We start from the raw sequence: 56928 nt of genomic DNA, 5'->3' as shown, positions 1-56928 counted from the left end.
GCTCTTACAGCGAGTCCCTTTTCCAAACGCCGAAAAGGAACCAAAAGGCTTTGCCCCTCCATTCGGTGCCTCGCCTAGGCTCGGCATGCCCTCACTCCGGCATTGCTTCGGGGGCCCGCCGCCATCGGCCATCCATGGCCGGGGGCGGCTACCGCGGCATCCTTGCCGCGGTGCCCCCTGCGCAATGCCTGCGTTCGGCCTCTGGGGAAGGGGCAACAGATCAAGATCAAGATCAAGATCAAGATCAAGATCAAGTTCAAAAGCCACAGCCACAGCCACAGCCACAGCAAAGCAAGATCAACGGCTTCGCGAGCAAGCCCGCTCCCACGGGGGGGGATGCTGGGTGTTTGCGAGAGATTGGGTGACTGTGAGGGCGCCTTTGCTGGCGGGTCGGCTCTCGGATGGATCGGCGTATGCCTTGGCTCTTCACCACTCATCAGGCCGAGCGTTAGCTCGCCTTCGGCTTTTGATCTGGGCGCCGCCTCGGGAGGCCGAGTGGAGGTTCTGCGCAGTGGGCAACCCGGCATGGATGCCGGGTTAGCCGCCCCCGGCCATGGATGGCCGATGGCGGCGGGCCCACGGAGCAGGACCGGAGCGAGGGCATGGCGAGCCTGGGCGAGGCACCGTACGAAAGGGGCAAGAGCCTTTGGTTACTTTGGGCTTTTCAAAGTGACCCGCCGTAAGGGCGGAACCAATCCCAGCCATCACCCAAAAAACGGATATGCCCCCCAACAAAACGCACAAAACCCCCAATCAAAACTGATAACCGATACCGGCGTAGTAACCCCAACCATCGGACCGCGCTCGAAACTCACCGTCGCCGAAATTCAGCTCGCTGCCATCCTCCCAGTTGCCGCCGTTATGGAAATAACGCCCGACCAAGGTAAAGCGCAAATGGGTGAAGGAGTACAGCAACACATTGGTGGCAACGGTGGAATTGGCGGTGCGCGCCGGATTGTCCTTGTGCAGGTCCGAGCCAAAATCGAAGTTGGTGAAGCCGATGTAGGTCAGTGACGCACCGTTGCTGAAGCTGCTGATCGGCACGATGTATTTGAGCTGGGCGCGGTAGCCGTCCCACGAATATTCGTTGCTGGCGCCATAGTTTTCCCACTGATAACGCCCGTAGAAATTGGCCGACAGATTGACCCGCGAATGAGTGTCGATGTCGGTGCCCAAACCGCTGAAGAGCGTATTGGCGCGGTTGGCGCTGTTGCTGCCGTGGTCATAAATCCAGTCGAAGGCAACGTACCACTCCTTGAACGGCCCGACCGCCAGGCTGCGCCCGGCCAGGTAGTCGATGGATATTCTCGGCTCGTGCTCCATGAACACCGGCGAGCCGTGGTCCCACACGCCTTTGTCGTTGCGGTTGCCGATGTCGAAAATCTTCGGGATGTCGACATAGCCGTACAACTCGAACGGTCCCTTGCGGCCGAAGTATTCGTATTCCAGGTAGATATCGTCGCTCGGCTTCGGGCCGAAACTGATGTCTTTGCTGCCGATGACGGTCAGGTCCTGGTTGAACCAGTCCGAGAGGTACGCGCCTTTTTTCGGTGGGCTGGCCTCGGGGCTGAGCGTTTCACCCTGGGCGGATTCTTCAGGGAGTACCGGTTGCGCGCAAGCGCTGTGGCTGAGAATTCCGGTAACGCCGGTCAGTAGCAAGGAAACAGCAAACGTGCGCGCAAACGGGGCGCGAAGCAGGGCAGCGGCGTGCATTCAAAGTCCTTTTTGCGGATCAAGGCCCGAATTCTACGGGCCTGTAGGGTTTTGTTACGAAAATGCCGCCATTGACGGCTCGCAAACGTTTGCACAAGCCGTACCAGTTCTTCGAAACCACTGAAATACCCCGGTGGGAGCGGGCTTGCTCGCGAATGCGGTGTATCAGTGAAAAACGCTTGAGCTGACAAAACGCTTTCGCGAGCAAGCCCGCTCCCACAGGGGGATTTTCGTCACCAGATCCCTGCATTCACTGGCTGAAACCCTCGTGCTAGACGTGCCTAGTATTAAAGTATTAACACTATTTTTTATGTGCCCCATGGCGGTGCGTCTACTAGCTTGTCAGCAATTGAGCGGTTTTGTGATGACCGTCGCAGTCTTGATTCGCGTGTGGAATAAGCAAGGCTTTGCACGCCTTCAAGGAAGAAATTGGCCACGACAAGGAGTAGCCCGTGGAAGCAAGGTTTGGTGTCGCCCTCGTTTCGCGTTTTTCCCCACTTTCCCTTGCTGTGCATCTGAGCGTCGCCGGACTTTTGTTCGGCGCGGCGAGCACACCTGCCCTGGCGACGTGCTCCACGGCCAGCTCGACGGTTACCTGTACCGGCGTGCCGAGCCTGCCGCTGTTTCTCAATAGCTTCAGCAGCGCCACCAACGGCCTGACGGTCAACGTCAACAGCGGCGCGCAGATGAACGCGACCCTCGGCGGCCACGTGATGAACCTGACCGGGGTCAATATCAGCCTGAACAACTCCGGCACCCTCGACCCGGCGCTACTGGGGCTGGTCTCAGTGTTAAGCGGCGGTGCATTCATCGGCACCGGTGCATCGAGTACGGTGAGCCTGCTCAACAATGCCAGCGGGATCATTCGCGGCACCGGCATGTTGCTCGGCCTCAACCTGACCAGCATCGACGGCCTGGGCATTGCCGTGAACAACGCCGCGGCCGGCACCACCAGCATCACCAACAACGGCACCATCACCTCGACCGGGCTGTCGGTCGGCGGCATCACCCTGGCCGATACCCCGGTGATCGGGATCTACGGCGGCTCGCAGGTCAACATGACCAACAACAACACCGGCATCATCAACGGCCGGGTGGCGTTCGAGACGTCGGCGACGGGCAACACGTTCACCAACGCCGGCGCGATTACCGGCGGCGTGTCGATGGGCGCGGGCAGTACCAACACCTTCACCGCCATAACGGGGTCTTCGGTGCAAGTCGGTGACGGTATTCAGATTTCGGTGGGGCTCGGTAATTTGATCGGCATCAACCTGACCTTCGCCCCGACCGGGACGGTCGATGGCGGCGCGGGCGGTACCAACAGCCTGATCCTGCAAAACCCGGCCGGCGTCGGCGGTGGCACCACCGGTGTCGGCACGGCGTCGAGCGCGACCTACGTCAACTTCAACAACCTGACCGTCAACAGCGGCACCTGGACCTTGCAGGGGCCGTTGATCAGCGGCGCGACCACGCTCAATGGCGGTATCGCCCAGTTCAACAACAACGCTACTTTCGGCAGCGGTGTGATCACCTCCAACGGCGGGATTTTGCAGGCGAGCAACGCCGGTTTGAATATCAGTAATCTGATCTCGCTCGGTGCTGGCGGCGTGACTGTGCAGGGCACCAACGGCACGACCCTCAGCGGCGTGATCTCGGGCAGCGGTGGCTTGAACAAGGTCGGCACGGGTCAGTTGAACCTCAGCGCGGCCAACACCTATCTGGGCAACACCACGCTCAACGGCGGCACCGTGCAGTTGGGCAACAACCTGGCGCTGAGCACCGGCACGATCAACTTCACCGGCGCGACGAGTCTGTCGGCGCCGGGCACCATCGCCCTGAACAATGCGATCAGCCTCGGCGCCATGATGACCGCCACGGGCACCGGCGCGCTCACCCTCGGCGGCTTGATCTCCGGCAGCAGCGGCATCACCAAGACCGGCACCGGCAGCCTGACCCTCAGCGGCGCCAACTCCGGTTACACCGGCACCACCACCCTCAGCGCCGGCAGCTTGCTGGTGACCAATAACAATTCCCTGGGCAGCGGTGCGCTGAACACGGCCGCCGGCACCAGCCTCGACAGCACCGCCAACGTCACCCTGGCTAACAACGTCGCGATGACCGGCGCCCTCAACGTGCTCGGCAGCAATGCCCTGACCCTGGGCGGTGTGTTGTCCGGCACGGGCGGCATCACCAAAAGCGGCGCCGCCAGCCTGACCCTCACGGGCAACAACACCAACGCCGGGACCACCGCGCTCAACGCCGGCACCCTGCTGCTGGGCAGCAACACCGCACTCGGTACGGGCGCGTTGAACGCGGCGGCCGGCACCACGCTGGATGCGACCACGGCCGTGACCCTGGCCAACGCCGTCGCGCTGGCGGGGGGGCTGACCATTGGCGGCACTCAGGCGCTGGGCCTGGGCGGCGTCGTCAGTGGCGCCGGCAACCTGATCAAAAATGGCACCGCGAACCTGACCCTCAGCGGCAACAACACCTTCTCCGGCGGCACCGCGCTCAATGCCGGGACGCTGATCGTCGGTTCCAACACCGCGCTGGGCACTGGCGCATTGACCTCGGCGGCGGGCACCACCCTCGACGCCAGCACCACCGTGGCACTGACGAACGCTGTCAGCCTCGGCGGCAATCTGAACGTCGGCGGCAGCGCCAACCTAACCCTCGGCGGCGTCGTCAGCGGCAGTGGAGGCTTGACCAAAAACGGTGCGGCCAACCTGATTCTCAACGGCGCCAACACGTTCCTCGCCGGCACCACGTTGAACGCCGGCACCCTGACCGTCGGCAATGCCGCTGCACTGGGCAGCGGCGCGCTGACCGTGGGTGGTGTCGCAACGCTCGACAGCAATACGTCCGTCAATCTGAGCAACAATGTCGCGCTCAACAACAACCTGAGCATTGGCGGCAGCAGCGGCCTGACCCTCGGCGGCGTGCTCAGCGGCGCCAGCCAGTTGATCAAGAATGGCGCGGCCAACCTGACCCTCAACGGCACCAACACTTTCAGCGGCGGCACCACGTTGAACGCCGGCAGCCTCACCGTCGGTAACGGCGCGGCACTCGGCACCGGCGCACTGACCGTGGCCGGGGCGGGCACCCTCAACAGCAGCTCGGCGGTGACGCTGAACAATGCGATCACCCTCAACGCCAACCTCACCGCCGGCGGCGCCAACGCGCTGACCCTCGGCGGCCTGATCAGTGGCGGCAGCGGGTTGATCAAAACTGGCGCGTCGAGCCTGACCCTCAACGGCGCCAACACGTACACCGGCACCACGGCGCTCAACGCCGGCTCGCTGATCGTCGGTTCCAACACCGCGCTGGGCACTGGCGCGGTGAACGCGTCGAACGGCACCACGCTGGATGCCAATACCGCGGCGACCCTGGCCAACAACCTCAACCTCGGCGGCACGCTGACCCTGGGCGGCAGCAATGCGCTGACCCTCGGTGGGGTGGTTGCCGGTATCGGCGGGCTGGTCAAGAACGGCAGCGCCGACCTGACCCTCAACGGCGCCAACAGCTATCTGGGCAACACCGCGCTCAACACCGGCAAACTGATTGTCGGCAGCAATACCGCGCTGGGTGCCGGTACTTTGAACGCCGCGGCCAACACCACGCTGGATGCCAACACCGCCGTGAGCCTGAACAACGCGGTGGCCCTCGCCGGTGCCTTGAACATCGGCGGCAGCGCCAACCTGACCCTGACCGGGCTGGTCAGCGGCGCCGGCAGTCTGGTGAAAAACGGCGCGGCCAATCTGATTCTCAACGCGGCCAACAACTTCCTCGGCGGCACTACCCTGAACGCCGGCACCCTGACGGTCGGCAACAGTTCCGCGCTGGGCAGCGGTGCATTGACGGTCGGCGGCGCCGCGACGCTGGACAGCAATTCGCCGCTGGTCTCGCTGAACAACGCCATCGGCCTCAACGCTGCACTGACCGTCGGCGGCACGCAGAACCTCAATCTCAACGGCATCACCAGCGGCACCGGCCAGTTGATCAAGAACGGCGCGGCCAACCTGTCCCTCAACGGCAACAACACCTTCAGCGGCGGCACCACACTCAACGCCGGCACCCTGACCCTCGGCAACGCCAACGGCCTGGGCAGCGGCGCATTGATCGTCGGCGGCGCGGCGACGCTGGACAACAGCCTGTCGTTCGGTATCGGTAACGCGATCACGTTGAATGCCGGGCTGACCGTAGCCGGCAACAACGACCTGAGCCTCAACGGCATCATCGACGGGGCCGGCAGCCTGACCAAAAACGGTCTGTCGGACTTGGCCCTGGCCGGCAACAACACCTTTACCGGCGCGCTGAACATCGTTTCCGGCAGCGTCACCACCCTCAACACCAACGCGCTGGGCAACACCGCGGGCGTCAACATCAGCGCCGGCGCCGGCCTCAACCTCGGCAGCGATGCCACTCTCGCCGCGTTGACCGGCAGCGGCAGTGTGCAACTCACCGGCAGCAATACGCTGACCGTGGGCGGGGCGAACAGCACCAGCACCTTCGACGGCGACCTCAGCGGCAGCGGCGGTCTGATCAAAGTTGGCACCGGCACTTTGAACCTCACCGGGATCAACGGCATCACCGGCAACACCGCGATCAATGGCGGCACCCTCGACCTCAGCGGTTCGCTGGGCAGTTCCCAGGTCAACGTCAATACCGGCGGCACCTTTACCGGTACCGGTTCGGCGCTCGGTACCGTGAACGTCAACAACGGCGGGCATCTGGCGTTGTCTTCGGGCAATACCCTGTCGGCCGGTTCGCTGGTGCTCGGCGCGGGCAGCAACGTTGATGTGGCGCTGGGCACACCTTCCACCACTTCGCTGATGAATATCGGCGGCAACCTCATCCTCAACGGCAACCTCAACGTGACCGATGCCGGCGGCTTCGGCGTCGGTGTCTACCGTCTGTTCAACTACACCGGCGCCCTGACCAATCTGGGCCTCGACGTCGCCGGCGTGCCGGTCGGTTACGGCCTCGGCGATCTGGTGGTGCAGACCGGGGTTGCCAATCAAATCAATATCCAAGTGTCGGCGCCGAACGCGAACATCCGTTACTGGGACGGCAGCCAGACCATTGCCAACGGCGTCGTCGATGGCGGCAGCGGTACGTGGAACGTTGTCGGCACCAACTGGACCGACGCCAACGGTTTGGTCAATCAACCGTGGGCCGGCGACTTCGCGGTGTTCCAGGGCACGGCCGGCACCGTGACGGTCAACGGCACGCAACTGTTCACAGGGATGCAGTTCATCACCGATGGCTACAACGTGGTCAACGGCGCGGCGGCGCAACTCACCGCCGTCAACGGTACCGGCGGCACCACGGCGGTGCGCGTCGATCCGGGCGCGACCGGCACCGTTGGCGCGAACATCAATGGCAGCGGCATTCTCAACAAACTCGACAGCGGCACCCTGGTGCTCAACGGCGCCAACACCTACAGCGGCGGTACGCAGCTGGACGGCGGCAAGATTGTTGTCGGCAGTAACACCGCGCTGGGCAGCGGCACGCTGATCGCCAACGCCGGCACGCAACTGGACAGCAACGCGGCGGTGTCCCTGGGCAACGCCGCGACGCTCAATGGCAACCTCACCGTGGTCGGCAGCAATGCCCTGAGCCTGAACGGGGTGATTGGCGGCACCGGTGGCCTGATCAAAAACGGCGCGGCCAACCTGACCCTCAGCGGCAACAACGCCTTCCTCGGCCCGGTCGCCTTGAACGCAGGCGGACTGATTCTGGCGTCGAACTCGGCGCTGGGCTCCGGCACCCTGAACGCGGCGGGCGGTACCACGCTGGATGCGAGCACGCAGGTGGCGGTGAACAACGCGGTCAACCTGGCCGGCAACCTCGGCATCGCAGGCACCGCGGATCTGACGCTTGCCGGCACGGTCAACGGCGCCGGCAGCCTGACCAAGAACGGCGCGGCCAACCTGACCCTGAGCGGCAATAACAACTTCCTCGGTGGCACCACGCTGAATGCCGGCGCGCTGACTGCCGGCAGCAACTCGGCGCTGGGTCTGGGCAACCTCACCGTGGCGGGCGCGTCGGCGCTGGACAGCGACAGTGCGCTGAACCTGGGCAACAACGTGGTGCTCAACGCCAACCTGAGCAACACCGGTAGCAACAATCTGACCCTCGCGGGTGTGGTCAGCGGCGCCGGCGGATTGATCAAGAACGGCGCGTCGAACCTGACGCTCAACGGCATCAATACCTTCAGCGGTGGCACCACGCTGAACGCCGGCACGCTGACCCTCGGCACCGGCGCTTCGCTAGGCTCCGGCGCACTGACCGTGGCCGGTGCATCGAGCCTCGACAACGCCTCGCCACTGGTGCTCGCCAATAACGTTAACGTCAATGCCGACCTGAGCCTGGCCGGCAACAACAACCTGACCCTCGGCGGTGTGATTGCCGGGGCCGGCACGCTGACTAAAAACGGGCTGGCCGATGTCACCTTGAGCGGCAACAACACCTTCAGCGGCACGTTCGATGTGGTGGCCGGCAGCCTGACCACCCTGAGCAGCGGGGCGCTGGGCAACAACGCCAGCGTCAATCTTGGCGGCGGCGCGGCCCTCAACCTCGGTGCTTCGGGCAGTCTCGCCAGCCTTTCCGGCAGCGGCACGGCGCTGATCGGCAGCGGCAATACGCTGAGCCTGGGTGGCAACAACGTCAGCAGTACCTTTGCCGGCGTTCTCAGTGGCGCAGGCGAATTGAACAAACTCGGCAGCGGCACGTTGACCCTGAGTGGCATCAGCGACCTGACCGGTGACACCACGGTCAACGCCGGCACGTTGCAGGTCAACGGTTCGCTGGACAGCGCCAATGTGCTGGTCAACAGCGGCGGCACCTTGACCGGCAGCGGCACGCTCGGCGGCGCGGTGACGGTGGCGGATGGCGGTCACCTGGCCGGGGCTACCGGCAGCACCTTGTCGGTGGATTCGCTGGTGTTCAATGGCAATTCCAACTTCGATGTCGGCCTCGGCACCCCGGTCGCAGGTGGCGGTAACGCGCTGGTCAATGTCGGCGGCAACCTGACCCTCGACGGCACCCTCAATGTCAGCGACATCGGTGGCTTCGGCAGTGGCGTGTATCGCCTGATCAACTACACCGGAGGCCTGACCGATAACGGCATGCTGATTGGCAGCGTGCCGGGCAGCGTGACCCCCAGCGATCTGCAACTGCAAACCGCGCTGGCCAACCAGATCAACCTGCTGGTCAGCGCACCGGGCGTCACCGTGCAGTTCTGGGACGGCAACCAACTCGTTGCCAACGGCTCAGTCGATGGCGGCAGCGGCACCTGGGGCACGGGCACCACCAATTGGACCGACGTCAACGGCACCACCAATCAAGGCTGGAGCAACAACTTCGCAGTGTTCCAGGGCACGGCGGGCACGGTGACGGTCAACGGCGCGCAAAGCATCACGGGCATGCAGTTCGTCACGGATGGCTACAGCCTGCAAAACGGCAGCGGCGGGTCGTTGAACCTGGTCAATGGTTCGATGGGCAACGCGACGGTGCGGGTTGATCCGAATGCCACGGCGACCATTGGCGTCGCGCTGAACGGCGCCGGCACTCTCGGCAAATACGACACCGGCACCCTGGTGCTCAATGCCGCCAACGGCTACACCGGCGGTACGGCGTTGAACGGCGGCAAGATTGTGGTCGGTAACAACGCAGGCCTCGGCACCGGCGTACTGACCGCCGCCAACGGCACCGCGCTGGACAGCAATGCCGCCGTCAGCCTCGCCAACGATGTAATGCTCAACGGTGGCCTGAACGTCGCCGGCTCCAACGCCTTGACCCTCGGCGGTGTCGTCAGCGGCAGCGGCAGCCTGATCAAAACCGGTGCGTCGAGCCTGACCCTCAACGGCAGCAACACCTACACCGGTGGCACCCAACTGAATGGCGGCACGCTGATCCTCGGCAACAACAGCGCGATCAGCAGCGGCGCATTGAGCGTGCTCGGCAACGGCAGCCTCGACAGCACCTCGGCGCTGCAACTGGCCAACGCCATCAATCTCGGCGCAGAGCTGACACTGGCCGGCAGCCAGAGCACCACGCTGCTCGGCGCCGTCACCGGCAGCGGCAGTCTGGTGAAAAATGGCGCGGGCGACCTGGTGCTCAGCGGTGCCAACACTTACAGCGGTGGCACCACGCTGAACGGCGGCAGCACCCGCGGCGACACCAGCAGTCTGCAAGGGGCGATCGTCAACAACGCGGCGCTGACCTTCGAGCAAAACGCCGACGGCAGCTACACCGGCAACCTGACGGGCCTCGGCACGCTGAACAAAACCGGCAGCGGTCAGTTGCTGCTCAGCGGCAACAACACCTTTACCGGCGACACCTCGGTGCAGGCTGGCAGCTTGCTGGTCAACGGCGTGCTCAACAGCGCCCACGTGAACGTCGCCAGCGGCGCGAGCATCGGCGGTGGCGGTCAGCTCGACGGCGCCGTGCAACTGGCCAGCGGATCGACGCTGGTCGGTGGCGGCACGGCGACGCCGTTGTCGGTCGGCTCGCTGGCATTGTCCTCGGGCACGAACCTGGACTTCAGCCTCGGCTCGGCGACCAGTTCCACCACGGTGGTCAACGTCGCCGGCAACCTGACGCTGGACGGCACGCTGAACATCAGCAACGCGGGCGGCTTCGGCACCGGGGTTTATCAACTGTTCAGTTACGGCGGCAACCTGACCAACAATGGCCTGGTCTACGGCAGCCTGCCGGTGGCAGCCGCCAACCTGACGCTGCAAACCGCCATCGCCCAGCAGATCAACCTGCTGGTACAAGGCACACCGGGTGAAGTGCAGTTCTGGAATGGCGGTACCACCAATCCCGATGGCAGCATCGGTGGCGGCAGCGGCGTGTGGGGCCCGTCCACCAACTGGACCGATCCGACCGGCACCCAGGCGCTGGCCTCCAACGGTCAGTTCGCGGTTTTTGGCGGGCAGGGCGGTACGGTGACCGTGCAGGGCAATCAAAACTTCACCGGCCTGCAATTTCTCGCCACCGGTTACAGCCTGACTCCGGGTGCCGGTGGCACGCTGACCCCGGTCAACGGAGCGGACGGCAGCCTCGCGCCAGTGCGGGTCAACGCCGGGGCCAGCGCGCAAATTTCCACACCGCTGGTAGGCACGGGCGGGATCGAGAAGCTTGATTCCGGCACCTTGGTGCTGACCGGTGCCAATACCTACAGCGGTGGCACCACGGTCAGCGGCGGGACGCTGGTCGGTAACACCAGCAGCCTGCAAGGACGCATCCTCAACAATGCGCGGATGCTGTTCGCACAAACCACCGACGGCCGTTTCAATGGCGTCCTCAGCGGCACCGGCAGTCTGTTCAAACAAGGCGCCGGTACCTTGTTGCTGACCGGCAATCAGCCGTTTAGCGGCACCGTGGCGGTGGAACAGGGCGTGTTGCAGGTCGGCAACCGTTCGACGCCGAGCACCTTCGGCGGGCAAATCACCGTGTCCAACGGCGCCGGGTTGAGTGGTAACGGCAGCGTCGGTTCGGTGGTCAACCATGGCGTGGTCGAGTCCGGTGCGAGCGCCGGCAACCTGAGCGTTGCAGGCAACCTGACCAACGCGGCGGATGGCGTGTTGGCATTGACCGTCACGTCGGCGACTGTCACGCCGCTGGCCGTCGGCGGCACCGCCACCCTCGGTGGTGGTTTACGCGTGCAGAACCTCGCACCATTCACCGGCAATACCGCCTACGCGCTGATCACGGCGGGCGGCGGCGTGACCGGCACGTTCAGCAGCATCGTGCTGCCGGAAACCGCGTTCCTCGACACCGCATTGGTTTACAGCGGCAACGAAGTCGATCTGACCGTCAGTCGCAATCAGAAGTCCTTCGCCGACGTCGCGGCCACGGGCAACCAGCGCGGCACCGCCTCGGCCCTGAGCCGCAACGGTCTGGCCGGCGCCGCGTTGCGCAACGAGATCGTCAACCTGAGCACTGCCGGGGCGCGGGCGGCGTTCGACAGTTTGTCCGGGGAGATTCACGCCAGCACCGCCAGCGCGATTCTTGAGGATTCGCGCTACATCCGCGATGCCGTCAACGACCGCATGCGCCAACCGTCCTGCAGTGGCCCGGATGATCCGCGCCGGGCGCTGGCACCGAGTGAAAACCAACTGAGCAGCAACGGCTGCCACGGCGAGATGGTCGGCTGGATGCGCGCCCTCGGCGCGTGGGGCGAGATGGATGGCGACAGCAACAGCGCCAAGCTTGATCGCAACCTCGGCGGCTTCATGCTCGGCACCGATAAACAGCTCGACGATCAATGGCGTGCCGGGATGGCCGCCGGTTATACGCGCAGCAGGCTGAATGCCAATGAGCGCAACTCCGACGCCACCGTCGACAGCTACCACTTGGCGGCGTACCTCAACTCGCAGTTTGACGCCTTGGCCGTGCGCCTCGGCGCCGCTTACAGCTGGCACGACATCGAAACCGAACGCGACGTCAGCGTCGGCGCCTACAACGACCGGTTGAAGGCGCATTACGACGCCCGCAGCGCCCAGGTCTTTGGCGAAGTGGGTTACGCCGTCGATGCGGGAGGGATCGCGGTCGAGCCGTTCGCCGGGCTGTCTTACGTCAACTACGACAGTGACAGCGCCAAGGAAAAAGGCGGGGTCGGGCGGTTGAAGGCTGATTCCAGTCAGGACATCACCTTTTCCACGTTGGGCGTGCGTATCGGCAAGTTGCTGACCCTGGCCAACGGTTCGCAATTGACCCCGCGCGCCGCCCTCGGCTGGCGCCATGCCTTTGGCGACACCAAACCGGACGCTGACCTGACCTTCATCAACGGCGGCGCCTCGTTCAGCACCCAAGGCGTGCCGATTGCCGAAGACAGCGCGTTGCTGGAAGCCGGTGTCGACTTCCAGATCAGCCCGACCGGCAAACTCGGCGTCGGCTACTCGGGTCAGGTGTCGGGCAAAAATGAAGACCATGCGATGACGATTAGCTTCACGCTCGGGTTCTGATCATGCTGAAGCACTTTTGCCGCCCGTAAGGGCGGTTTTTTTTTGCCTGTGTCAGCCAGCCATGCGGTGCCTGTGGCGCGCTTTCGAGCAAGCTCGCTCAACGCCACAGATCCACTGTGGGAGCGAGCTTGCTCGCGAAGAGGCCCGGTCAGTTGACATCAATGTCGTCTGCTAGAATCGGCCCCATTGACTTCACGAGGTGTCCCCCATGAGCGAGCCGATCCGTCTGACCCAATACAGCCACGGCGCAGGTTGCGGCTGCAAGATTTCGCCGCAGGTGCTGGAGGTGATTCTGGCTGGCAGCGGGGCACAGAACCTGGACCCCAGACTGTGGGTCGGCAATGCCTCTCGCGATGATGCGGCGGTGTATGCCATCGACGAAGAGCGCGGCGTGGTGTCAACCACCGACTTTTTCATGCCGATCGTCGACGACCCTTTCGACTTCGGCCGCATCGCCGCCACCAATGCCATCAGCGACATCTACGCCATGGGCGGCGATCCGCTGATGGCGATTGCGATCCTCGGCTGGCCGGTGAACGTGCTGGCGCCGGAAATCGCGCGGGAAGTGATTCGCGGCGGCCGTTCGGTGTGTGACGAGGCCGGCATTCCCTTGGCCGGCGGCCATTCCATCGACGCCCCCGAGCCGATCTTCGGCCTCGCCGTGACCGGTCTCGTGGAAAAACGCCACATGAAACGCAACGACACCGCGACCGCCGGTTGCCTGCTGTACCTGACCAAACCGCTGGGCATCGGCATCCTCACCACCGCCGAGAAGCAGGGCAAGTTGCGCAAAACCGACATCGGCCTGGCCCGCGACTGGATGTGCACCTTGAACAAACCCGGCAGCCGCTTTGGCAAACTCGCCGGCGTGACCGCGATGACCGACGTCACCGGGTTCGGTTTGCTGGGGCACCTGGTGGAAATGGCCGATGGCAGCAACGTCACCGCGCGCATCGAATATGCCCGCGTGCCGCGTCTGCCGGGCGTCGAGTATTACCTTGAACAGGGCTGCGTACCGGGCGGCACGTTGCGTAACTTCGACAGCTACGCCAGCAAAATCGACGGGCTGCAGAAATTGCCCAAACGTGTGCTGTGCGACCCGCAAACCAGCGGTGGCCTGCTGATTGCGGTGACGCCAGAAGGTAACGAACAGTTCCTCAAGGTCGCCGTCGAACTCGGCCTGAGCCTGGAACCCATCGGCGAACTGGTCGAGCGACAGACTCACGCGGTAGAGGTGTCTTGATGTCGATCGACTTCACCGATTACCGCGACATTTTCCTCAACGACCGGCCGCTGATGGATGCCCGCGCGCCGGTCGAGTTCATCAAGGGCTCGTTCCCCGGTGCGGTCAACCTGCCGCTGATGAACGACCACGAGCGGCAGCGCATTGGCACTTGCTACAAGCAACACGGTCAGCAAGCGGCCATCACCCTGGGGCATGAATTGGTCTCGGGCCAGATCAAGGCCGAACGCATCCAGGCCTGGGCCGACTTTGCCCGGGCGCATCCCGAGGGTTATTTGTATTGTTTTCGCGGCGGCTTGCGCTCGCAGATTGTCCGGCAATGGCTCCGGGACGAGGCGGGCATCGATTACCCGCGCATTGGTGGCGGCTACAAAGCCATGCGTACCTTCTTGCTCGACACCGTTGACCAGGCGATTGCCCAGTGTGATTTCGTGCTGCTGGGCGGCATGACCGGCACCGGCAAGACCGAAGTGCTCACACAACTGAACAATGGGCTGGACCTCGAAGGCCACGCCAACCATCGAGGTTCGAGTTTCGGCAAGCGCGCCACCGGCCAACCGTCCAACATCGACTTCGAAAACCGTCTGGCGGTGGACCTGCTGAAAAAGCGCGCCAAGGGCATCGAGCAGTTTGTCCTGGAGGACGAGAGCCGCATGGTCGGCAGTTGCGCCTTGCCGCTGCCGCTGTTTCAAGGCATGCAGCAGTTTGCGATGGTCTGGCTCGAAGACAGCCTGGAAGGACGGGTCGAGCGGATCCTGCGTGATTACGTGGTCGATTTGTGCGCCGAGTTTATCGCGGTGCACGGCGATGAAGGGTTTGCGCTGTTTTCCGAGCGCATGCTGGCGAGTTTGAACAACGTGCAAAAACGCCTGGGCGGCGAGCGCCATCGACGGATGTTGCTGTTGATGGAAGACGCGCTGGCGGAACAAGGCCGCAGCGGCGCGGTGGAGTTGCACCGGGGCTGGATTGAAGGCTTGCTGCGCGAATATTACGACCCGATGTATGCCTTTCAGCGCGAGAACAAGGGCGGGCGGATCGAGTTTTCCGGGGAGAAGGGCGCGGTGCTGGAATACCTTCGTGAGCGGCGTATCCGCCCGAAGTAATGCGCTGATTTGGCCGGCGCTTTCGCCAGCAAGTGCGGCGATCCGACTTGCCCGCGAAGGGGCCGGCAAACCCTTGCAAAAACCTAGAGCAAAGCCGCCCCGACCAACCCGCTGATCACCCCGATCGCCATGGTCATCAGCGCCACGCTCACCAGCACGCGCGCATTGAAATCCTTGCGCAACATCAGCAGCGACGGCAGGCTGATGCTCGGCAGGGTCATCAACAGCGCGACCGCCGGGGCGGTGCCCATGCCGAGGGTCATCATGGTTTGCACAATCGGAATTTCGGCGGCGGTCGGGATCACGAACAACGTGCCAATGATCGCCAGCGGCACCAGCCACACCAGGCTGTTGGCCATGGCGCCATCAATGTGCGGAAACACCCAGACCCGCACCGCGCCCAGCACCAGCACCGCGAGGATGTAAATCGGAATGGTGCTCCAGAACAATTGCCAGATCGTCCTTCCCCAACGCGTCACAAACGGTTCGGTATTGGCCGTGCGCGCTTCGACGACCGCTTCGACCGCCGCTTCCGGCAATGCCTCCGGGCCGGAGATGCGCTGGGCGACCATCGACACCCCGAACACCAGCACAATCCCCGCCACCAGCCGCAACGCGGTAAAGCCCCAACCCAGCACAAACCCCATGAACACCAGGGTGGCCGGGTTGAGCACCGGGTTGCCGATCCAGAATGCCAGCGCCGCGCCCACTGACACATTTGAACGACGCATGCCGGCGGCCACCGGGGCGGCGCAGCACGAACACATCATCCCCGGCAGGGCAAACAGGCCACCGCGCAGGGTCGAGGCAAAACCGGCGCGGCCGAACAGGCGCAGCAGCCAGTCTCGCGGAATCAGTACTTGCAGCAGGGAACCGAGAATCACCGCCAGCACGGCGGCTTTCCAGATCGCCAGGAAATACACCTTGGCGTAAGTCAGCGCAGCGGCCAACGGCGCGGTTTGTTGATCATTGAGAATGGAGGCGCCGATGCTGTGATTGTCAGCGGCGACAAACGCCTTGAAGTAGTAGGGCGACCATTTGACGTAATAGAGGCCAACACAGGCAACCAGTACAAACAGGGCGGGTTTCCACCAGAACGACCAGCCCCGGACGGGAACAGCGGTGGATGAGAGCGACATGGTGTGGTTCCGGACAAGGGGAAGATGCCTTCATGATAGTCCAGCCCCTCAAAACCCGTGGCGCGACAGCGTGTGGGAAACCGCCAGCAGCTTACGTCGGACAGGTCTGCCGCCCGTTATCCAGGCCTTGCTTGTAACTGTTGCTCACCAGGCTGGCCTTGCCGTCATGCCACGTCAGCGTCAGCACGTACAGCGAGTCATAGTCGCTGGATGCCCAATCCTCGGTGATGTTCTGTTTTTTGCCGACCGCTTCGCCCGCGACTTTGTTGATCAGCTCGGGCAGGTAGCCATGGGACCACGCGGTGTAGATCACCGAATTGTGGTACTTGTCGTGCAGCAGTTCGTCGGCGAGATCGCTGGTGTCATTGGCCGAGAACTTGATGTTCACCGGCAAGCCGAGCTTGATCGCGCTGGGGCTGATGGTCATCAAGGGGCGGATGTAGCTGTAGGAATTGTCCCGTTCGCCTTCCTCGACATTGCGGGTCGGGTTGGCGGCGAATACGTAATCGGCCTTGCCGAATTTTTCCGGGAGCAGGGTCGCCAGATCGATGGCACGGTTCAGGCCCTGGCAATTGAGCTGGCCCAGACCGCCCTCGGGTTTCTCGGCGTGGCGCAGGAACACCAGGGTCTGGGTGCCGTCCGCCGGTTGAGCACGGCTTTCGCTGGACTCAAAAAACAGAAACAGTGCGCTGATCGCCAACAGGGAGGGCAGGACGACATACGCGCGGTGCTTGAAGCGATGGACGAATTTCAAGGGGTTCATCATTGGAATAAGTGTTCTTCAGCGCATTCGGTTAAGGCTGACAAACCTTTACACCGCGAGCTCCCAGCTTCGAGTGTTTTCCATGTCGTGGAGGCCGGTCCGTTTCCAGTAAAGGCAATGTTCAGAGTCCTCTGAAGCCTGTTTGGTTCGATTCCGGCGGGTGCGCAGCAATGTACCGGTAACCTCTGACGGGTTGGACCAGAGGTTATCGACACAATGTTGCGGATTTGTGGACACAGTACACGTGACGGCCGGGATGACCGCCTGCGATTGTTCGATCTTGCTTATCAGCCATTTTGATAGCGGCAAAAGATCGCAGCATTTGCAAACGTCTCTATTATCATCAGCGCTTGTTTTCTCTTGTGGATGCCTCCCCATGACCGATCTGTCCGCGTTCCCCATCACGCAAAAATGGCCCGCTCAATACCCTGACTGGATCCAGCTTTACTCCTTGCCGACCCCCAACGGCGTCAAGGTTTCCATCATGCTCGAAGAGATCGGTCTGCCCTACGAGCCGCACCGCGTGGGCTTCGACACCAACGACCAGATGTCGCCCGAGTTCCTCTCGCTGAACCCCAACAACAAGATTCCGGCGATCCTCGACCCGCACGGTCCGGACGGCAAACCGCTGCCGCTGTTCGAGTCCGGGGCGATTCTGATTTATCTCGCCGACAAAACGGGCCAGTTGCTCGCTCAGGAATCCGCTGCGCGTTACGAGACGCTTCAGTGGCTGATGTTCCAGATGGGCGGCATCGGGCCAATGTTCGGCCAGGTCGGTTTCTTCAATAAATTCGCCGGCAAGGATTACGAGGACAAGCGCCCGCGTGAGCGTTACGTCGAAGAAAGTAAGCGTTTGCTGAAAGTGCTGGACGGGCGTCTCGAGGGCCGCGACTGGATCATGGGCGAGCGCTACACCATCGCCGACATCGCGACGTTTCCGTGGGTGCGCAACCTGATCGGTTTCTATGAGGCAGGCGATCTGGTGGGCATCAAGGACTTCGCCAACGTCACGCGGGTGCTGGAGCGCTTTTTGGCGCGGCCAGCGGTGATGCGCGGTCTGGAAATCCCTAAATAGACTTTTTTACGATCAAGGACGGCCATGCGCTCATACGATTTCAAGCAGGTGGATGTCTTCAGCCGCGTCGCGCTCAAGGGCAATCCATTGGCGGTGGTGTTGGCTGCCGACACGCTCAGCGATGAGCGCATGGCGGCGTTCGCGACCTGGACCAATCTCAGCGAAACCACGTTCATCCTCGAACCCGGCGACCCGCGCGCCGACTATCGGGTGCGAATTTTCACCACGCTGAACGAGCTGCCGTTCGCCGGGCATCCGACCTTGGGCACTTGCCACGCGTGGCTTGAGGCCGGTGGAGTGCCCAAGGGCGAGGAGATTGTTCAGGAGTGCGGCGTGGGGCTGGTGCGGGTTCGCCGACAAGGCGCGGAACTGGCGTTTCTGGCGCCGCCCTTGATCAAAACCGGGCCGGTGGAGGCCGACGTGGTAGAGCGCGTTCGCCGTGGATTGCGGCTGGCCCCGGGGGTGATTGTGCGGGCGCAATGGGTCGATAACGGCGCCGGGTGGCTGGCAGTGATGGTCGAGGATCGCCAACAGGTGCTGGACTTGCAGCCTGATCATTCGCAAATGCTGGGGCTGGCGGTGGGAGTGATCGCGCCTTGGACGCCTGAGCGCGATGGCGATGACGCGCAATTTGAAGTACGCGCGTTTATCTCCGGTGACGGCATGCCGGAGGACCCGGCCACCGGCAGTTTGAATGCCGGCATTGCGCAGTGGTTGCTGGCGGAAGGTCTGGCGCCGGCGTCTTATGTGGTCAGCCAGGGTTTGACGATGGGGCGCGCGGGACGGATTCAGGTGGAGCAAGTGGGGGATGACATCTGGATCGGCGGATCGGTCGTCACCTGCATATCGGGAACCCTGAAGATCTAGAACTGTGGGAGCGGGCTTGCTCGCGAAGGCGGAGTGTCAGGCGAAATGTTTGCTGACTGAAACGCCGCCTTCGTCGGAACGCCGCCCGGAGCAAGCCCGCTCCCACAGGAATTTTGTGCCTGTGCGGAGATTATTGCGTGACTCGTAACGGTTTGTTCCTCGACCGAGGTTTGTGTCCGGCACTACCCAAGGCATAAGCTTCACCCCCTGCGACGTTCGTCTCGTCCCCGTTTTTTCAGGAAACCTCATGTCCAGTCAGTTCCCCGAAGCACGTCCACGCCGTCTGCGCCGCAATGCGAGCCTGCGCAGCCTGTTCCAGGAAACCGAGTTCAGCCTGAACGATCTGGTGCTGCCGATTTTCGTCGAGGAAGACATCGACGACTTCGTGCCGATCAAAAGCATGCCCGGCGTCATGCGCATTCCCGAGTCGAAACTGGCCGGTGAAATCGAGCGTTATGCCCGCGCGGGCATCAAGTCGGTGATGACCTTTGGCGTGTCGCATCACCTGGACAGCAGCGGCAGCGACACCTGGCGCGACAACGGCCTGGTGTCGCGCATGGCGCGCATCGCCAAGGACGCGGTGCCGGACATGATCGTGATGTCCGACACCTGCTTTTGCGAATACACCGACCACGGCCATTGCGGCGTATTGCATAACCACGAAGTCGACAACGACCAGACCCTGATCAACCTCGGCAAACAAGCGGTGGCGGCAGCGCGGGCCGGTGCGGACGTGATTGCCCCATCGGCGGCGATGGACGGGCAGGTTCAGGCCATTCGCCGGGCGCTGGATGAAGCGGGTTTCAACCAGACCGCGATCATGGCCTATTCGACCAAATTCGCCTCGGCGCTCTACGGCCCGTTCCGTGAAGCCGGCGGCAGCGCGCTGAAAGGCGACCGCAAAAGCTATCAGATGAACCCGATGAACCGCCGCGAAGCGGTGCGCGAATCGCTGCTGGACGAGCAGGAAGGCGCCGACGCGCTGATGGTCAAGCCGGCTGGCGCGTATCTGGACATCATCCGCGACATTCGCGAAGTCTCGCGTTTGCCGTTGTCGGCATATCAGGTCAGCGGCGAGTACGCGATGATCAAATTCGCCGCGCAGGCCGGAGCGATCGATGAAGACCGCGTAGTGCGCGAAAGCCTTGGCGCAATCAAACGCGCCGGGGCGGATTTGATCTTCACCTACTTCGCGATGGACCTGGCGTTGGCCGGAATCTAAAAACCAACACACATCCCCTGTGGCAGCGGTCTCTGCGAATATCGATGCCCACCACAGATCACTCCAACAGGGGTTATGCAGTGTGCTCAAGGACTGCCGAAAAACGGTTTGATCCCGTGTTCCTTGAAGTACCGTTCGATCACCTTCGGGTCCGAACACGTCTCGGCAATCGCTACGTACGTATCCGGTCGTAGCAGGTAAAAGCCGTTACGCCCCAACCCCGCTGCTTCAAACGCAGGCCGCCAGTCAAAGACCTGCAACGGCAGATGATGCTCAACGCACCAGGCAATCATCTCGTCGCTGGTGTCGCCATACACATGCACCTGCCAGGTCGGGTTTCTCAGCGATTCAAAATTGTCGCCCTCGCCATCATGCGCCCAGGGCAGGCGATCACCGCCATGCACATGCCCGGCCACGCCGGTGCTGAGCGGCATGCCGCGATAATTGAGGGTGATCTGCGACACCGTGCGAAACAGAAATTCGCGACCGGCCTCCAATGAAGCCACTTTCGGAATCACGAACGGCGCGAGTCGCGTGCGCAGCAGGTCGGCCAGACGTCCTTCGGCCGTGGCAAAGGTGAAGACCCGGTCGGTGGTCGCGACCAGTTTTCGGGCAAAGGCAATGCGCTCGGTTTCGTACGTGTCGAGCAGTTTGGCGTCGGCGCCGCCGCTCAAGACGGCCGCGAGTTTCCAGGCCAGATTGATCGCATCGCCAATCCCGGTGTTCATGCCCTGGCCACCGGCGGGGCTGTGGACATGGGCCGCGTCGCCCAACAGGAACGCCCGGCCGCCACGGAAGTGATCTGCCACGCGATGATGCACGCGGTAAGTCGAGAACCAGTTGACCTGATCGATGTGCACCTTCATGTGTTCGATGGCGTGGCTGCTGACGTCGTCGAATTTCAGGGTTTCACCGTGGTCGCCGCGCTCATCACGAACGGTGCCGATCAGCCGGGCACCGCCTTCGCTCGTCAATGGAAACACCGCGAGGAAGTCCGCTTCATCAAGGTCGACGTGCAGTTCGCCGTTGAACGCCGGCCCGCTGCCTTGCACATCGGCAACGTAGAAAACCTGCTGGTAGGTGCCGCCGGGAAATCCCGTGTCCAGGGTTTTGCGCACCACCGAGCGGGCGCCGTCGCAACCTGCCAGGTAACACGCCTGACAGGTTTCCTGCTGGCCATCGGGCAGGCGCAAATGGGCGGTGATGCCATCGCCGGTTTCCTCGAAACCTTCCAGCTCGGTGCTGCGTTCCACCTTGACGCCGAACGCTTCAAGGCGCTCGATCAGCAGCCGTTCGTGCTGGTCTTGCGGAAATATTTCCATGCACGAGTAGGGCGTCAGGCCTGCCCCGATGTTGCTCAGCGGTAAACGCGCGACCGCTTCACCCCTGACCCAGAAATTGGCCGCCTCTACGCGATGGCCCTTGCTCACCACGGCTTCGCTGAGGTCGAGCTGGCGATACAACTCCAGCGTCCGCGCCTGCATCGCCAATGCCCGTGAGGTGGTGCCGGGCGCCGACGACTTGTCGATAATCCGCACCCGAATCCCCAGTTTGCTCAGCCACAGCGCCAGTGCCAGCCCGGTCGGGCCGGCGCCGGCAATCAGCACGTCATTACGGTTCATGGGCGGGTGCTCCTGAATGTGTGCCACAAGTATGGTTCAGCCATGGAGGACAGCCAGGCCAGCCGCCCAACGGAAAAAGGCCCCGCGGCAGTTAAGCGGCGGGGCCTTTGCGGGTCAAGTGGCGGCGATTAGAAATCGATGGTGCCGGACAGTTTCGCCACGCGCGGTTCGCCCTGGGTCAGGTAGCCGGCCTGGGCCGATTCCCAATACTTTTCGTTGGCCAGGTTTTCGATGTTCAGACGCAGCGTCACGTCTTTCTGTTCGACTTTGAAGCCATAACGGGCACCGGCGTCGAAGCGGTTCCAGGTCGGCAGGCTGAGGTTGTTCGCCGCGTCGGCGTATTGGCCGCCGGTGCGCAACATCCGTGCGTTCAGCGCTACACCCTGCAGGCCCGGCACATCCCAATCGACACCGGCGTTGAACTGGAAGGTCGGCACGCCGATGGCGCGGTTACCGTCGTTGGCCCCGTTCTGGGTGTTTTTCAGTTCGGTGTCCATCAAGGTCAGGCCGCTGAGCAGGCGCAGGCCTTCAATCGGTTCGCCGAAGACGTTGAGTTCGACGCCTTTGTTGACCTGTTCGCCCTGGCGAACATATTCCGCCGTGGTCGCGCTGGTGATCACCGAGTAACCGTCGCTCGGTTGCTCGATGCGGTATACGCCCAGGCTCGCACCATAGGTGCCCATGTCCAGTTTGACGCCCGCTTCGATCTGTTTCGAACGCGCCGGGGCAAACGACTCATTGCCGTTGGTGACAATGCGACTGCCCGAGGTGGTCGGAGAAATCGGACCTTTCGCCAGGCCTTCGATGCGGTTGGCGTAGAACGACACGTGTTCCCACGGCTTGAACACGATGCCGTACACCGGCGTGGTGATCGATTCGTCGTAGGCCGAGGTGCGGCTGCCGGAACCGTAAGGCGCGTAGCCGTAACCCTGGACGACCATTTGCTGGCGACGCAAACCAACGGTCAGCAACAGGCGATCATCAAAGAAACCGAGGGTGTCGGACACCGCGCCGCTGCGCACGAAAGTCTTGCCGGTGATGCCCGGGTCGCTGAGGTCGCCGCCGGCGAAATTGCCGACCGGCGATGGGGTTTCAACCGGGTGGTAGATGTTGTTGGCGTAACGAGTCAGGTCGAAATCGTAGGCGCTACGCTGTTCGGTCCAGATGCCGGCCAGGCCGAAGTTGAGCTTGTGGCTGACCGGGCCGGTGATGAATTTGCCGTTGAGGCCGGCCATCGCGCTGGTGTTGTCTTCGTCGTGGGGAATGAACGAGCCGGTGGTGGTGGAAAGACCGTCGTTGCCGACCAGCGTGGTCGAGTTGTAGCGGCCGGTTTCGCGGGTGTGCTTGGCACCGCCCGCGGCGTAGGCGGTCCAGTTATCGTTCAGGTCGTACTCGGCGCGCAGCATGCCGAAGGTGTCTTCGATTTCGCTGAAACCCCATTTCGGCGCGTAGTTGGTGTCGGCCGACGGCGCATCCGGAATGTGCGTGGCGGTGCCCAGGTTCACGGTGTTACGACCGCCGTTGATGCGTTCTTTCTGGTAAGCGAAATCGCCGGAGACGCGCAGCGCATCGCCGCGATAATCGAGACCGATGGAAAACAGCTTGGAGCGCTGATTCTCGTGGTCGATGCCGGTATCGCCTTCGCGCTGGGCGAGGTTGACGCGTGCACCGAAACGGTTGTCCTCGCCGAAACGCTGGCCGAGGTCCAGGTGTTGGCCGACGCGCCCGTCATTGCTGATATCGGTAGTGAACTGGCGCAACGGCACGTCGCTGGCGCGCTTGGGTTGCAGGTTCACGCCGCCGCCGATGCCGGAGCCGGTCGGGGTCACGCCATTGATGAAGGCGTTCGGACCTTTGAACACTTCGACTCGCTCCAGCGCGTCGGTGGAGATGATCTGCCGCGGCAACACGCCATACAGGCCGTTATAGGAAATATCGTCGCCGGTCAGCGGCAAGCCGCGAATCATGAAGATCTGTGCCTGGTTGGAGAAACCGCTGGCCTGACGCACGGACGAATCGTTGAGCAGCACGTCGGCGACGTCTTCGGCTTGCTGGTTTTGAATCAGTTGCTCGGTGTAGGACGTGACGCTGAACGGCACGTCCATGATGTCCTGATTGCCCAACACACCCAGTTGCCCGCCGCGCGCGACCTGACCACCGGCAAACACCGGGGGCAGGGCGGAAGGCGAAGGCGCTTGGGCGTTGATATCGACCGCGTCCAGCACCAGCGATTTGCCATCGTCTTCAGATGTTGGAGTCGGGGTCGCGGCATGTGCCGTCACGGCCAGCGAGCAAAACAAGGCGAGAAGTGTCGGGCGAAAAGGGACGCCGAGTCGGGCGGGAGTGGTCATGTTCGATCCTGGCGGCGCGCCGCCTATGAGAAAAAGGATGTGACGGCGCGGGAACTCCTTGCGCAAATGCGACTCCAGGCGCAAATGATAGAGTTTCTCAGTAACGTCTTGCAATCACTTTGTCATTACGCGGTGAAGGTAATGGTTGCTGCCCTGAAAACGCGGGGGAACAGTCAGTTGCAGGCGGAGTCATAGCCTGCGCCATGCCATTGATCGTATGGTGAACCCGGCCTAACAGTTCTGATGGAGCAATATGCAAGCCAATCGATTGATCATGAGCGTGGCGGCGCTGATGCTGCTGGCGGGTTGCGGCACTCAACGCACCCAGGCGCCGCCGGCCCGCGAAGCGACTGAAGTCAAAGCCGAAATCGTGCGCTTGCTGCCGGCCAAAACCGCCGACCGCCAGGGTTGGGCCACGGATATTTACGCCGCGTTCGCTGCGCAGAAGATTGATCCCTCCACCGAAAACCTGTGCGCGGTGCTTGCCGTCACCGAGCAAGAGTCGACATTTCAGGTTGACCCTGCGGTGCCAGGGCTGGGCAAAATCGCCCGCGACGAAATCAACCGGCGTGCCGCCAAATTGCACATTCCCAGCCTGTTGGTGAACGGTGCGTTGCAGGTCAATTCACCCACCGGCAAAAGCTACAGCGACCGGCTGAACGCGGCGCGCAGCGAAAAAGAACTCAGCGCGATTTTCGATGACTTCATTGGCATGGTGCCCATGGGCCAGACCCTGTTCGGTGGTTTCAACCCGGTGCACACCGCCGGGCCGATGCAGGTCAGCATCGACTTCGCCGAGCAGCACGCGCGCGATTATCCATACCCGGTGCAGGGCTCGATTCGCCATGAAGTGTTTACCCGTCGTGGCGGCATGTACTTCGGCATCGCGCATTTGCTCGGTTACCCGGTGAGCTACACACAGCCGCTGTACCGCTTTGCCGATTTCAATGCCGGTTGGTACGCCAGTCGCAATGCCGCGTTTCAAAACGCGCTGAGCCGTGTGTCTGGCAAGTCGCTGGCGCTGGATGGCGATCTGGTGCGCTACGACTCGATCATGCCCGGCACCACGGAAACGGCGGTTCGCTCGCTCGGCAAACAGCTGGACATGCGCAACACGACGATTCGCAACCAGTTGGAGCAGGGCAACAGCCTGCAATTCGAAGAAACCGAGCTCTATCGCCGGGTGTTTGCGTTGGCCGAGCAGGCCGAAGGTCGGCCATTGCCCCGAGCGGTGCTGCCGGGGATTGTGCTGCAAAGCCCGAAAATCACGCGAAAGCTCACCACGGCGTGGTTCGCCAAGCGAGTTGATGAGCGATATCAACGCTGCATGAAACGTTAACGCGTAAAAAACCCGGCGGATAAGGCCGGGTTTTCATTGAGTCCTGCGTTAAAGCTGCGCATTTATGCAGCGCGGCTTTCGATCAGGCGGTCCGAACCACCTTCGGCAACGCGGTTCTGTTGCAGGCGGTCGGAGCCATCAGCGGCAACGCGGTTCTGTTGCAGACGGTCGGAGCCATCAGCGGCAACGCGGTTCTGTTGCAGGCGGTCGGCGCCATCGGCGGCAACGCGGTTTTCAATCAGACGATCCGAACCACCTTCGGCAACGCGGTTCTGTTGCACACGGTCAGCACCGTCAGCGGCAACCCGGTTTTCAATCAAGCGATCCGAACCACCTTCAGCCACACGACTTTCAATCAGGCGATCCGAGCCGCCTTCAGCGACCATCTGGTGCGCAGGTGTCGCGGCAAAAGCGTTAACGGCGAAGAACGAGAAAGCGATGCTGAGGAGAGTTTGGCGTTTCATGATGGTGTGCTCCGGGGTGTTTATTGGTTGGTATGGAGCGGATGTTACGCCGAGGATTTTTTATGAGAACTTCATTGACGTGATGGTGACCATCGACGGCGATGATAGATCGGGCAGCGGCCCTCACGTTGGCCTGATGGTTCGGTGGTTAATCGCGATCAGATCACCTTCACCGCGCGCCCGATAAATTGAATCGGCCCGGTCGGCTTGCCGATCGGCGAGCCGTCGGGGTTTTCCAGCGTCAGTTCGAACAACTGGTTGGGTTGCAGCGCCGGCAGCTTGTCCAGCGGGATCGACAAGGTTTGCCCTGGTTTGACCAGCCCCAGCGACACCGGCCCTTGCCAGCCATCGGCCTTGGTCCAGAACTCCAGCGCCTTGTCCGCCGGGACTTCAAAAACGCCGAGCGGGATCAGCTGGAGTTCCCTCGGGTTACTGGCCTGAATCACCCAGCCCGGCGCCTTGTCCTGAGGCCCGACCAACACCACCAGATAGCTGGGTTTGACCGTGGTTTGCGTCAGCATCATCGCGCCGAGCAGCAACGTCGCCGCCAGCCCCGCGCCGGCCAGCCCACGCCACAGCGGTAACCGGTTCCACCAGGATGACGCCGGGGTCGCGACCACCGAAGCAGGCCGAGTCAGGGTGTCGACGCTACGTTCGATGCGCTGCCAGAGGCGTGGCGATGGCGCGTGAGGGGGCGCCAGATCGGTCAGGCCCAACAAGCGGCGTTCCCAGGCGTCTACGGCGGCGCGCAAATCCGCTTCGTCACGCAGGCGCTGCTGCACCTCGCTGCGAAGTTCCGCCGACAGCGTGCCCAGCACGTATTCGCTGGCCAGTTCGTCGAGCGCTTCCGGGGTTTCGTTCGCAGGTTTGCTGGTCATCCCATGCACTCGCGCAATGCCGTCAGGCTCCGCTTGATCCAGGCTTTGACGGTGCCTAGCGGGGTGTTGAGTTTGTGTGAGATTTCAGCGTGAGAATAGCCGTCGACGTAGGCGTGCAGCAGGCAGGTGCGCCGCGCGGGCTCCAACTGTTCCAGGCAATGATGAATGCGCCCGGAATGCACGGCGGTGTCGACGGTTTCAGTGTCGTCGGGCAGGTCGATGTCGCTTTGAATCTCGCGGCGATGGTCGCGCAGGAAATTCAGCGCCAGGTGCCGCGTCAGGCTGAACATCCAGCCTCGCGCCGACCCACGCGCCGGGTCGAAACCCGCCGCGCCGTGCCAGATCTTGATGAATGCATCGTGGACGATGTCCTCCGCCAGCGCAGTGTCGCGCACCAAGCGTTTGGCCACACCCAGCAGGCGCGGACTTTCCTGCACATACAAATGGTGCAAGGCACTGCGCTCGCCGCGCGCGCAGGCAGCAAGGTGTGCTTCGTAATCAAACAGGGTTTCGGGCAAGGACACCGCGCTCAGCCGTCAGTCAAAGTCGATAGCCCCGGGCCAGAGCGCCGGGGCGGATGCGTTGCAGCGTAGACCAGTTTCTAGCCGGACCGGTATCAGTTGGCCGCCCAGAAAATGTAATCGGCCTGATACTTCACCACTTCCTGCTGGCCCTTGTTGGCCGCCGAGCACTCACCGCTCGGCGCGACGCCACCCTTGAGCGCCACGCGCTGGATGTAACTGACGCCGGACATCGCGCCTTTGCCTTCGGCCGGATTGGCCTTGACCAGTTGATAGGGCAGGTTGCCCGGACTCGACGGCGCCACCGCCAATTGCGTGCCGGTCACTTTCGAACCGTCCTTGGCTTGCCAGGTGGCTGGCGGCCCGAAGTAGGTGCCGACCTGTTTGCCGTTGCGATCATTGAGCACGGCTTTGGGCCCGACAAAGGTCCATTCGGTCTGGCCCGCCGCGTTGGCCTTGTCGCGGCATTCGTAGGTGATCTCGCCGACCCCGGTGGTTTCCATGGCGACCTTGTGCCCGTCCGGGACCTTGATGCTGTCGGGCAGGCCCGTCTGGGCAAACGCCGCAGGCAGGGCAGTGAGCAAACCGGCAAGGCAAATCAGCTGTTTGGCGTTCATCAATAACTCTCCGTAAATGAGTAATCCGCTCGGCAGCATCAAGGGCTGCTACAAGGACTACCCACCGCCAAGCGTTTTGGATGCAGGCATAAAAAAAGAAATTTTCCAGCCTGGCCTGAGTCATCTGCTACAAAGAGACAACCGCAAAAGGGGGTGCTTATGTATCAGCTTTACGGACACCAGAATTCCGGCGCCGCCGCCATCGAGGCCGCGCTTGAGCTGTGCGAAATTCCTTACCGCTTTATCGACGTCGAGTTATCGACGGAGGCGGCGCAGGCGCTGGAAAAACTCAACCCGCTCAAGCAGATCCCGACGCTGCAACTGCCCGACGGGAGCATTCTCAGCGAAAGCGCGGCGATCCTGATTCATCTCGGCCTGACGTTCCCCAGTTCGAATTTGCTGTCGGACGACCCGGCCGAGCGGGATCAGGCCATTCGTGGCCTCGCGTACATCGTCAGCAATTGCTACGCGGCCATCGGCATCATCGATTACCCCGAGCGTTGGCTGGCCGAGGCCGATGAGTCGTCCATGGAAAATCTAATGGCCGGCGCGCGGCGGCGCTTGCATTGGAGTTGGGAGGTGTTTGCCGATCAGTTTTCCGCCGAGCTGTACCTGGACGATGAGCCGCCAGCAGCGCTGGACGTGCTGGCGGCGGTGGTCACGCGCTGGGCCGGTAGCCGCGAACATTTGCGCAATACGCGGCCCGGTTTTTACGCCTGGCTGACGCGAATCGACCGGCACCCGACACTGGCACCGGTCTTTGCGCGGCATTGGCCGGACTGATCTATTCGCCGCGGATGTACTGCTCCAGCTGGCGAATCAGTTCCGCCTGTTCGGCAATGGCTTCCTTGACCAGGTCGCCAATCGACAGCAACCCGAGCAACTTGCCGTTTTCCACCACGGGCAGGTGGCGCAGGCGTCGGTCGGACATGATGCCAAGGCAGGTGTCGACGGTTTGATGGGTGTCCACACTGATCACCGGGGACGCCATGATGTCGCGCACCGGCGTACCCACTGAAGAGCGCCCGTGCAGCACCAGTTTGCGCGCGTAGTCGCGCTCACTGATGATCCCCAGCACTTCGTCGTTTTCCACGACCAGCAGGGCGCCGACGTTCTTTTCGGCCATCTTCATCAGGGCTTCGAGCACCATGTGATCGGGTTTGATCTGGTGCACTTCCTGATTCTTCTGATCTTTCAACTTGAGCAGTTGGGCGACGGTTTTCATGATGGCTTCTCAGGTGTTGTCGTTGTTCTTGAAGAATCGTAGACCCAGGCGCCGAGGGCAAGGCGCAAAGCGGCAGATAATGCTCAAAAAACGTCATTCGACGAATTTTCTTCGGTAATCCGTACAAATAAGCGCCATGAACGCCCGATACAGGGGAGGGCTATCCCCTCGATGACGCGTAGAATCGCCACCTGAATCAATTCTTCGAGGTCGCAGTGGTGGATTTACAGCAGGGCTTCGTCCTGACCCGGCATTGGCGCGATACCGCGGCTGGCACGGAAGTCGAGTTCTGGCTGGCGACCGATGACGGTCCGCGGCGCATCCGCCTGCCTCATCAGCCGTCGGTGGCGTTCATCCCGGCCGAGCAGCGCGAGCAGGCGGAAGCGGTCCTGCACGGGGAAAAAAACGTCGAACTCAAGCCCTTGGCGCTGCTGGATTTCGAGCACCGCCCGGTGTTGGGGTTGTATTGCCAGCAACACGGCCAGTTGATGCGCCTGGAAACCGCGCTGCGCAAGGTCGGCGTCGAGCTGTTCGAAGGCGACGTGCGCCCGCCGGAGCGCTACATGATGGAGCGCTTCATCACTGCGCCGGTGACGTTCGGTGGCACGCCGAGCGCTGACGGCCTGTTGCTCGACGCGCAGATGAAACCGGCACCCGACTACCGGCCGACGCTGCGACTCGTATCCCTCGACATCGAAACCACCGCGCAAGGCGAGTTGTATTCCATCGCGCTGGAAGGTTGCGGCGAGCGCCAGGTGTACATGCTCGGGCCAGCCAATGGCGACGCCAGCGCGGTGGATTTCCAGCTCGACTACTGCGACTCGCGCACCGTGCTGCTGAAGAAACTCAATGAATGGTTCGCCCGCCACGACCCCGACGCAATCATCGGCTGGAACGTCGTGCAGTTCGACTTGCGCGTGTTGCACCAGCACGCCAGGCAACTGGGCGTGCCGCTGAAACTGGGTCGTGGCGGCGAAGAAATGCAGTGGCGCGAACACGGCAGCCGCAACCATTATTTCGCTGCCGCCGCCGGCCGCTTGATCATCGACGGCATCGAATCCCTGCGCTCGGCGACCTGGAGCTTTCCCTCATTCAGCCTGGAAAACGTCGCGCAAACCCTGCTCGGCGAGGGCAAGGCAATCAGCACGCCGTACCAGCGCATGGACGAAATCAACCGCATGTTCGCCGAGGACAAACCGGCCCTTGCTACCTACAACCTGAAAGACTGCGAGCTGGTGACGCGGATTTTCGCCAAGACCGAACTGCTGACGTTCCTGCTGGAGCGCGCCAGCGTCACCGGCTTGCCGGCGGACCGCAGCGGCGGCTCGGTGGCGGCGTTCACGCATTTGTACATGCCGCTGATGCACCGCCAGGGCTTCGTTGCGCCGAACCTCGGCACCAAGCCTGCACAGGCCAGCCCCGGCGGCTTTGTCATGGACTCGCAACCGGGGTTGTACGAATCGGTGCTGGTGCTCGATTACAAAAGTCTCTACCCGTCGATCATTCGCACGTTTCTGATCGACCCGGTGGGGCTGGTCGAAGGGCTGCGCCATCCTGCCGACAGCGAATCGGTCCCTGGTTTTCGTGGCGCGCGGTTTTCCAGAACCCGGCATTGCCTGCCCGCCATCGTCGCCCGGGTCGCCGAGGGCCGCGAGACCGCCAAGCGCGAACACAACGCGCCGCTGTCGCAAGCGCTGAAGATCATCATGAATGCCTTCTACGGCGTGCTCGGTTCCAGCGGTTGCCGGTTCTTCGACACGCGGCTGGCGTCGTCGATCACCTTGCGTGGCCACGAAATCATGCTGCGCACACGCCAGTTGATCGAGGCGCAGGGCCACACGGTGATTTACGGCGACACCGACTCGACTTTCGTCTGGCTGCGTCGTGCCCATGGCCAGGAGGAGGCCGCGCAGATCGGCCGCGCGCTGGTGGATCACGTCAACGGTTGGTGGCGCGAGCATGTCAGGCAGGAATACGGGCTGGAGAGTGCGCTGGAGCTGCAGTTCGAGACCCACTACAAACGCTTTCTGATGCCGACCATCCGCGGTGCCGAGGAGGGCAGCAAGAAGCGTTATGCCGGGCTGGTGACGCGTGCCGATGGCCGCGATGAGATGGTCTACAAAGGCCTGGAAACCGTGCGCACCGACTGGTCGCTGCTCGCCCGGCAGTTCCAGCAAGAGCTGTATTCGAGGATTTTCCATCGTCAGCCGTATCAGGATTACGTGCGCGACTACGTGCGCAAAACCCTGGCCGGCGAGTTTGATGAGCGGCTGATCTACCGCAAGCGTCTGCGCCGCACCCTTGATGACTACGAACGCAACGTGCCGCCCCACGTGCGCGCCGCGCGGCTTGCCGATGCCTATAACGACCAGCAGGGCCGGCCACGCCAGTATCAGAACGGCGGCTGGATCAGCTACGTGATCACCGTTGCCGGGCCTGAGCCGCTGGAAATCCGCAGTGCGCCCATTGACTACGACCATTACGTGACACGGCAGCTGCAGCCGGTGGCGGATGCGATTCTGCCGTTTGTCGACGACGACTTTTCAACGCTGATTGGTGGGCAACTGGGCCTGTTTTGAGTCCAGCAGCGACAGTGTCCAGTCGTCCTGAATGCCATGGAAATACTGCTCCAGCGCCTGATGGAACAGGCTGCCGTCCGGGGAAACCTGGGCGAACAAGGTCATGCAAGAGTGAAATTTCAGGTCGTCGGGATGGCCGAAAACCTGCGCAATCGAGCGCTGTCTGAGATTCAGCACCAACTGTGTACAGGTGCGCAGTCGGGCGCCGAGCAGTGGATGCTCCAGATACGCCGTTGCTTCCGCTGCGGAACCCATGGCGAAGTGGCGCGACATCTCGCTGCCGCCGAGCCCGGCAAATTGCGGAAAAATGAACCACATCCAATGCCGGCGTTTGTGCCCGGCGCGTAATTCTTCCTGAACCAGCTCGAACACCGGGTCCTGCGCCTGAATAAAGCGTGGCAGGTTGAATGAGTCGTGTGGATCGGTGCTTCTCATGCAGAAGCCCTCTGACGTAACCGCGATGGCTCAGACCATGGCCAATCGCTGTTTGCGTTGTGGCGCCTGAAACGCGTGGTCCAGCGCCTCCAGATCCCCGGCTTCGAGCCGCAGTTGCGCGGCGTGTGCATTCAATTGCACGTGTTCAGGTGTGACCGCCTTGGGGATCGCGATCACGCCTTGTTGTCGCAGAATCCATGCCAGCGCTACTTGCGCCGGTGTGACCGCGTGACGGGCGGCGATGCCTTTCAGCGCCGGATGCGCCAGCAGCGACCCGCCCTGACCAATGGGACAGTACGCCATTATTGGCAAGTGCTGTTGTTGGCTCCACGGCAGCAAATCGAATTCTATGCCCCGCGCTTCCAGGCTGTAGAGCACTTGATTGGTGGCGCAGGCCGGGGTGTTCAATTCTTCGAGGTCGTCGACGTCGAAATTGGACACGCCCCAGCGCCCGATCTTGCCGGCTTCACGCAGGCGCTCGAACGCATCGACGGTTTCTTCGAGGGGAAACTGGCCGCGCCAGTGCAGCAGGTATAAATCGATGTAATCGGTATTCATGCGCTGCAAGCTGCGCTCGCAGGCTTGCGCGATGCCTGTGCGGCTGGCGTTGTGCGGGTAGACCTTGCTGACCAGGAACACCTTGTCACGCAGCCCTTTGATTGCGGCCCCGACCACTTCTTCGGCGCCGCCGTCACCATACATTTCAGCGCTGTCGATCAGGGTCATGCCCAGCTCGATGCCTTGGCGCAGCGCGGCGACCTCTTGGGTGAATCCGTCGGGATCTTCGCCCATGCGCCACGTGCCTTGGCCGATGACCGGTACGTTGACGCCGGCCAATTCGAGGGTCCGCATGAAAACCTCCTTGCTGTTGTTCGATGGATACACCGATTGGCAGCAGAATACGCCGCTGGTTCCATCGAACGCCAGAAAGGAGGCATCAGCAAACGCGTCGAAAACCCAGCGTTACTGGCTGGAAAACTTCAGCACAACGCTCTGGGTATAGGTCTTGCCGGGGTCCAGTCGCGTCGAAGGGAAGTTCGGCTGGTTCGGCGAATCCGGGTAGTGCTGGGTTTCGAGCGTGAACGCGCCCCAGTGCGGATAAATCTTCCCGGCCTTGCCCTTGACCGTGCCGTCGAGGAAGTTGCCGGTGTAGAACTGCACGCCCGGTTCGCTGGTGTAGAGCTGCAAGCGGCGGCCCGATTGCGGGTCGCTGACATCGGCGGCGAGTTTGCTCACGTCGCCCTTGGCGTCCAGCACCCAGTTGAAATCGAACCCGCCCTGTTTCGGTTCGGCGAATTTCAGCTGCGGATGATCAGCCTTGATGTTTTTGCCGATGGCCGTGGGCTGGGTGAAGTCCATCGGCGTGCCAGCGACTGGCGCCAGTTCCCCGGTGGGGATCAACGTCGCGTTCACTGGCGTGTACTGCGCTGCGTACAAGGTGGCGACCTGCTTCAGCACATCGCCATTGCCGGCGCCGGCGAGGTTGAAATAGCTGTGGTTGGTCAGGTTGAGCACCGTCGGCTTATCGGTCGATGCCTTGTAGTCGATGCGCAGCTCGTTGTGCTCGGTGAGGCTGTAGGTGACCTCGGTTTGCAAGTTGCCGGGGAAGCCCATTTCACCGTCTACCGACAGGTAAGTCAGGGTCACGCCTACTGAGTCCTTGCCCTTGGTCGGCTGCGCTTTCCACACGTGTTTGTCAAAACCCAGCGGCCCGCCGTGCAGCGAGTTCGGGCCATCGTTTTTCGGCACTTGATAGTGTTTGCCGTCCAGTTCAAACGCGCCGTTGGCCAGGCGATTGCCGAAGCGGCCGATAGTGGCGCCAAAGTACGCGGTGCCGCTCTGGTAACCCTGAACGTCATCGAAACCGAGCACGATATCCTCGGCCTTGCCGTCCTTGCCCGGCACTTTCAGTGACTGCAGAACGCCGCCATAGGTGATTACCGTGGCTTGCAGGCCATGGCTGTTACGCAAAATGTATTGCTCGACGGGCGTGCCGTCGTTGGTCTTGCCGAACGCTTTGTGCTCGACGGACAGGCCGGCAGCCTGGGCGGAGAGGGTGGCGATCATCAGGGACAGTCCGAGGCCGGATAGCAGGTGTCGGGATTGAAGCATGGTTGACCTTCCTTTTTGTTGTTTTTGATAAGTAGTCATACTAAATATTCAATTCGAAAAGATTTATAGCCGCTGGTTCGATAATTGCCATTAAAAAGCATGACTAAATCGCTTGGTCCTGCAAAAAACCAAACACGTCCGGCGATCAGTCCGAGGAGGGCGGCACTGCACTTTTTCAACTTTCGCGGTTCTATCCTTGGCCTGCCTGCGGCGATCCCCACCGCCGGCCAATGCCCAAGTTCAAGCACCCATGGCTCAAGCGTTGCCCCGCATTCCCTCGAAAATTCGCCGCCGCTGCTTATGGCTGGGCTGTCTGTCGCTGCTGTTCGCCAGCGGTTGCAGCCAGCAGCAAGGCCAGGACATCGTCAGTCAGTTTCGCGAAGGCAAACCCCAGGAATTCCTCCAGACCAGCGTCGACCGCATGGCCACCCTGACCATGCGCGACAACCTCGACAGCCTGTACTTGCTGATGAGCAAGCTCTACCTGCGCAACCCGGACGAACTGAAAAAGTCCGGATTCCTGGATGCCCGCACCGCTGAAAAACAAGTGCGCATGGCCATCGAAATGCAGCAGCCGCTGCCGACACTCGGTGGCAAAAAAGACTTGGCGGCGCTGAGCTACGCCATGAGCCCGGAGTTTCTCGGCGACCGCGTCGGGGCCTTCATCTACGCCATCGGCAGCATGCTGGTGACCGCCCATGGCAATCGGCTTGAGTTCTACATGACCGATGCGATCAACCCGACATTCGTCGGCAACGCCGCACGCAACATCGAAAAAGCCACGTGGATCCTCAGTCAGCGCCAAAACAGGAACGGCGAGCCGTTGCTGTTCTCCAATGAAATTTCGGAAGAGGGCAGCAACCTCAGTTTCGCCGTGGAGTTCGGGAAGATCGTTGCACGCCTGGATTTGCTGACGCAGATGCTCGATGAGCGCTACCGGCGGATCGGGCTGAATTACGCGCAAAGCCTGCTGTTTTTGAATTTCCTGCCGGTGCAGTGAGTCAGTCCCGGCACCCCAAACCCGGCCGCAGGATTCACGACTGCAAAAATTTCCGCTGGGGGAATCGGCTGGTTCGATGACTTTCGATATAACGATAGTTCGCATCGATATAAGTGGTTATAAGAAAAATCGCTATCCTGCGGGCCAGTTTTTTCATGTGTTTTTGCGGGCGTGTTAATGGATTTCGTTAACTTCGGTTTGGTGGTTGCAGGGCTGGTCGTGGGTTTTATTGTCGGTATGACCGGCGTCGGTGGTGGCTCCTTGATGACGCCGATTCTGTTGTGGTTCGGCATCAATCCGGCCACGGCGGTGGGCACGGACTTGCTGTACGCGGCCATTACCAAATCCAGCGGCGTGCTGGTTCACCGTAAAAACAACAATATCGACTGGGCCATCACCGGTTGGCTGACCCTCGGCAGCGTGCCGGCAGTGGCGATGACCTTGTGGTTCCTGAGCACGCTGCACACCTCACCCGATGCGATGAACGCGGTTATCAAGCAAGCCCTGGGGTTTGTGTTGTTCGCCACGGCGCTGGCGATTTTCTTCAAGAAGCGCCTGCTCGACTTCGCCCATAAACGCGCGGGTGGCAACTACAACCCGAGCGGTACGCGCCTTAACGTGATGACCGTGATCACCGGTCTGGTGCTCGGCACGATGGTCGCGCTGACGTCCATCGGTGCCGGCGCGCTGGGCACCGTGGCGTTGTTCATCCTCTATCCGCTGTTACCGACGCGCCGCCTGGTCGGCACCGAAATCGCCCACGCGGTGCCGCTGACCCTGGTCGCCGGCCTCGGCCACGCGAGCATGGGCAACATGGACTGGCAGGTGCTGGGTTATTTGCTGATCGGTTCGTTGCCGGGCATCTGGCTGGGCAGCCATCTGACCGGGCGAATTTCCGATGAATTGCTGCGCCCGTGCCTGGCGACGATGCTGGTACTGATCGGCTACAAACTCGCCTTCTAGGCAGCCCCCGGAAACAAATCAACTCCGCCGTCCTATTGGTGCTACGGTGGAAAGCCAGCCTTCATTCGTTCATGAATGACTTGTCGGCATTTCCCCCCGATCGACAAGGAAGGTGGCACGTGAACGCCCCACCCAAAAGCCTGCCGCTGATTCTCAGCGAGTTGCGCATTGCCACCACCCGACAACACCAGGTGCTGGAAAAACGTATCCCTTTCTACACCGCCGATCGGGCGCTCTATACCCGCCTGATCGAGGCCTACTACGGATTTTATCGACCGCTGGAAAGCCTGCTGTTCCCGGTGGCCATGTCCATTCCCGACCTTGACTGGCTGATTCGCAGCAAAACCCCATCGCTCGAAGCCGACTTGTACGCGCTGGGCCTGGACGCCGCTGCCATCGATGCGATTCCGCTGTGCCGGTTTTCGGTGCAGACGCGCTCCGTCGCCGATGTGCTGGGCGTGTTGTATGTCCTTGAAGGTGCGACGCTGGGCGGGCAATCCTTGCGCAACGGGCTGTACGCGCGCCTGGGGATCGATGAGCACACGGGCGGCCGGTTTTTTGCGGTGTATGGCACGGCAACACTGCTGATGTGGCGCGGTTTTCTGGCGTGTCTGTATGAAGTCTGCGATCCCCTCGAGCGGGCGCAGTCAGTGGTCGCGGCGCAAGGCACGTTCGAGACGTTCGAGCGCTGGCTGGAACAGCGCGAGGTCTTGCAATGAATCGCCTCACCGATGAACAGCTCGAAGCCGCGCTCGCGCAATGCGCCAGTGAAGCGATCCGGATTCCGGGGGCCATTCAGCCCCACGGAGTCTTGCTGACCTTGACCGAGCCTGACTTGATCATCCAGCAGGTCAGCCGCAACTGCGCGGCGATGCTCGGTCAGACGGCCGCAGCGTTGTTGCAGCAACCCTTGGGCGTGCTGGGTGCCGTGGCTGCCGGGCAGGTGCGCCAGGCGCTGGCGTCGCCGGAGCTGGAGGATGCCAACCCGGTGTTGCTGGCGATGGGTTCCCGGCGTTTCAACGCCACCCTCAGCCGTCACGACGGCGTGGTCATTCTCGAACTCGAGCCGCTGCTCGATGCGGCCCAGGACCACACTGCGATTTTTCTTCGGGCGATGCGCAAGATGCAGGCCGCCGCCACGTTGGCGGACTTGTACACCGTGAGTGTCGATGAAATCCGTCGCCTGAGCGGATTTGACCGGGTGATGATTTATCGCTTCGAACCGCAAGGGCATGGCCAGGTCATCAGCGAAGCGCTGGGCGGCATGCTGCCCGGCTATCTCGGCCAGTGTTTTCCGGCGTCGGACATCCCGCCACAAGCCCGCGAGCTGTACCGCCTGAACTGGATCCGGGTGATCCCGGATGCGCGTTATGTGCCTGTACCGATCCTGCCGGTGTTGCGCCCCGATACCGGACAGCCGCTGGACCTCGGCTTTTCGATCTTGCGCAGCGTCTCGCCGGTGCATTGCCAGTACCTGGAAAACATGGGGGTGCGCGCCTCCATGAGTTTGTCGCTGCTGGAAAGCGCTCAGCTTTGGGGCTTGATTACCTGTGCGCATCCGCAGCCGCTGCTGGTCAGCCACTCGGTGCGCGCGATGTGTGCCGCCATCGCCCAGTTGCTCAGTGTGCAGATATCGGCCCTCAGAATCCGCGACGAACAGTTTCAGCGGGAACAGAAATCCCGGTTGATCGATGAACTGTCGTCGGCCATGCACCTGGCTGAACATGACGTGCTGGAAGGCTTGCTCGATCACCCCGAACACCTGCAAACCCTGACCGCTGCCAGTGGCGTTGCGGTGCTGATCGAGGATCGTCTTGAGCTGTTCGGCGACTGCCCGACGGTCGAGCAGGTGCGAGCGCTGTATTTGTGGGTGCGCGAGGAGTGCCTGGCGAGTGGCGAGCCGCTGTCGACCGATCACCTGCAAGCGATTCACGGCGCCAGTGCGCTCTACAGTGACGTGGCCAGTGGTTTGCTGGCCTTCGTGCTGCCCAAACCGGTGGATAACGGCGTGATGTGGTTTCGCCGGCAACTGGGCTCCAGCATGAAATGGAGCGGCAACCCCGACGAACATTTCAGCACCGGCAGCGACAACCGTTTGCAGCCGCGCACCTCCTTTGCGGCGTGGGAGCAACTGGTCGAGGGCCAGTCGCAAGCCTGGAGCGCCGCAGATACCTATGCCGTCGGCGAGTTACGCCGCCGTGCCATTGAAAACGACCTGGCGCGTCAGGTGCGCCGCGAGCATGAAGCCGTGCGGGTGCGTGATGAACTGGTGGCGGTGGTGTCCCATGACCTGCGTAACCCGATGACGATCATCATCATGCAGTGCGGCATGATGCAACGCCTGGTGGCGCGCGAAAACGGCAAACACACGGTGCGCCTGAGCGAAGCCCTCGGCACCGTGGAACAAGCCACCGGGCGGATGAACGTATTGATCGCCGATCTGCTGGATAAATCGAAGCTGGACGCCGGGCAATATCCGCTCGAGTGCAAGCCGCTGGACGTGATCGAACTGCTTCAACAAACCTGCGCGTTGATGGTGACGCTGACTTCGCACAAAAAAATCGAGCTCAATTGCAGCTGCTCTGAAGGCTTGATCACCTACGCCGACCCTCAGCGGCTGTTTCAGGTGCTGTCGAATTTGCTGGGCAACGCCATTAAATTCACCCCGACGGGCGGGCGAATCGACCTCAACGCCTGGCAGGTCGACGACAAGGTGATGATCTCGGTGCGCGACAACGGCGGTGGCATACACGCGGTGCACCTGCCGCATATTTTCGAGCGTTACTGGACCGTGCGCGAAAACAACCCCAACGGCAGCGGCCTCGGCTTGTACATCTGCCGCAGTATCGTCCAGGCCCATGGCGGTGAACTCTGGGCGGAAAGTGAAGTGGGTAAGGGTAGCGTCTTTACCTTTTTCATCCCGGCGCGAATCCCCTCGGCGGAGCCGGTGTCCCAGCGCGCATGAGTGTTCCCGGCGAATGCCCGTCCGGGGCATGCGGTATCGGCAGCCGCGGATGCGCGCGGCCTGTTGCGCAATGACTGCCCTGACCTAAGCTTGGGTCAAGGCGAAACACAATTGCGCTGCCTCCCGAGGAACAATAGCCGCGATGCGCAATCATTAGAGCGTGGATACCAAAAGGAGATGCGCATGCTCATCAGGTCTTTGACCCTGACAACTCTGCTGGCGCTTGCCGGCCCCTTGCTCGCCGCCGATGGCGACTCACCGCTGGACATCGACAAGGGCAGGTCCCGGCCACTGATCGTTATTGCTCCCAGCACGGTTGATCCGGTCTGGGTAAACCTGAAAAAGTCACTGGAGGACCCGGCGAACAAGGAGGGTATCGCCCAGCGCAATATCCGGGTGTACAGCGTGTTGAACATGTTCGGCCAACTCGACGGCAAGGACCTCGGTCAGCAGGACACCATGGCGCTGATCCGCTCGTTGAAACTCGGCGCGGGGGCCTTGCCCAAGGTCATCCTGGTCGGCAAGGACGGCGAGCAGAAGCTTGAGAAGTCCGGGGATGAAGCAAAAACGGTCGATTTGAAAAAGATTTTCGAGACCATCGACGCCATGCCGATGGCCGAAAAAGAGGCTGCGGCACCGACGGTCGCGACGCCGCCAGTCGCTGAGCCGGTGAAAGGCGCCAAAGCAACAAAACCCGGCAAACCGGCGAAACCGACCAAGCCACCTGAAATGCCGGATGACTGAAACGTCGCTGCTGATGGGAGCGGGCTGCTCAGGGGATGCCGGATGCCAACGGTAGTGATTAGAAGGGGCTAATCGGACAGCGATTGCAGGCGCAATAACACCAAGGGGCGATCTCAACCGATCGCCCCTTTTTTTGCGCGGCGGCATCGCCAAAAAACTGGCCGGGTTTAAATGGCCAGTACTGTCTCGGAAATTTCCTGCGAGCCGTGTCGAACTTGGTGAACTGGTGCTGCGCTTGCCACGCCGATAACCTCCGCCCGCGACGCGAGATGTCGCGATTGTGAGCAAGCCAGGGATGAACACCACCAAAGGCACAAAGGAGCCTCGAACATGAAAAAGCCAAGCACTGACCGACCGCAGAAATCGACCGATGTCGATGAATCCGAGGCTCAAAAGCCGTGTAAAACCGCAACAGGCGTGGTCATTCCAATGCCCAGGCGTCCGGCCTCGACCCAGCAGATCTTCAGGGTTGCTCCCGGCGTCGACACGTTGACGTTGCTCAAGGAAGCTTGCGAAACCCTTGCCGCCCTGAACGCCCTGATTGCCAATTTCGCCAGCAAGCTGGAGGGCCCGAGCCGCAACGAAGCGCTGGCGCTGCAACAGTTGGCCGCCGTCGCCGAAATGCTGGTGAATCAGGTTCGGGACAATCTTTATCCGCAAGACGCTGCGCCTGCCGATCCGGGGCCGACTCGCCATTGAGCCGACGCCGTAACGACAATGGGCGACCTTCAAAGGTCGCCCATTTTTTATTGCCGCCGGATAGCTGGCCGCTGTCGAGCCTGCGCCGGCGATTGGCGTCGTCTTCGATTACTCAGCCAGCGCGCTCAAGATCTGATGCGCGATCTTGATGCGCTCCGGGTTCGGGTAGTTTTTGTTTGCCAGGATCACAATGCCGATGTCCTTGGCGGGCACGAAGGCCACGTAGGCACCGAAACCTCCGGTCGATCCGGTTTTGTTGATCCATGCCGCGTCCGGGGCAGGCTGCTGCGGGTTCAGCCACTGGACCTTTTGCGCCTGCATGGTCATTTCCGTCGAGTTGCCGGTCAGTAAGGTGTCGAGGCTGACCGGGTAGTTATAGCGCTCCCATCCCAAACCTTGCGTCATGCCACCCACGGTGTAGTAACCGGCGTGAGTGAGGGCAATCGCCTGCTGCAACGGTTTTTCCAGCGCCATCGGTTTCAGGTTCGCTTCAACGTAACGCAGCAAGTCCGCGGCGCTGGTCTTCACGCCGTACGCTTCGGAATCCAGCGCACCCGGGGTGACCCTCACCGGTTTGTCATCCTTGCTGTAGCCCTGGGCATAAAGCCCCATCTGATCGGATGGCACGTGGAGGAACGTGTGCTGCAGCCCCAGTTTTGGCAACAGGGTTTTTTCCATCGCTTCATCGAACGGCTGGCCCATGCTTGTTGCCGCCAGGTAACCGAACAAGCCAAGGCTGGGGTTCGAATATTGACGATGGGTCCCGGCGGCATACACCGGCGTCCAGTGCTTGAAGTAACCGAGCATTTTGTCCTGATGATCGGCCTCTGGCGGGAATTGCAGCGGCAGACCGCCCGCCGTGTAGGTGCCGAGTTGCAACACGCTGATGGTGTCGAACGCACTGCCGCGTAGCTCAGGCCAAACCTGGCTGGCGTTGTCGGACAAGGACAATTTGCCACTGGCCACAGCGTAAGCGGCCAGGGTGGTGGCGAAGGTTTTACTCACCGAACCGATTTCAAACAGGGTGTCTTTGCTGACCGGTTTTTGGTCCGCTTTCGACGCTAGGCCGTAGTTAAAATAGTGCCGCTGTCCGTTCAGGGTGATGGCGACCGCCATCCCCGGGATATTCTGCTTCTGCATGACCGGTTCGATGGCGGCGTTAACCACGGCATTGAGTCGATCGTCGGATTCCGTTGCGGCAACACAGTGACTGGCACCGAAAAAAACTGCGAAAGCGCTGTAGGACGCAAGCCGTGCTAAAGGATGGTTGAACATGATGTGAACCACTTTCCATGAGTTGTCATTACATAAACCGCTACACTTCGAACGGCTTAAAGGCGCGGTCGGCAATAGGGCGGGCCAAATCTAGGCAAACGGTCGACCGCCGGCAATCGATGAAATTTCAGGTTAGCCATTAGAAAAATTTGGGAGTGGCCATGATTCGACCTCACCTGCCGCTGAATGCATTACGTGCCTTCGAGGCTTCCGCCCGCCATTTGAGTTTCACTCGGGCGGCGGTGGAGTTGTTTGTTACGCCGGCGGCGGTCAGCCATCAAGTCAAAAGCCTTGAGGCCCAGCTAAGCGTGACCCTGTTCAAACGCTTGCCCCGCGGGCTGATGCTGACCAGTGAAGGGGAAACCCTGCTGCCGGTTTTACGCGAATCGTTTGACCGCATTGCCGAGACGCTCGAACGCTTCGAGGGCGGCCATTTTCGCGAAGTGCTGACGGTGGGGGCCGTGGGAACGTTTGCGGTGGGCTGGCTGTTGCCGCGGCTGGCGGACTTTTCGTCGAAACATCCGTTCATAGATTTACGGCTGTCGACCAACAACAACCGAGTGGACGTAGCCGCTGAAGGACTGGATTACGCGATCCGTTTTGGCGCCGGCGCCTGGCACGGGATTGAGGCATTGCAGCTGATCGAGGCGCCGCTGTCGGTGTTGTGCGTTCCAGACATTGCGCAACAGCTGCGAACCCCGGCCGATCTGTTGCAGCAGACGCTGCTGCGTTCCTATCGCAGCGATGAGTGGCCCGACTGGTTTTTGGCCGCCGGGTTGCCGGCCAATACACCGCCACCTAAAAGCATCGTCTTCGACTCGTCGCTGGCGATGATGGAAGCCGCGCTGCAAGGGGCGGGCGTTGCCCTGGCGCCGCCGCTGATGTTTGGCCGGCAACTGGCGGCGGGCGCCATCGAGCAACCGTTCGCCATTGGCATCACCACCGGCAGCTACTGGCTGACCCGCTTGCAGTCTCGCCCGGAAACGTCCCCGATGACGGCGTTCAAGCAATGGCTATTGCAGGCGGCACAAGCACCTGTGACAGCGAGCCTGCTCGCGAATACATGAGCAAACCGCGCTTTTCGACGACAGGCGCGCAACAGAACCCAGCCGTTGCGCCGGGGTTTTCAATTAAGCGCAAGCGCACCGACATCACGCATCAGCAAACCAAATTGTAAATCCACCGCCTCCGGAATCGGCATATAGACGCTGTGCCCGTCCCCCGTCCCCCGGCGCCGTTCGCCGGTCAATTCGCCGACAAACTGCTGGCGTTCCGACACCGAACTGCCGTGAAGGTAGTTCTGGTACTCGTCATGCACATGCCGGCGCAGGAAACCTTCGGTGTACCCGCGCTGGGCCAGAGATTTTTCAGGGTACCGGCGGGGGCGAGCAGTTCGGGTGGGCGCAGAGTCATGGCGGCGTCGCTCGCAAAAGCGGCGAGGGTAATCGCGCGGTGCGCGGGCTTCATTGATCTGGATCTATGCTTGATGAACAAACGGATGGCACTCGGGCGAACCGTGGCGGACTAAGCATCACGGCGGCTGCTTAATTCGAGAGCGCGCGCCTCTGCGTACTGACATGGATCGGACATGAACGAAAAGACGCTACAGAACAAATCGCTGGTGGTTTTGCTGTTTTTGGTGACCCTGGCCTTCATCTGGATTTTGCTGCCGTTTTACGGTGCGGTGTTCTGGGCGGTGATCCTGGGGATCGTGTTCGCGCCCATGCAACGACGGATTCAGCTGAAGTTCGGCTGGCAGCGCAACGTGACTTCGCTATGCACCTTGAGCATTTGCCTGGTGATCGCGATTTTGCCCGTGATCATCATCAGTATCTTGCTGGTTCAGGAAGGGGCCACGCTTTACAAAAGTATGGACAGTGGCGAGTTGGACGTTGCGGCCTACGTTGCGCAGTTCAAACACAGCCTGCCGCCGTATTTCCAGCACTTGCTCGATCGTTTCGGCATGGGCGAACTGAACGGCCTGCGCGAGAAACTGGTCAAGAGTGCGATGACAGGCAGTCAGGCGCTGGCGACCCAGGCCGTCAGTGTTGGCCAGGGCACGTTTGATTTCATCGTCAGTTTTTTCATCATGTTGTATTTGCTGTTTTTCTTTCTGCGCGACGGTGCCGAACTGGCGCGCAAGGTTCGCGCGGCGGTGCCATTGCAGGAACACCAGAAGCGCCGGTTGCAGCTCAAATTCAATCGTGTGGTCAGGGCGACCGTGAAGGGCAACCTGCTGGTGGCTGTGACCCAGGGTGCACTGGGCGGCGGGATTTTCTGGTTCCTGGATATTCCGAGCGCGTTGCTCTGGGCGGTATTGATGGCGTTTTTGTCGCTGTTGCCTGCGGTGGGCGCCGGGATCGTCTGGGCCCCGGTGGCGGTGTATTTCCTGCTGACCGGGGCGATCTGGCAAGGCGTGGTGCTGGGGCTGTTCGGGGTGTTTGTCATCGGCCTGGTGGATAACGTCTTGCGCCCGATCCTGGTGGGCAAAGACACCAAGATGCCTGACTACCTGATCCTCATTTCCACGCTGGGCGGCATGGCAGTGTTCGGCCTCAACGGGTTTGTCATCGGCCCGCTGATCGCCGCGCTGTTCATGTCGAGCTGGGCGATCTTCAGCGAAACCAAACCGCGAGTGCAGCTGCCTTAAGCACTGAGTCGGCCGGCGCCGAGACGTTGCGACAGCGCCTGGGCGGCGGGCAGTGACGTCAATGGGCCGCTGATCGCCTCGCCGTCCCGCACCAGATACCAACAGGCGAGCAATCCCAGCTCTCTAAGGGGGGCGGGAACGGCGCTGCCGATAACGGACATGATTTGAACCTGGGACATAAGTACCTCCATCAATCTGTGGAGCTACCTTACGGACCCGGCGCTGGATCGAACAATCAACGCTTTCGATAGTCGTCATTGACGCCGACGAGTGTTGGGTTCAATCCACCACCAGATCCAGCATGTGGACCACTTCCTGCTCGTTGAGCAGGCCTTTGCGCACCAGGTTTTCCGCCAGCAGCGAGAGAAACTTGGCGCTGCGATGACCTTCCAGATGCTTGAGCTCGGTCAATGTGTTGTACACCTTGCTGGAGGTGCACAAGCCGAGATTGCGATGCGGGTTCTGCGTGGGCATGAGGCCGTCCTTGTTTTTATCAACCTGTTGTTTACGGACCGGTCCAAGCTTGCGGACCTGATATGGCAAAGATGTGACCGTTTTCTTCAATATGTGGAACGGCCATTCATCAATCATGCCGTGTTCAGTCGCAAGCACTGTCCCGACAGCGACCTTGACGACATTTATTCAGACTCGCGAAAGCAAAAAAGGCCCCGTCTTGCGACGGAGCCTGTCTTGTTTACAGCTGGGCGCTACTGTGGCGAGCCTCAGTAACGAGGCTGAATGTAGTAGCCCGGTGGCTGGTAGTAAACCGGTGGCGGTGGCGGTTGGTAATAAACCGGCGGTGGTGCGTAGACCGGCGGCTGGACATACACCGGTTGCTGGACGTAAACCGTGCGCGGGCCCGAGTTGTACACAGAACCCGCCACCACGGCACCTAACACAGCACCTACAGCGGCTGGTCCTACCCAACTGCTCCCGTGACCACCGCCCCAGCAGCAGCCACCGTGACCACCACCGTGATAATAGTAACCACCGGCTTGAGCCTGTCCGGCGACGGCTAACGCGCCGATCAGCAAAGCTAAGACAGGAAGTTTACGGATCATGATAATTCCTCGTTGTTCGGCCCGGCGCTTGAGTCTGCGATAGACCCAAGGATTGTCGCGGGGATACATCTAAGACAGCGCATTTTTGAAAATCAGCACAGCCGATAGGTAAATTTTGTGTAAGGTCTGTATCGGTTTCCTGACGGACCCGCGATACCTCGCGTACACAAGCCGTAATGATCGAACAGAGCAGATGGAATGGCTAATCCCGTCCATCCGAAAGTGCTATTGAAGGAGAAAGTTTCATGCAGATGAACCCCAACCGAGACACCCAACTGTGCATGTCGCTGTCCGGACGCCCCGGCAATTTTGGCTTGCGGTTTCATAATCATCTGTATGAACAACTGGGCCTGAATTTCTACTATAAGGCGTTCAGCAGCCAGGATTTGCCGGGTGCCGTCGGCGGGATTCGCGCGCTGGGCATTCGCGGGTGTGGCGTGTCGATGCCATTCAAGGAAGCCTGCATCGCTCTGGTTGACGAGCTAGATGCATCTGCCGCGGCGATTCAATCGATCAACACCATCGTCAACAGCAATGGCCATCTCAAGGCCTACAACACCGATTACATCGCCATCGCCCAGTTGCTGGAAACGCATCAGGTGCCAACGGCATCGACCTTTGCCCTGCGCGGCAGCGGTGGCATGGCCAAAGCGGTGGCCAGCGCGTTGCGCGATGGCGGCTACAAGAATGGCCTGATCATCGCCCGCAATGAACGCGCCGGGCGGGCGCTTGCCGAATCGCTGGGCTATCGCTGGCAAGCGGAACTGGGCACCGAGCGCCCGCAGATGCTGATCAACGTGACGCCGATCGGCATGAGCGGCGGAGCTGAGGCGGACCAACTGGCGTTCGACCTCGAAACCATCAAGGCTGCCGAGACTGTGTTCGATGTGGTGGCTATCCCCTCGGAAACACCGCTGATCGTGCGCGGTCGTGCCGAAGGCAAACGGGTGATCACCGGTCTGGAAGTGATCGCGATCCAGGCGCTGGAGCAGTTTGTGCTGTACACCGGCGTGCGGCCGACCGACGAGCAGTTTCGCAACGCTGTGGAATTTGCCCGAAGCTAGGAGGTGGTGTTCATGCATCCGCGCATTCTCAACCTGAATCAAGTCGACCTTGAGCCGCTGCCCGAAGCGCTGGCACCTACTGGCGACACGGCTGGCCGTTATCAGCAGCGCATGGCTCGTGTCGGTCAGCAACTGGGGGCGCAAAAGCTCGGGTATCGGTTGTACGTGCTGGAGCCGGGCATGCGCGGCAGTCCGTTTCACAGTCACCGGGTCAACGAGGAGATGTTTTACGTCGTGGCCGGTGAAGGCGAGGTCCGTCTAGGGGCCGAGCGTCATCCCATTCGGGCGGGCGACGTGATTGCCTGTCCGCCGGGCGGGCCGGAGGCGGCGCATCAAATCATCAATACCAGCGCCGCTGAACTGCGTTACCTGGCGGTGAGCACCCAGCAATCGCCGGAGATCTGCGAGTACCCGGATTCCGGAAAATACGCGGTGATGGATGATTTCAAGGTGGATGCCGAGGGCAATGCTTCGGGGTTTGTCGCCATTGCCCGGCCGGGCGACGGCGTCGATTACTGGGATGGCGAGTAGGCAAGACCCCGCTGAACCCCTGTGGGAGCGAGCTTGCTCGCGAAAGCGGCATCACATCCAACATAAATGTGCCAGACACACCGCATTCGCGAGCAAGCCCGCTCCCACATCTGCACGATATGGCCGGAAGCGAGCCATCCAGCGGCCAATCTGGAGTGTGGATGGTCCGGATTACTCGAGGTGGGCCAGTCGCTCTTCGAGTGCGGCGATCCGCGCTTCCAGCTCTTCGATGCGTTCAACAGACACACCGCCGCCGCCACGCTCCACCGGATTCTGCCGCGCCGCCAGAATCACCTCGATATCCGCCGGGTCACCCAGCGCGTGCATGTAGCGGTCTTCCCGCTGCCCGGCCTGACGTGGAATCAACAACGCCAATCCCCGCGCAATCAAGCGCTCCAGTTGATGGACCACCTGTTCCGCGTCTTCAAACTCATGCATGCGCCCGCTACGGGTCAGCAGTTCATTGACCGTCTGTGGGCCGCGCAAAAACAACAGCCCCGTCAGAATCACCTGCGCGGGCACCAGTTCCAGGGCTTTGTCGACTTTGTGTTCCCAGCGATCCGCGCGGCTGCCCATCACTAATTTGGTAAAGCCGCGACCTTCCAGCGCCCGCAGGCTTTGGCCGACCTGGCCCTGCGTCAGGTTCATCACCGGCTCGCGGCTGGTTTTCTGGTTGCAGGCAATCACCAGCGCATTAAGAGTCAGCGGGTAGGTTTCCGGGCTGGTGGCCTGTTTCTCGATCAGCGAGCCCAGAATGCGTATTTCCGTGCTGTTGAGCCGAGGCTCGCCAAAGGTCGTTTCTTGCTCAGTGCTCATCGCGCTTTTCCCTTTGCTGTCGAAGCATGCAGTCGAAGCCGCCTAGCCTAATCCTTGCTGGATAAAAGACAAGCCGCAGGAGCAGCGGGCATGGCTATAATCTGCCCCGACGTTTTTCCCTCCTGTTACCACACGAGACTGCCATGACCATTTCCCTGTACGACGCTTCGGTTCCTGTTTTCAAACAAATGCTCAACGCTCTGAGCGACGTTCTGAACAAAGCCGAAGCTCACGCCACCGCCAAGAACATCGACCCGAACGCGCTCCTGCAAGCCCGTCTGTACCCGGACATGTTCCCGCTGGTGCGTCAGGTGCAGATCGCTGTTGATTTCAGCAAAGGTGTATCCGCCCGCCTGGCCGAGATCGAAATACCGAAATACGACGACACCGAAACCACCTTCGCTGAACTGCAAGCGCTGATCGCCAAGGTTCTGGCCTTCATCGGCGAGATCAAGCCAGAGCAAATCAATGGCAAGGAAGGCATCGAAATCATCACCCGCCAGGGCACGCCGAAAGAGAAACGCTTTACTGGCCAGGCTTACCTGCTGACCTACGGCCTGCCGCAGTTCTTCTTCCACGTCACCACCGCCTACGCACTGTTGCGTCACAACGGCGTGGAAGTGGGCAAGCGCGATTTCATGGGCGCGTTCTAAACCGCCCACGCACAAAAAGCCCCCGCAACCTTGGGTTGCGGGGGCTTTTTGGTTTTTATCTTTGTCGGCGCACGGCTCGCCGGCAAGTCGTGCTCGATCGGTGTTACGCCATACGCCCAATCAACGAGATAAGCAGGTTCGTGCAACCCGGTCTGGAAACACTCTGTTAAGATTCGCCATCCTTTTTTCAAGTTTTGCCAGTGGGCCTTCGGGCTAGCACTGGTGTCGTCGTTTTCTGGAGTTCTGCATGCTGTTGCCCATTCTTCTGTTGTCGGCTGCCGGTTTCACCGTGCTAACCACAGAGTTCGTCATCGTCGGCCTGTTGCCGGCCATCGCCCGAGACCTGGAAGTCACCATTCCCCAAGCGGGTTTGCTGGTGACCTTGTTCGCCTTTACCGTCGCGGCTTTCGGCCCGTTCCTGACCGCGTATTTCGCGCGGTTCGAACGCCGCAAGCTGTTCATTTCGGTGCTGATCATGTTTGGCGTGGCCAACACCCTGGCGGCGTTGGCGCCAAACATCTGGGTGATGGCCTTCGCGCGGTTGATTCCGGCATTGGGCTTGCCGGTGTTCTGGGCGCTGGCCAGTGAAACCGCCGTGGACATCGTCGGGCCGGACTATGCCGGGCGCGCCATCGCCAAGATCGGCTTCGGCATTGTCTGCGCCACGGTGTTCGGCATTCCGGTGGGCACGCTGATTTCCGATGCGTTCGGCTGGCGCAGTGCGTTCGGCATTCTGGCGGTGATCGCGTTTGCCAAGGCGTTGTTGCTGTTTATCTACTTGCCGAAAACCAGCCTGCACCAGCATCAGGTGAGTTTCCGTTCGCAGTTCAAGATTCTGCGCAGCCCGCTGATGGTGGGGCATGTGGTGCTGTCAGTGGTGGTGTTCAGCGGCATGTTCACCGCTTATACCTACCTGGCAGATATTCTGGAGCGCCTCGCCGGCTTCAACGGCACCGTGGTCGGCTGGTGCCTGATGGGCTTCGGCGCCGTGGGCTTGATCGGCAATTCGCTGGGCGGCCGCGCGGTAGACCGTCATCCGTTGATCGCCTCGGTGATGTTTTGCGCGTTCATGATTGCCGGGCTGGTGGCGCTGGTGCCGAACATTCATTCGCCCCTCGGTCTGGCGGCAGCGCTGGGGATCTGGGGCGTGACGCAAGCGGCATTGTTCCTGGTCAGCCATGTGCGCTTGATGAAAGCCGCGCCCGAGGCGCCGGCCTTTGCCGCGTCGCTGAACATCGCCGGGGCCAACCTCGGGATTGGCCTGGGCGCGATGGTCGGCGGGCGGGTGATCGACAGCGTCGGCCTCGGAGGTCTGGGCTTCGCGGCGGCTGCGTTTATCCTCGCCTCGATCCTGTTGGCGATTGCGCTGATGACGTTCAAGCCTCGCGAACTCTGCGCCTGAGGCATCACAACTCGGTGAACAACTCGCGTCGGGCACCTTCGGTAATGGCGACAATGCCGGGGTGCTTGACCTTGCGTTCCACCGAGATGGCGTAGAACGACTCGGTCACCGCATCGGTCTGGCCAATCAACTGCACGCCGTATTGGCGTTTCACCTCATCGGCAATCACGCTCGGGCCGATGAAAATACCGCTGCCGGATTGGCCGAAAGCCTGCATCAACGCGCTGTCGTCGAACTCGCCGACGATGCGCGGCTGGATTTGCTGTTCGGCAAACCAGCGCTGCAAGCGACTGCGCACCACGGTTTCCGGCCCGGGAATCAGCAGCGGGGCGCCGTGCAGACAGCGCGGGAAGTCCTGACCGTACTGCGCCGCCAGCTCGGCGGTGGCAAAAAAACTGATCCCGCATTCCCCGAGCTTCTGGCTGTAGCCCTTGATGTCGAGGTGCGATGGCATTGGGCTGTCGGAGATCACCAGGTCCAGACGCTGTATCGCCAGATCGGCGAGCAGCCGTTCGAGTTTGTCCTCGCGGCAGGTGATGCGCAGCGGCTCGCTCAATTCCATGGTCGGTGCGATCAGGCGATAAACGATGGATTTGGGCACCACGTCCGCGACACCGACGCGGAACAGAATCTGCTGTTCGTTGGGTTGCGCGCGCAGCATCAGTTCCAGTTCGCCGCCCAACTGAAACATCTGCTCGGCGTAGGGCAACGTCTGGCGCCCGGCCTCGGTGAGCTCAAGTTGTCGACCGACACGCCGAAACAACTCAATACCATAGGTCTGTTCGAGCAGCGAGATCTGCCCGCTGATGGTCTGCGGTGTCAGGTTCAACTGCTCGCACGCGCGCACGATGCTGCCGGTCTTGGCGACGACCCAGAAGTAATGCAATTGCCGATAGTTGAGCATGACCACCTACAGTTCGTAAAAACCGAAGTATAACCGCCAAAAATACGAATTTTCCTGAAGTGTTTGCCTCAATAGAATGCCTCGCTATCAACGGGCCATCGTTTCGGCCGGTTTGTTCTATCGAGGAATGCATCATGAAGCTAAAAACCACGGCAGTGTTGATTGCGTCTTTACTGTTATTGGCCGGTTGCGACCAGGCCGAAAAAAGCGCTCAGCAATTGATGGGCAAGGCGGCGGAGAGCGCCAAACAGGCGATCGACGATACGCACAAAGCCGCCGAGCAAGCGATCAGCGATGCCACCGGCGGCCTGATCAGCAAGAAAGAACCATCGGATGAAGATAAAGAGAAAGCCAAGTCTTCTTCCCAGGAAATTTAAACCGTCTTAAAAAGAGTCAGGACTGACCCATGGAATACCTTTTAGAACTTGCTGCAAGCCCTACCGCCTGGGTCGCCCTGGCCACGCTGGTGGTCATGGAAATCGTGCTCGGCATCGATAACCTGATCTTCATCTCGATCCTCACCAACAAACTGCCAGAGCAGCATCGGCAGAAGGCACGGCGCATCGGTATCGGCATGGCGTTGATCCTGCGTCTGGCGTTGTTGAGCACTATCGCGTTCATCGTCCAGTTGACGGCGCCAGTGATCGAGATTCTCGGCCACGCGTTCTCCTGGAAGGACATGATCCTGATCGCCGGTGGCCTGTTCCTGCTCTGGAAGGCGACGACCGAGATCCATCACAGCATGGATCCGGCACCGGAAGATCCGAAGTCGGCGACCTCGACCGTCACCCTGGGGTTCGCGGCAGCGATTGGTCAGATCCTGATGCTGGACATGGTGTTTTCGATCGACAGCATCATTACCGCTGTCGGCATGACCGAGCATTTGCCGATCATGATCATCGCGGTGGTGGCGTCGGTGCTGGTGATGTTGCTGGCGGCTGATCCTCTGGCCAAGTTCATCAACGACAACCCGACGGTGGTGATGCTGGCGCTGGGCTTCCTGATCATGATCGGCATGACGCTGATCGCCGAAGGCTTCGGCGCCCACGTACCGAAAGGCTATGTGTATGCGGCCATGGCATTCTCGGCAACGATCGAGGGTTTGAACATGATGTCGCGGCGGGCCAAGCAGAAGCGCGTTGCTACTGAAGCTTAATCGCCGATAAACCAAACGGCCGCCTGCGCTCGAAAGAGCCCAGGCGGCCGTTTTTGTTGGTGCATCTGTAAAGTCAGTGCGCGGCGGCGTGGCGCCCGGCAGGTTTTTCGGTGTTTGCTTCAGGTGTCGATTCCAGTGGGTGGTGATGGCGACGGGTAATGCGCAGTACGCCCCACAACATGGCGGCGGCCACGGCCAGCCAGCCGGAAATCAGCATCACGATTGTCATTGTCAGGCTCATCAGTGCCTCCTCTTTGCCCTGCATCGGGCGCATTCGCTCTCTTTACTACCGACAGTCTAGTCGCTGCCATGTTTCAGGCTATTGACCAAAGGTCGTCTGTCCTCAACCACTTTGCTCTATCGAATGCACTCAACTGCGGCTTAAGGCTATACCGCCGTCGCGCGGCGCCCTATGATCGACGGCCAAGCCGGGAGCGCTTATACCCGGCGTCTGACCAAGAGAGTGATGATGTTGCGGGCAATTTCTCGAGTTCGAGCGTTGGTATTGGCCGTGGGCTGCGTTGCAGGCCTGGCGGGATGTGCGGGGAGCGTGGCGCCGGAAATCAAACGCCTGCCGGATCGTGTCGAACTCAGCGGCACGTTCTATCGCGGAAAAGACTTCCAGAGCGGGCCTCAGGTGCTGGCCAGCATGCTGGCGCAGCAAGGGGTGGTCATCACACCTGGGCTGCTGGAAAAACCGCTGAATTTGCCGGGCGCTGAAGCCCAGATGCAGCAAAACATGCAAAACCTCGCCCGTGAATACGGAATGGTCGTCTATCCGCTGGACGATAATTTGCCAGCCCTGCTGACACAGGTGGCGGCGGGTTTTCCGGTGATGGTGCGCTTCACTGAAGGCTCGGCGTTCTGGGCTGAGCCACGGTATGCGATTCTCGCCGGATACAACCGTCAAAAGCAGACTGTATTGCTGCGTGCAGGCATGAATCGTCGTGAGTTGATGAGCTTCAGCGCTTTTGAATCTTCGTTCAAGGATGCCGGCGGCTGGGCTGTATTGATCCAAAAACCGCATCAGATTCCCGCCAAGGTCGATCAGCAGCGCTGGCTGAAAGCGGCGAGTGATTTGGGGCAGGCCGGGCAGGAGCAAGCCGCCGCGCGGGCAAAACAGGCGCTGAACGCACAATAAGTTTCCGTTCGTCGTCTGCCGGGCACTGCCGAACCCGATAAGCCTCTTACGTACAAGGCCCGGATTTCTCCGGGCCATCTCCAGGGAGGCGCCCCATGGCACATTCAGCTACCCCTTCAACGGCGCCTGACGGTCCGCATTCATCCGAACATTCATCGGGCGACGAGTTGGGTTTCGATCCCGATTCGCCGGACCTCGCGGACCCTCAGGTGGACCCCATTGGCCCGGCCAAGGCGCCTCTTGACATCAAACCGGATGAGGACGGCACCAAGCCGGCCAAGCCTTACGACCCGCTAGCCAATCTCAAACCATAAGCTTTAGCGAGGTGCATATGTCTACCGATTCAAGTTTTGACGACCAACGTCCGGACAGTGTCCCTTCCACGCCGGAGGAGGGCATTGATCCGGTAATGGACCCGAACGATCCCTTGAGAGACCCCTTGGCGCGTCCCATGGTCGTGCCGACGGAGCATCGCCGGGATCCGAGCGCTGGCGATGGCATCTCGGACGACGACCAGATGCCGTTGCCCAACGATTGACTGTTATCGCAGACAAAAAAAGCCCCGAATCTTCGGGGCTTTGTTTTGTTGCCGCTGAATTATTTCGACGCTTCAACCACGCCGCTTTGACGATGCTTGAGGTTCTTCTCGGATTTGTATTGCAAGGCCACCGACGGGACGTCCGCACCCTTGCCGGTTTCGACCCAGCTACGAATACGGCTCGCATCGGCAAAGTGCGTGTATTTGCCAAACGCATCCAGAATCACCAGCGCCACGGGGCGATTGCCCATGCTGGTCACCAGCACCAGGCAGTGCCCCGCCTCATTGGTGAAGCCGGTTTTCGTCAGCCTGATGTCCCAGTTCGGCTTGCCGACCAAATGGTCGGTGTTGCGAAAGCCCAGGCTGTAGTTGGGTTTGCGGAACGAAACAGTCTTTTCCTTGGTGGTGCTGAGTTCGGTCAGGATCGGGTACTTGTGCGCGGCGATCAGCAACTTGCTCAGGTCGCGTGCCGTCGATACGTTGCGCGGGGAAAGACCGGTCGGTTCAACGTAGTGCGTACTGGTCATGCCCAGCGCCTTGGCTTTGGCGTTCATGGCCGCAATGAACGCAACATATCCGCCCGGGTAGTGATGCGCGAGGCTGGCGGCGGCGCGGTTTTCCGACGACATCAGGGCAATCAGCAGCATTTCCTTACGCGGCATTTCGCTGTTGAGCTTGACCCGGGAAAACACACCTTTCATCTCTGGCGTGTCGCTGATGTTGATGGAGATGTATTCCTCCATATTCTGTTTGGCTTCGACCACGACCAGTGCCGTCATCAATTTACTGACCGAAGCGATCGGCACCACCACGTCCGGGTTGCTGGCATAGATGACTTTATTGGTCTGCAGATCCATCAACAGGGCGCTGCCGGAAGCGATTTTCAGTTGTTTCGTGTCGCGCGGTGCCGCCGTGGTTTCAGCGGCAATGGCCAATGGCGTGATGAACGTCCCTGTAAATGCAAAAACCAGGCTCAGGATAGAAAGACGAATTTTCACGCTGGCGGACTCTTAAGGTGTGGATTAGCCGTTTTGTAACGGACTGTTTCTTAAAACCGACGCATTCTAGGAGTATGGCTGAAGAACTGTCGATAGTTGTTCAATCAACAGGTGAAAATCCTTTAAAACCCCTACAAAACAGCAGGTTTCCGGCGAATGGTCGTGTTATTTCTCCGGATAAAAAGAACCCCGCCATTGGCGGGGTTCTTTTGTTCGTTGCTTATGGCAACGGGTGGGCTCAGCTGTGCAACGTTTCTGCTGCGTACAGGGTGTTTTCCAGCAGGCAGGCACGGGTCATCGGACCCACGCCGCCTGGAACCGGCGTGATCCAGCTGGCGCGGGGCAGGGCGGTTTCATAGATCACATCGCCCACCAGCTTGCCGTCTTCCTGACGGTTGATGCCGACGTCGATCACAATCGCGCCTTCCTTGATCCACTCGCCTTTGACCAGGCCCGGCTTGCCGGCGGCCACCACCACCAGGTCGGCGCGACCGACGTGGCCGGCCAGATCCTTGGTGAAACGGTGGGTCACGGTCACGGTGCAACCGGCCAGTAACAACTCCATTGCCATCGGACGGCCAACAATGTTGGAGGCGCCGACCACGACCGCGTCCATCCCGTACAGATCAACGCCGGTGCTTTCCAGCAGCGTCATGATGCCTTTGGGTGTGCACGGGCGCAGCAGCGGGATACGCTGGGCCAGCCGGCCGACGTTATAAGGGTGGAAGCCGTCGACGTCCTTGTCCGGACGAATGCGTTCCAACAATTTGGAGGCGTCCAGGTGTTCAGGGAGAGGCAACTGGAGCAGCACGCCATCGATTGCCGGGTCTTCGTTCAGGCGATCAATCAGATCGGTCAACGCTTCTTGAGTGGTTTCGGAAGGCAGGTCATAAGCTTGGGAAATGAAGCCGACCTCTTCACAGTCTTTACGCTTGTGCGAGACATAAACCTGAGAGGCAGGATCGCTGCCGACCAGGATCACCGCCAGGCCGGGTGTGCGCAAGCCTTGCTCGCGACGCTCGGCAACTCGTTTGGCGATCTGCTGGCGCAGGCTGGCGGCGATCGATTTGCCGTCGATTAGTTGTGCAGTCATTGCGCGTGATTAACCATCGAGAGGGGAAAAAAAGAGAACGCATTCTCGCATGTCGTGCGGTGAGGGCAAAGGCGCTTGGTCTGCAAATTCCTCTAACCCCTTTAATTAAATGAATTTTTTTTAAAAAGGATTTGACGACCTTCGGGGGGCTCTATACTATTCGTCGCACTTGTCGGGCACAGCCTAGCACTGGTTGAGAAGGTCAAGCGGAATCACTGTTCTGCAAGACTGAAAAGCATTTAGTTTGTAGTCCTCCAAGAGTACAGATTAATAAGGCGCCCGTAGCTCAGCTGGATAGAGCATCCGCCTTCTAAGCGGATGGTCGCAGGTTCGAGTCCTGCCGGGTGCGCCATTAGGCAGCTTTGGCACAAGTAGCGCAATATGGTGGGCGTAGCTCAGTTGGTAGAGCACGGGATTGTGACTCCCGTTGTCGAGGGTTCGATCCCCTTCGTCCACCCCATATTTAAAAAGGCGCCAGATTAACAGTCTGGCGCCTTTGCTTTAACAGCTTCAATCCGCGGATGTGGTGGAATTGGTAGACACACTGGATTTAGGTTCCAGCGCCGCGAGGCGTAAGAGTTCGAGTCTCTTCATCCGCACCAAATAAAGCTTCATTCAGGCTGAATGGCCTGGCTGGGGTTCAACAGAGAAGTTATTTGGCTTCTTTGTGACGCAATATGGTGGGCGTAGCTCAGTTGGTAGAGCACGGGATTGTGACTCCCGTTGTCGTGGGTTCGATCCCCATCGTCCACCCCATATTTCGAAAGGCGCCAGATTTAACAGTCTGGCGCCTTTTTTGTTTCAGCGGTTTGAGTGTTCGGCGGCTGCAGGTTCTGGGTCGCAGGGGCAGGGCGCTTCGTCGTATTTATGTTTCTCGATGCTGCTGCGCTGCCCGCCGGCCTTGCTCGCAAGATCGGTTGTCAGGGAGATGATGGACAACCTCTTCGTCGCGACCTTCATCGGCTCACCGGCGATGAACCTGATCGAGGGGACACTGGAGCATGAGGGGGCGCTGTCGTTCGTGCGCACCG

At 61.1% G+C, this 56928-nt stretch carries 48 protein-coding genes, 4 tRNA genes and 1 pseudogene; 30 read left to right on the top strand and 23 right to left on the bottom strand.

What is annotated here, in order from left to right; genetic code table 11:
* Positions 1–753: 753 nt before the first annotated feature.
* Positions 754–1713 carry a nucleoside-specific channel-forming protein Tsx gene (locus tag ACQKP4_RS01070; protein ID WP_427629586.1) on the bottom strand — a complete coding sequence of 320 codons (960 nt, stop codon included), beginning with the start codon at positions 1711–1713 and terminating at the stop codon, positions 754–756.
* Between the two features lie 452 nt (positions 1714–2165).
* Between ACQKP4_RS01070 and ACQKP4_RS01065 the strand changes: the two genes are divergently transcribed.
* From ACQKP4_RS01065 to mnmH, 3 genes are all read left to right on the top strand, one after another.
* Positions 2166–12689 carry an autotransporter-associated beta strand repeat-containing protein gene (locus ACQKP4_RS01065; RefSeq protein WP_427629584.1) on the top strand — a complete coding sequence of 3508 codons (10524 nt, stop codon included), beginning with the start codon at positions 2166–2168 and terminating at the stop codon, positions 12687–12689.
* Positions 12690–12897: 208 nt separating this feature from the next.
* On the top strand, positions 12898–13932 hold the full coding sequence (gene selD / locus ACQKP4_RS01060) for a selenide, water dikinase SelD (protein WP_427629582.1): 1035 nt from the start codon (positions 12898–12900) through the stop codon (positions 13930–13932).
* Positions 13932–15035 (top strand): tRNA 2-selenouridine(34) synthase MnmH, encoded by a 1104-nt coding sequence (gene mnmH / locus ACQKP4_RS01055; RefSeq protein ID WP_427629580.1) that lies wholly within the window; start codon positions 13932–13934, stop codon positions 15033–15035. The genes selD and mnmH overlap by 1 nt, the downstream gene beginning before the upstream one ends.
* Positions 15036–15118: 83 nt before the next feature.
* Here mnmH and ACQKP4_RS01050 read toward each other — a convergent pair whose 3' ends face one another.
* On the bottom strand, positions 15119–16174 hold the full coding sequence (locus ACQKP4_RS01050; RefSeq protein WP_427629578.1) for a permease: 1056 nt from the start codon (positions 16172–16174) through the stop codon (positions 15119–15121).
* 91 nt (positions 16175–16265) lie between these two features.
* A complete protein-coding gene (locus ACQKP4_RS01045) occupies positions 16266–16940 on the bottom strand; it encodes a histidine phosphatase family protein (protein ID WP_427629577.1) in 675 nt (224 codons plus the stop codon).
* A 373-nt stretch (positions 16941–17313) separates the two neighbouring features.
* On the opposite strand from ACQKP4_RS01045, the gene ACQKP4_RS01040 reads away from it, so the two are divergent.
* From ACQKP4_RS01040 to hemB, 3 genes are all read left to right on the top strand, one after another.
* Positions 17314–18012 (top strand): glutathione S-transferase family protein, encoded by a 699-nt coding sequence (locus ACQKP4_RS01040; RefSeq protein ID WP_427629575.1) that lies wholly within the window; start codon positions 17314–17316, stop codon positions 18010–18012.
* Between the two features lie 24 nt (positions 18013–18036).
* Positions 18037–18879 carry a PhzF family phenazine biosynthesis protein gene (locus tag ACQKP4_RS01035; protein ID WP_427629573.1) on the top strand — a complete coding sequence of 281 codons (843 nt, stop codon included), beginning with the start codon at positions 18037–18039 and terminating at the stop codon, positions 18877–18879.
* A gap of 247 nt (positions 18880–19126) precedes the next feature.
* Positions 19127–20101 carry a porphobilinogen synthase gene (hemB, locus tag ACQKP4_RS01030; RefSeq protein ID WP_427629571.1) on the top strand — a complete coding sequence of 325 codons (975 nt, stop codon included), beginning with the start codon at positions 19127–19129 and terminating at the stop codon, positions 20099–20101.
* An 86-nt stretch (positions 20102–20187) separates the two neighbouring features.
* Here the strand turns inward: hemB and ACQKP4_RS01025 are convergent, their stop codons facing one another.
* Both ACQKP4_RS01025 and ACQKP4_RS01020 read right to left on the bottom strand, forming a co-directional pair.
* Positions 20188–21723, bottom strand: coding sequence for an FAD-dependent oxidoreductase (locus tag ACQKP4_RS01025; protein WP_427629570.1), 1536 nt, complete (start codon positions 21721–21723; stop codon positions 20188–20190).
* Positions 21724–21851: 128 nt separating this feature from the next.
* Complete coding sequence (locus ACQKP4_RS01020) at positions 21852–24074, bottom strand: TonB-dependent receptor (RefSeq protein ID WP_427629568.1); 2223 nt, start codon at positions 24072–24074, stop codon at positions 21852–21854.
* A gap of 253 nt (positions 24075–24327) precedes the next feature.
* Between ACQKP4_RS01020 and ACQKP4_RS01015 the strand changes: the two genes are divergently transcribed.
* On the top strand, positions 24328–25413 hold the full coding sequence (locus ACQKP4_RS01015) for a DUF1615 domain-containing protein (RefSeq protein ID WP_427629566.1): 1086 nt from the start codon (positions 24328–24330) through the stop codon (positions 25411–25413).
* 62 nt (positions 25414–25475) lie between these two features.
* On the opposite strand, the gene ACQKP4_RS01010 is transcribed toward ACQKP4_RS01015, so the two are convergent.
* From ACQKP4_RS01010 to ACQKP4_RS00995, 4 genes are all read right to left on the bottom strand, one after another.
* Positions 25476–25877 (bottom strand): hypothetical protein, encoded by a 402-nt coding sequence (locus tag ACQKP4_RS01010; protein WP_427629564.1) that lies wholly within the window; start codon positions 25875–25877, stop codon positions 25476–25478.
* A 158-nt stretch (positions 25878–26035) separates the two neighbouring features.
* On the bottom strand, positions 26036–26755 hold the full coding sequence (locus ACQKP4_RS01005; RefSeq protein ID WP_427629562.1) for an anti-sigma factor: 720 nt from the start codon (positions 26753–26755) through the stop codon (positions 26036–26038).
* On the bottom strand, positions 26752–27273 hold the full coding sequence (locus ACQKP4_RS01000) for a sigma-70 family RNA polymerase sigma factor (protein WP_427629764.1): 522 nt from the start codon (positions 27271–27273) through the stop codon (positions 26752–26754). Before ACQKP4_RS01000 ends, ACQKP4_RS01005 begins: the two co-directional genes overlap by 4 nt.
* Before the next feature lie 98 nt (positions 27274–27371).
* Complete coding sequence (locus tag ACQKP4_RS00995) at positions 27372–27893, bottom strand: DUF3455 domain-containing protein (RefSeq protein ID WP_427629560.1); 522 nt, start codon at positions 27891–27893, stop codon at positions 27372–27374.
* Between the two features lie 159 nt (positions 27894–28052).
* Here ACQKP4_RS00995 and ACQKP4_RS00990 point away from each other — a divergent pair, with 159 nt between their 5' ends.
* Entirely contained in the window at positions 28053–28676 is a 624-nt protein-coding gene (locus ACQKP4_RS00990; RefSeq protein WP_427629558.1) for a glutathione S-transferase, read from the top strand.
* Between the two features lies 1 nt (position 28677).
* On the opposite strand, the gene ACQKP4_RS00985 is transcribed toward ACQKP4_RS00990, so the two are convergent.
* Positions 28678–29118 (bottom strand): CBS domain-containing protein, encoded by a 441-nt coding sequence (locus ACQKP4_RS00985; protein WP_427629557.1) that lies wholly within the window; start codon positions 29116–29118, stop codon positions 28678–28680.
* A 218-nt stretch (positions 29119–29336) separates the two neighbouring features.
* Here ACQKP4_RS00985 and ACQKP4_RS00980 point away from each other — a divergent pair, with 218 nt between their 5' ends.
* Positions 29337–31697 carry a DNA polymerase II gene (locus ACQKP4_RS00980; protein WP_427629555.1) on the top strand — a complete coding sequence of 787 codons (2361 nt, stop codon included), beginning with the start codon at positions 29337–29339 and terminating at the stop codon, positions 31695–31697.
* On the opposite strand, the gene ACQKP4_RS00975 is transcribed toward ACQKP4_RS00980, so the two are convergent.
* The 3 genes from ACQKP4_RS00975 to ACQKP4_RS00965 all read right to left on the bottom strand — a co-directional run bounded on the left by ACQKP4_RS00975 (position 31662) and on the right by ACQKP4_RS00965 (position 34244).
* A complete protein-coding gene (locus ACQKP4_RS00975) occupies positions 31662–32132 on the bottom strand; it encodes a DUF1810 domain-containing protein (RefSeq protein WP_427629553.1) in 471 nt (156 codons plus the stop codon). The two genes, ACQKP4_RS00980 and ACQKP4_RS00975, sit on opposite strands and share 36 nt — an antisense overlap.
* A 30-nt stretch (positions 32133–32162) precedes the next feature.
* Positions 32163–32984, bottom strand: coding sequence for an aldo/keto reductase (locus tag ACQKP4_RS00970; RefSeq protein ID WP_427629551.1), 822 nt, complete (start codon positions 32982–32984; stop codon positions 32163–32165).
* Positions 32985–33095: 111 nt separating this feature from the next.
* Positions 33096–34244: an aldose epimerase family protein gene (locus ACQKP4_RS00965; RefSeq protein ID WP_427629550.1), complete on the bottom strand. Its 1149-nt coding sequence runs from the start codon at positions 34242–34244 to the stop codon at positions 33096–33098.
* A gap of 250 nt (positions 34245–34494) precedes the next feature.
* Between ACQKP4_RS00965 and ACQKP4_RS00960 the strand changes: the two genes are divergently transcribed.
* From ACQKP4_RS00960 to ACQKP4_RS00935, 6 genes are all read left to right on the top strand, one after another.
* Entirely contained in the window at positions 34495–35244 is a 750-nt protein-coding gene (locus tag ACQKP4_RS00960; RefSeq protein WP_427629548.1) for a hypothetical protein, read from the top strand.
* A gap of 177 nt (positions 35245–35421) precedes the next feature.
* Complete coding sequence (locus ACQKP4_RS00955) at positions 35422–36207, top strand: sulfite exporter TauE/SafE family protein (protein WP_427629546.1); 786 nt, start codon at positions 35422–35424, stop codon at positions 36205–36207.
* Between the two features lie 119 nt (positions 36208–36326).
* On the top strand, positions 36327–36926 hold the full coding sequence (locus ACQKP4_RS00950) for a biliverdin-producing heme oxygenase (RefSeq protein ID WP_427629544.1): 600 nt from the start codon (positions 36327–36329) through the stop codon (positions 36924–36926).
* Positions 36923–39172 carry an ATP-binding protein gene (locus ACQKP4_RS00945; RefSeq protein WP_427629542.1) on the top strand — a complete coding sequence of 750 codons (2250 nt, stop codon included), beginning with the start codon at positions 36923–36925 and terminating at the stop codon, positions 39170–39172. The genes ACQKP4_RS00950 and ACQKP4_RS00945 overlap by 4 nt, the downstream gene beginning before the upstream one ends.
* A 183-nt stretch (positions 39173–39355) precedes the next feature.
* Positions 39356–39916 (top strand): DUF4174 domain-containing protein, encoded by a 561-nt coding sequence (locus ACQKP4_RS00940; RefSeq protein ID WP_427629540.1) that lies wholly within the window; start codon positions 39356–39358, stop codon positions 39914–39916.
* Positions 39917–40246: 330 nt separating this feature from the next.
* Positions 40247–40615, top strand: a complete 369-nt coding sequence (locus ACQKP4_RS00935) for a DUF6124 family protein (RefSeq protein ID WP_427629538.1) — start codon at positions 40247–40249, stop codon at positions 40613–40615.
* Between the two features lie 108 nt (positions 40616–40723).
* Here the strand turns inward: ACQKP4_RS00935 and ampC are convergent, their stop codons facing one another.
* A complete protein-coding gene (gene ampC, locus ACQKP4_RS00930; RefSeq protein WP_427629536.1) occupies positions 40724–41890 on the bottom strand; it encodes a class C beta-lactamase in 1167 nt (388 codons plus the stop codon).
* Positions 41891–42051: 161 nt separating this feature from the next.
* Between ampC and ACQKP4_RS00925 the strand changes: the two genes are divergently transcribed.
* A complete protein-coding gene (locus ACQKP4_RS00925; protein WP_427629534.1) occupies positions 42052–42957 on the top strand; it encodes a LysR family transcriptional regulator in 906 nt (301 codons plus the stop codon).
* A 59-nt stretch (positions 42958–43016) separates the two neighbouring features.
* On the opposite strand, the pseudogene ACQKP4_RS00920 reads toward ACQKP4_RS00925, so the two are convergent.
* Positions 43017–43256: pseudogene (locus tag ACQKP4_RS00920) on the bottom strand (U32 family peptidase); the annotation flags it as partial.
* 222 nt (positions 43257–43478) lie between these two features.
* On the opposite strand from ACQKP4_RS00920, the gene ACQKP4_RS00915 reads away from it, so the two are divergent.
* A complete protein-coding gene (locus ACQKP4_RS00915) occupies positions 43479–44540 on the top strand; it encodes an AI-2E family transporter (protein ID WP_427629532.1) in 1062 nt (353 codons plus the stop codon).
* On the opposite strand, the gene ACQKP4_RS00910 is transcribed toward ACQKP4_RS00915, so the two are convergent.
* The 3 genes from ACQKP4_RS00910 to ACQKP4_RS00900 all read right to left on the bottom strand — a co-directional run bounded on the left by ACQKP4_RS00910 (position 44537) and on the right by ACQKP4_RS00900 (position 45601).
* A complete protein-coding gene (locus ACQKP4_RS00910; protein ID WP_427629530.1) occupies positions 44537–44719 on the bottom strand; it encodes a hypothetical protein in 183 nt (60 codons plus the stop codon). The two genes, ACQKP4_RS00915 and ACQKP4_RS00910, sit on opposite strands and share 4 nt — an antisense overlap.
* A gap of 100 nt (positions 44720–44819) precedes the next feature.
* Complete coding sequence (locus ACQKP4_RS00905) at positions 44820–45014, bottom strand: hypothetical protein (RefSeq protein WP_427629528.1); 195 nt, start codon at positions 45012–45014, stop codon at positions 44820–44822.
* A 248-nt stretch (positions 45015–45262) separates the two neighbouring features.
* Positions 45263–45601 (bottom strand): hypothetical protein, encoded by a 339-nt coding sequence (locus tag ACQKP4_RS00900; protein WP_427629526.1) that lies wholly within the window; start codon positions 45599–45601, stop codon positions 45263–45265.
* A 245-nt stretch (positions 45602–45846) separates the two neighbouring features.
* Between ACQKP4_RS00900 and ACQKP4_RS00895 the strand changes: the two genes are divergently transcribed.
* Positions 45847–46665 carry a shikimate 5-dehydrogenase gene (locus tag ACQKP4_RS00895; protein WP_427629525.1) on the top strand — a complete coding sequence of 273 codons (819 nt, stop codon included), beginning with the start codon at positions 45847–45849 and terminating at the stop codon, positions 46663–46665.
* A gap of 12 nt (positions 46666–46677) precedes the next feature.
* Positions 46678–47196 (top strand): cupin domain-containing protein, encoded by a 519-nt coding sequence (locus tag ACQKP4_RS00890; protein WP_427629523.1) that lies wholly within the window; start codon positions 46678–46680, stop codon positions 47194–47196.
* A gap of 171 nt (positions 47197–47367) precedes the next feature.
* On the opposite strand, the gene ACQKP4_RS00885 is transcribed toward ACQKP4_RS00890, so the two are convergent.
* Positions 47368–48012 (bottom strand): YceH family protein, encoded by a 645-nt coding sequence (locus ACQKP4_RS00885; protein WP_427629521.1) that lies wholly within the window; start codon positions 48010–48012, stop codon positions 47368–47370.
* Between the two features lie 143 nt (positions 48013–48155).
* Here ACQKP4_RS00885 and ACQKP4_RS00880 point away from each other — a divergent pair, with 143 nt between their 5' ends.
* Positions 48156–48665 (top strand): DUF1993 domain-containing protein, encoded by a 510-nt coding sequence (locus tag ACQKP4_RS00880; protein WP_427629519.1) that lies wholly within the window; start codon positions 48156–48158, stop codon positions 48663–48665.
* Between the two features lie 247 nt (positions 48666–48912).
* Positions 48913–50067 (top strand): MFS transporter, encoded by a 1155-nt coding sequence (locus ACQKP4_RS00875; protein WP_427629517.1) that lies wholly within the window; start codon positions 48913–48915, stop codon positions 50065–50067.
* 4 nt (positions 50068–50071) lie between these two features.
* Here the strand turns inward: ACQKP4_RS00875 and nhaR are convergent, their stop codons facing one another.
* On the bottom strand, positions 50072–50971 hold the full coding sequence (gene nhaR / locus ACQKP4_RS00870) for a transcriptional activator NhaR (RefSeq protein ID WP_427629515.1): 900 nt from the start codon (positions 50969–50971) through the stop codon (positions 50072–50074).
* Positions 50972–51105: 134 nt separating this feature from the next.
* On the opposite strand from nhaR, the gene ACQKP4_RS00865 reads away from it, so the two are divergent.
* Both ACQKP4_RS00865 and ACQKP4_RS00860 read left to right on the top strand, forming a co-directional pair.
* A complete protein-coding gene (locus tag ACQKP4_RS00865; RefSeq protein ID WP_427629513.1) occupies positions 51106–51348 on the top strand; it encodes a hypothetical protein in 243 nt (80 codons plus the stop codon).
* Between the two features lie 29 nt (positions 51349–51377).
* Positions 51378–52127: a TerC family protein gene (locus tag ACQKP4_RS00860; RefSeq protein WP_427629511.1), complete on the top strand. Its 750-nt coding sequence runs from the start codon at positions 51378–51380 to the stop codon at positions 52125–52127.
* Positions 52128–52200: 73 nt separating this feature from the next.
* Here the strand turns inward: ACQKP4_RS00860 and ACQKP4_RS00855 are convergent, their stop codons facing one another.
* Positions 52201–52401, bottom strand: a complete 201-nt coding sequence (locus ACQKP4_RS00855; RefSeq protein WP_427629509.1) for a hypothetical protein — start codon at positions 52399–52401, stop codon at positions 52201–52203.
* Between the two features lie 138 nt (positions 52402–52539).
* On the opposite strand from ACQKP4_RS00855, the gene ACQKP4_RS00850 reads away from it, so the two are divergent.
* The 3 genes from ACQKP4_RS00850 (at position 52540) to ACQKP4_RS00840 (ending at position 53806) form a co-directional block, all read left to right on the top strand.
* Positions 52540–53268 (top strand): peptidase C39 family protein, encoded by a 729-nt coding sequence (locus tag ACQKP4_RS00850; protein WP_427629507.1) that lies wholly within the window; start codon positions 52540–52542, stop codon positions 53266–53268.
* Between the two features lie 95 nt (positions 53269–53363).
* Positions 53364–53582: a DUF6021 family protein gene (locus ACQKP4_RS00845; protein ID WP_427629505.1), complete on the top strand. Its 219-nt coding sequence runs from the start codon at positions 53364–53366 to the stop codon at positions 53580–53582.
* A 17-nt stretch (positions 53583–53599) separates the two neighbouring features.
* Entirely contained in the window at positions 53600–53806 is a 207-nt protein-coding gene (locus tag ACQKP4_RS00840) for a hypothetical protein (protein WP_427629503.1), read from the top strand.
* 59 nt (positions 53807–53865) lie between these two features.
* Here ACQKP4_RS00840 and pbpG read toward each other — a convergent pair whose 3' ends face one another.
* Positions 53866–54804, bottom strand: coding sequence for a D-alanyl-D-alanine endopeptidase (gene pbpG / locus ACQKP4_RS00835; RefSeq protein ID WP_427629501.1), 939 nt, complete (start codon positions 54802–54804; stop codon positions 53866–53868).
* A gap of 238 nt (positions 54805–55042) precedes the next feature.
* Positions 55043–55897, bottom strand: a complete 855-nt coding sequence (folD, locus tag ACQKP4_RS00830) for a bifunctional methylenetetrahydrofolate dehydrogenase/methenyltetrahydrofolate cyclohydrolase FolD (RefSeq protein WP_427629499.1) — start codon at positions 55895–55897, stop codon at positions 55043–55045.
* A gap of 275 nt (positions 55898–56172) precedes the next feature.
* On the opposite strand from folD, the gene ACQKP4_RS00825 reads away from it, so the two are divergent.
* The 4 genes from ACQKP4_RS00825 to ACQKP4_RS00810 all read left to right on the top strand — a co-directional run bounded on the left by ACQKP4_RS00825 (position 56173) and on the right by ACQKP4_RS00810 (position 56653).
* A tRNA-Arg gene (locus tag ACQKP4_RS00825) sits at positions 56173–56249 on the top strand.
* A gap of 32 nt (positions 56250–56281) precedes the next feature.
* Positions 56282–56357 (top strand) — tRNA-His (locus ACQKP4_RS00820).
* 57 nt (positions 56358–56414) lie between these two features.
* A tRNA-Leu gene (locus ACQKP4_RS00815) sits at positions 56415–56499 on the top strand.
* A gap of 78 nt (positions 56500–56577) precedes the next feature.
* A tRNA-His gene (locus tag ACQKP4_RS00810) sits at positions 56578–56653 on the top strand.
* Positions 56654–56928: the final 275 nt, after the last annotated feature.

This window comes from Pseudomonas sp. NPDC086278 (genome assembly GCF_050280905.1).
In the GTDB taxonomy this organism is placed as follows: Bacteria; Pseudomonadota; Gammaproteobacteria; order Pseudomonadales; family Pseudomonadaceae; genus Aquipseudomonas.
Note: the sequence above shows the minus strand (reverse complement) of the source record. Positions and strands in the feature narration are given on the sequence as shown.

Coding starts and splice junctions, on each gene's coding strand:
- ACQKP4_RS01070 (WP_427629586.1), bottom strand. CDS start 1,713: ATGCACGCCGCTGCCCTGCTTCGCGCCCCGTTTGCGCGCACGTTTGCT.
- selD (WP_427629582.1), top strand. CDS start 12,898: ATGAGCGAGCCGATCCGTCTGACCCAATACAGCCACGGCGCAGGTTGC.
- mnmH (WP_427629580.1), top strand. CDS start 13,932: ATGTCGATCGACTTCACCGATTACCGCGACATTTTCCTCAACGACCGG.
- ACQKP4_RS01050 (WP_427629578.1), bottom strand. CDS start 16,174: ATGTCGCTCTCATCCACCGCTGTTCCCGTCCGGGGCTGGTCGTTCTGG.
- ACQKP4_RS01045 (WP_427629577.1), bottom strand. CDS start 16,940: ATGATGAACCCCTTGAAATTCGTCCATCGCTTCAAGCACCGCGCGTAT.
- ACQKP4_RS01040 (WP_427629575.1), top strand. CDS start 17,314: ATGACCGATCTGTCCGCGTTCCCCATCACGCAAAAATGGCCCGCTCAA.
- ACQKP4_RS01035 (WP_427629573.1), top strand. CDS start 18,037: ATGCGCTCATACGATTTCAAGCAGGTGGATGTCTTCAGCCGCGTCGCG.
- hemB (WP_427629571.1), top strand. CDS start 19,127: ATGTCCAGTCAGTTCCCCGAAGCACGTCCACGCCGTCTGCGCCGCAAT.
- ACQKP4_RS01025 (WP_427629570.1), bottom strand. CDS start 21,723: ATGAACCGTAATGACGTGCTGATTGCCGGCGCCGGCCCGACCGGGCTG.
- ACQKP4_RS01020 (WP_427629568.1), bottom strand. CDS start 24,074: ATGACCACTCCCGCCCGACTCGGCGTCCCTTTTCGCCCGACACTTCTC.
- ACQKP4_RS01015 (WP_427629566.1), top strand. CDS start 24,328: ATGCAAGCCAATCGATTGATCATGAGCGTGGCGGCGCTGATGCTGCTG.
- ACQKP4_RS01010 (WP_427629564.1), bottom strand. CDS start 25,877: ATGAAACGCCAAACTCTCCTCAGCATCGCTTTCTCGTTCTTCGCCGTT.
- ACQKP4_RS01005 (WP_427629562.1), bottom strand. CDS start 26,755: ATGACCAGCAAACCTGCGAACGAAACCCCGGAAGCGCTCGACGAACTG.
- ACQKP4_RS00995 (WP_427629560.1), bottom strand. CDS start 27,893: ATGAACGCCAAACAGCTGATTTGCCTTGCCGGTTTGCTCACTGCCCTG.
- ACQKP4_RS00990 (WP_427629558.1), top strand. CDS start 28,053: ATGTATCAGCTTTACGGACACCAGAATTCCGGCGCCGCCGCCATCGAG.
- ACQKP4_RS00985 (WP_427629557.1), bottom strand. CDS start 29,118: ATGAAAACCGTCGCCCAACTGCTCAAGTTGAAAGATCAGAAGAATCAG.
- ACQKP4_RS00975 (WP_427629553.1), bottom strand. CDS start 32,132: ATGAGAAGCACCGATCCACACGACTCATTCAACCTGCCACGCTTTATT.
- ACQKP4_RS00970 (WP_427629551.1), bottom strand. CDS start 32,984: ATGCGGACCCTCGAATTGGCCGGCGTCAACGTACCGGTCATCGGCCAA.
- ACQKP4_RS00965 (WP_427629550.1), bottom strand. CDS start 34,244: ATGCTTCAATCCCGACACCTGCTATCCGGCCTCGGACTGTCCCTGATG.
- ACQKP4_RS00960 (WP_427629548.1), top strand. CDS start 34,495: ATGGCTCAAGCGTTGCCCCGCATTCCCTCGAAAATTCGCCGCCGCTGC.
- ACQKP4_RS00955 (WP_427629546.1), top strand. CDS start 35,422: ATGGATTTCGTTAACTTCGGTTTGGTGGTTGCAGGGCTGGTCGTGGGT.
- ACQKP4_RS00945 (WP_427629542.1), top strand. CDS start 36,923: ATGAATCGCCTCACCGATGAACAGCTCGAAGCCGCGCTCGCGCAATGC.
- ACQKP4_RS00940 (WP_427629540.1), top strand. CDS start 39,356: ATGCTCATCAGGTCTTTGACCCTGACAACTCTGCTGGCGCTTGCCGGC.
- ACQKP4_RS00935 (WP_427629538.1), top strand. CDS start 40,247: ATGAAAAAGCCAAGCACTGACCGACCGCAGAAATCGACCGATGTCGAT.
- ampC (WP_427629536.1), bottom strand. CDS start 41,890: ATGTTCAACCATCCTTTAGCACGGCTTGCGTCCTACAGCGCTTTCGCA.
- ACQKP4_RS00925 (WP_427629534.1), top strand. CDS start 42,052: ATGATTCGACCTCACCTGCCGCTGAATGCATTACGTGCCTTCGAGGCT.
- ACQKP4_RS00915 (WP_427629532.1), top strand. CDS start 43,479: ATGAACGAAAAGACGCTACAGAACAAATCGCTGGTGGTTTTGCTGTTT.
- ACQKP4_RS00910 (WP_427629530.1), bottom strand. CDS start 44,719: ATGTCCCAGGTTCAAATCATGTCCGTTATCGGCAGCGCCGTTCCCGCC.
- ACQKP4_RS00905 (WP_427629528.1), bottom strand. CDS start 45,014: ATGCCCACGCAGAACCCGCATCGCAATCTCGGCTTGTGCACCTCCAGC.
- ACQKP4_RS00900 (WP_427629526.1), bottom strand. CDS start 45,601: ATGATCCGTAAACTTCCTGTCTTAGCTTTGCTGATCGGCGCGTTAGCC.
- ACQKP4_RS00895 (WP_427629525.1), top strand. CDS start 45,847: ATGCAGATGAACCCCAACCGAGACACCCAACTGTGCATGTCGCTGTCC.
- ACQKP4_RS00890 (WP_427629523.1), top strand. CDS start 46,678: ATGCATCCGCGCATTCTCAACCTGAATCAAGTCGACCTTGAGCCGCTG.
- ACQKP4_RS00885 (WP_427629521.1), bottom strand. CDS start 48,012: ATGAGCACTGAGCAAGAAACGACCTTTGGCGAGCCTCGGCTCAACAGC.
- ACQKP4_RS00880 (WP_427629519.1), top strand. CDS start 48,156: ATGACCATTTCCCTGTACGACGCTTCGGTTCCTGTTTTCAAACAAATG.
- ACQKP4_RS00875 (WP_427629517.1), top strand. CDS start 48,913: ATGCTGTTGCCCATTCTTCTGTTGTCGGCTGCCGGTTTCACCGTGCTA.
- nhaR (WP_427629515.1), bottom strand. CDS start 50,971: ATGCTCAACTATCGGCAATTGCATTACTTCTGGGTCGTCGCCAAGACC.
- ACQKP4_RS00865 (WP_427629513.1), top strand. CDS start 51,106: ATGAAGCTAAAAACCACGGCAGTGTTGATTGCGTCTTTACTGTTATTG.
- ACQKP4_RS00860 (WP_427629511.1), top strand. CDS start 51,378: ATGGAATACCTTTTAGAACTTGCTGCAAGCCCTACCGCCTGGGTCGCC.
- ACQKP4_RS00855 (WP_427629509.1), bottom strand. CDS start 52,401: ATGCGCCCGATGCAGGGCAAAGAGGAGGCACTGATGAGCCTGACAATG.
- ACQKP4_RS00850 (WP_427629507.1), top strand. CDS start 52,540: ATGATCGACGGCCAAGCCGGGAGCGCTTATACCCGGCGTCTGACCAAG.
- ACQKP4_RS00845 (WP_427629505.1), top strand. CDS start 53,364: ATGGCACATTCAGCTACCCCTTCAACGGCGCCTGACGGTCCGCATTCA.
- ACQKP4_RS00840 (WP_427629503.1), top strand. CDS start 53,600: ATGTCTACCGATTCAAGTTTTGACGACCAACGTCCGGACAGTGTCCCT.
- folD (WP_427629499.1), bottom strand. CDS start 55,897: ATGACTGCACAACTAATCGACGGCAAATCGATCGCCGCCAGCCTGCGC.